45 protein-coding genes and 1 pseudogene (1 of these 46 cut by a window edge) are annotated in these 57,671 nt (G+C 73.5%); 29 read left to right on the top strand and 17 right to left on the bottom strand.

Annotated elements, in window-relative coordinates:
• Together AB0Q99_RS03605 and AB0Q99_RS03600 are read left to right on the top strand one after the other, a co-directional pair.
• Positions 1–977, top strand: partial view of a permease gene (locus AB0Q99_RS03605; RefSeq protein WP_363568029.1) — the 3' portion only. It extends 211 nt beyond the left edge of the window; only the last 977 of its 1,188 coding nucleotides appear in the window; its start codon lies beyond the left edge, outside the window; its stop codon occupies positions 975–977.
• Between the two features lie 303 nt (positions 978–1,280).
• Positions 1,281–3,578: a heavy metal translocating P-type ATPase gene (locus tag AB0Q99_RS03600; RefSeq protein ID WP_363568027.1), complete on the top strand. Its 2,298-nt coding sequence runs from the start codon at positions 1,281–1,283 to the stop codon at positions 3,576–3,578.
• Between the two features lie 183 nt (positions 3,579–3,761).
• Here AB0Q99_RS03600 and AB0Q99_RS03595 read toward each other — a convergent pair whose 3' ends face one another.
• On the bottom strand, positions 3,762–5,570 hold the full coding sequence (locus AB0Q99_RS03595) for a hypothetical protein (protein ID WP_363568025.1): 1,809 nt from the start codon (positions 5,568–5,570) through the stop codon (positions 3,762–3,764).
• A 284-nt stretch (positions 5,571–5,854) separates the two neighbouring features.
• On the opposite strand from AB0Q99_RS03595, the gene AB0Q99_RS03590 reads away from it, so the two are divergent.
• The 7 genes from AB0Q99_RS03590 to AB0Q99_RS03560 all read left to right on the top strand — a co-directional run bounded on the left by AB0Q99_RS03590 (position 5,855) and on the right by AB0Q99_RS03560 (position 16,696).
• Positions 5,855–10,117 carry a hypothetical protein gene (locus AB0Q99_RS03590; protein ID WP_363568024.1) on the top strand — a complete coding sequence of 1,421 codons (4,263 nt, stop codon included), beginning with the start codon at positions 5,855–5,857 and terminating at the stop codon, positions 10,115–10,117.
• A 175-nt stretch (positions 10,118–10,292) separates the two neighbouring features.
• A complete protein-coding gene (locus AB0Q99_RS03585; protein ID WP_363568022.1) occupies positions 10,293–10,718 on the top strand; it encodes a hypothetical protein in 426 nt (141 codons plus the stop codon).
• Positions 10,715–11,554, top strand: coding sequence for a nucleotide exchange factor GrpE (grpE, locus tag AB0Q99_RS03580; protein WP_363568020.1), 840 nt, complete (start codon positions 10,715–10,717; stop codon positions 11,552–11,554). Before AB0Q99_RS03585 ends, grpE begins: the two co-directional genes overlap by 4 nt.
• 32 nt (positions 11,555–11,586) lie before the next feature.
• Positions 11,587–14,193 carry an Hsp70 family protein gene (locus tag AB0Q99_RS03575; RefSeq protein ID WP_363568018.1) on the top strand — a complete coding sequence of 869 codons (2,607 nt, stop codon included), beginning with the start codon at positions 11,587–11,589 and terminating at the stop codon, positions 14,191–14,193.
• Positions 14,190–14,510, top strand: a complete 321-nt coding sequence (locus tag AB0Q99_RS03570) for a hypothetical protein (protein WP_363568016.1) — start codon at positions 14,190–14,192, stop codon at positions 14,508–14,510. The genes AB0Q99_RS03575 and AB0Q99_RS03570 overlap by 4 nt, the downstream gene beginning before the upstream one ends.
• Positions 14,511–14,605: 95 nt before the next feature.
• Positions 14,606–14,845 carry a chaplin gene (locus AB0Q99_RS03565; RefSeq protein ID WP_363568014.1) on the top strand — a complete coding sequence of 80 codons (240 nt, stop codon included), beginning with the start codon at positions 14,606–14,608 and terminating at the stop codon, positions 14,843–14,845.
• 210 nt (positions 14,846–15,055) lie between these two features.
• On the top strand, positions 15,056–16,696 hold the full coding sequence (locus tag AB0Q99_RS03560; RefSeq protein WP_363568012.1) for an AMP-binding protein: 1,641 nt from the start codon (positions 15,056–15,058) through the stop codon (positions 16,694–16,696).
• A gap of 95 nt (positions 16,697–16,791) precedes the next feature.
• Here AB0Q99_RS03560 and AB0Q99_RS03555 read toward each other — a convergent pair whose 3' ends face one another.
• From AB0Q99_RS03555 to AB0Q99_RS03545, 3 genes are all read right to left on the bottom strand, one after another.
• Entirely contained in the window at positions 16,792–17,085 is a 294-nt protein-coding gene (locus AB0Q99_RS03555; protein ID WP_363568010.1) for a YccF domain-containing protein, read from the bottom strand.
• Between the two features lie 128 nt (positions 17,086–17,213).
• Positions 17,214–17,615 (bottom strand): YccF domain-containing protein, encoded by a 402-nt coding sequence (locus tag AB0Q99_RS03550; protein WP_363568008.1) that lies wholly within the window; start codon positions 17,613–17,615, stop codon positions 17,214–17,216.
• 466 nt (positions 17,616–18,081) lie between these two features.
• A complete protein-coding gene (locus AB0Q99_RS03545) occupies positions 18,082–18,387 on the bottom strand; it encodes a hypothetical protein (protein ID WP_363568006.1) in 306 nt (101 codons plus the stop codon).
• 186 nt (positions 18,388–18,573) lie between these two features.
• On the opposite strand from AB0Q99_RS03545, the gene AB0Q99_RS03540 reads away from it, so the two are divergent.
• On the top strand, positions 18,574–19,965 hold the full coding sequence (locus tag AB0Q99_RS03540; protein ID WP_363568005.1) for an IS1380 family transposase: 1,392 nt from the start codon (positions 18,574–18,576) through the stop codon (positions 19,963–19,965).
• A 385-nt stretch (positions 19,966–20,350) separates the two neighbouring features.
• On the top strand, positions 20,351–20,680 hold the full coding sequence (locus tag AB0Q99_RS03535) for a hypothetical protein (protein ID WP_363568003.1): 330 nt from the start codon (positions 20,351–20,353) through the stop codon (positions 20,678–20,680).
• A gap of 117 nt (positions 20,681–20,797) precedes the next feature.
• Here the strand turns inward: AB0Q99_RS03535 and AB0Q99_RS03530 are convergent, their stop codons facing one another.
• Together AB0Q99_RS03530 and AB0Q99_RS03525 are read right to left on the bottom strand one after the other, a co-directional pair.
• Positions 20,798–21,007, bottom strand: coding sequence for a hypothetical protein (locus AB0Q99_RS03530; protein ID WP_363568001.1), 210 nt, complete (start codon positions 21,005–21,007; stop codon positions 20,798–20,800).
• Between the two features lie 82 nt (positions 21,008–21,089).
• Positions 21,090–21,266, bottom strand: coding sequence for a hypothetical protein (locus AB0Q99_RS03525; RefSeq protein WP_363567999.1), 177 nt, complete (start codon positions 21,264–21,266; stop codon positions 21,090–21,092).
• Between AB0Q99_RS03525 and AB0Q99_RS03520 the strand changes: the two genes are divergently transcribed.
• From AB0Q99_RS03520 to AB0Q99_RS03500, 5 genes and pseudogenes are all read left to right on the top strand, one after another.
• Entirely contained in the window at positions 21,259–22,152 is an 894-nt protein-coding gene (locus AB0Q99_RS03520) for a LacI family DNA-binding transcriptional regulator (protein ID WP_363567997.1), read from the top strand. The genes AB0Q99_RS03525 and AB0Q99_RS03520 overlap by 8 nt on opposite strands.
• 87 nt (positions 22,153–22,239) lie before the next feature.
• A pseudogene (locus tag AB0Q99_RS03515) lies at positions 22,240–22,347 on the top strand (carbohydrate kinase); the annotation flags it as partial.
• A gap of 224 nt (positions 22,348–22,571) precedes the next feature.
• Positions 22,572–22,736, top strand: coding sequence for a hypothetical protein (locus tag AB0Q99_RS03510; RefSeq protein WP_363567995.1), 165 nt, complete (start codon positions 22,572–22,574; stop codon positions 22,734–22,736).
• A 732-nt stretch (positions 22,737–23,468) separates the two neighbouring features.
• Positions 23,469–25,223: a glycosyltransferase family 2 protein gene (locus AB0Q99_RS03505; RefSeq protein WP_363568217.1), complete on the top strand. Its 1,755-nt coding sequence runs from the start codon at positions 23,469–23,471 to the stop codon at positions 25,221–25,223.
• Positions 25,224–25,239: 16 nt separating this feature from the next.
• On the top strand, positions 25,240–28,299 hold the full coding sequence (locus tag AB0Q99_RS03500) for an SGNH hydrolase domain-containing protein (protein WP_363567993.1): 3,060 nt from the start codon (positions 25,240–25,242) through the stop codon (positions 28,297–28,299).
• 440 nt (positions 28,300–28,739) lie between these two features.
• Here AB0Q99_RS03500 and AB0Q99_RS03495 read toward each other — a convergent pair whose 3' ends face one another.
• Positions 28,740–29,828 (bottom strand): YncE family protein, encoded by a 1,089-nt coding sequence (locus tag AB0Q99_RS03495; protein ID WP_363567991.1) that lies wholly within the window; start codon positions 29,826–29,828, stop codon positions 28,740–28,742.
• Positions 29,829–29,958: 130 nt separating this feature from the next.
• Here AB0Q99_RS03495 and AB0Q99_RS03490 point away from each other — a divergent pair, with 130 nt between their 5' ends.
• Positions 29,959–30,861 (top strand): LysR family transcriptional regulator, encoded by a 903-nt coding sequence (locus AB0Q99_RS03490; protein WP_363567989.1) that lies wholly within the window; start codon positions 29,959–29,961, stop codon positions 30,859–30,861.
• Positions 30,862–30,928: 67 nt separating this feature from the next.
• On the opposite strand, the gene AB0Q99_RS03485 is transcribed toward AB0Q99_RS03490, so the two are convergent.
• Positions 30,929–33,358, bottom strand: a complete 2,430-nt coding sequence (locus AB0Q99_RS03485) for a collagenase (RefSeq protein WP_363567987.1) — start codon at positions 33,356–33,358, stop codon at positions 30,929–30,931.
• A 254-nt stretch (positions 33,359–33,612) separates the two neighbouring features.
• Here AB0Q99_RS03485 and AB0Q99_RS03480 point away from each other — a divergent pair, with 254 nt between their 5' ends.
• From AB0Q99_RS03480 to AB0Q99_RS03470, 3 genes are all read left to right on the top strand, one after another.
• Positions 33,613–34,104, top strand: a complete 492-nt coding sequence (locus AB0Q99_RS03480; RefSeq protein ID WP_363567985.1) for a hypothetical protein — start codon at positions 33,613–33,615, stop codon at positions 34,102–34,104.
• Between the two features lie 107 nt (positions 34,105–34,211).
• Entirely contained in the window at positions 34,212–35,888 is a 1,677-nt protein-coding gene (locus AB0Q99_RS03475; protein ID WP_363567983.1) for a multicopper oxidase family protein, read from the top strand.
• A 486-nt stretch (positions 35,889–36,374) separates the two neighbouring features.
• Positions 36,375–38,186 (top strand): amino acid transporter, encoded by a 1,812-nt coding sequence (locus AB0Q99_RS03470; protein WP_363568215.1) that lies wholly within the window; start codon positions 36,375–36,377, stop codon positions 38,184–38,186.
• 213 nt (positions 38,187–38,399) lie between these two features.
• On the opposite strand, the gene AB0Q99_RS03465 is transcribed toward AB0Q99_RS03470, so the two are convergent.
• Positions 38,400–39,032, bottom strand: coding sequence for a transglycosylase family protein (locus tag AB0Q99_RS03465; protein WP_363567981.1), 633 nt, complete (start codon positions 39,030–39,032; stop codon positions 38,400–38,402).
• A 470-nt stretch (positions 39,033–39,502) separates the two neighbouring features.
• On the opposite strand from AB0Q99_RS03465, the gene AB0Q99_RS03460 reads away from it, so the two are divergent.
• Positions 39,503–41,113 (top strand): metallophosphoesterase family protein, encoded by a 1,611-nt coding sequence (locus tag AB0Q99_RS03460; protein WP_363567979.1) that lies wholly within the window; start codon positions 39,503–39,505, stop codon positions 41,111–41,113.
• A 41-nt stretch (positions 41,114–41,154) separates the two neighbouring features.
• On the opposite strand, the gene AB0Q99_RS03455 is transcribed toward AB0Q99_RS03460, so the two are convergent.
• The 4 genes from AB0Q99_RS03455 to AB0Q99_RS03440 form a co-directional block, all read right to left on the bottom strand.
• Positions 41,155–41,667, bottom strand: a complete 513-nt coding sequence (locus AB0Q99_RS03455; protein ID WP_363567977.1) for a hypothetical protein — start codon at positions 41,665–41,667, stop codon at positions 41,155–41,157.
• 1 nt (position 41,668) lies between these two features.
• On the bottom strand, positions 41,669–42,997 hold the full coding sequence (locus AB0Q99_RS03450) for a hypothetical protein (protein WP_363567975.1): 1,329 nt from the start codon (positions 42,995–42,997) through the stop codon (positions 41,669–41,671).
• On the bottom strand, positions 42,997–43,278 hold the full coding sequence (locus AB0Q99_RS03445) for a hypothetical protein (RefSeq protein ID WP_363567973.1): 282 nt from the start codon (positions 43,276–43,278) through the stop codon (positions 42,997–42,999). The genes AB0Q99_RS03450 and AB0Q99_RS03445 overlap by 1 nt, the downstream gene beginning before the upstream one ends.
• A gap of 260 nt (positions 43,279–43,538) precedes the next feature.
• Positions 43,539–44,045 carry a hypothetical protein gene (locus tag AB0Q99_RS03440; RefSeq protein WP_363567972.1) on the bottom strand — a complete coding sequence of 169 codons (507 nt, stop codon included), beginning with the start codon at positions 44,043–44,045 and terminating at the stop codon, positions 43,539–43,541.
• Between the two features lie 315 nt (positions 44,046–44,360).
• Here AB0Q99_RS03440 and AB0Q99_RS03435 point away from each other — a divergent pair, with 315 nt between their 5' ends.
• Positions 44,361–44,999 carry an ATP-dependent Clp protease proteolytic subunit gene (locus tag AB0Q99_RS03435; protein ID WP_363567970.1) on the top strand — a complete coding sequence of 213 codons (639 nt, stop codon included), beginning with the start codon at positions 44,361–44,363 and terminating at the stop codon, positions 44,997–44,999.
• 1 nt (position 45,000) lies between these two features.
• Positions 45,001–45,603, top strand: a complete 603-nt coding sequence (locus tag AB0Q99_RS03430) for an ATP-dependent Clp protease proteolytic subunit (RefSeq protein ID WP_363567969.1) — start codon at positions 45,001–45,003, stop codon at positions 45,601–45,603.
• A 121-nt stretch (positions 45,604–45,724) separates the two neighbouring features.
• On the opposite strand, the gene AB0Q99_RS03425 is transcribed toward AB0Q99_RS03430, so the two are convergent.
• Together AB0Q99_RS03425 and AB0Q99_RS03420 are read right to left on the bottom strand one after the other, a co-directional pair.
• Positions 45,725–46,213 (bottom strand): helix-turn-helix transcriptional regulator, encoded by a 489-nt coding sequence (locus AB0Q99_RS03425; protein ID WP_363567967.1) that lies wholly within the window; start codon positions 46,211–46,213, stop codon positions 45,725–45,727.
• Between the two features lie 4 nt (positions 46,214–46,217).
• Positions 46,218–46,931 (bottom strand): TetR/AcrR family transcriptional regulator, encoded by a 714-nt coding sequence (locus tag AB0Q99_RS03420; protein ID WP_363567966.1) that lies wholly within the window; start codon positions 46,929–46,931, stop codon positions 46,218–46,220.
• A 56-nt stretch (positions 46,932–46,987) separates the two neighbouring features.
• On the opposite strand from AB0Q99_RS03420, the gene AB0Q99_RS03415 reads away from it, so the two are divergent.
• Positions 46,988–47,890: an alpha/beta fold hydrolase gene (locus AB0Q99_RS03415; protein WP_363567965.1), complete on the top strand. Its 903-nt coding sequence runs from the start codon at positions 46,988–46,990 to the stop codon at positions 47,888–47,890.
• Here the strand turns inward: AB0Q99_RS03415 and AB0Q99_RS03410 are convergent.
• Together AB0Q99_RS03410 and AB0Q99_RS03405 are read right to left on the bottom strand one after the other, a co-directional pair.
• Positions 47,867–48,574 (bottom strand): CbiX/SirB N-terminal domain-containing protein, encoded by a 708-nt coding sequence (locus AB0Q99_RS03410; protein WP_363567963.1) that lies wholly within the window; start codon positions 48,572–48,574, stop codon positions 47,867–47,869. The genes AB0Q99_RS03415 and AB0Q99_RS03410 overlap by 24 nt on opposite strands.
• Positions 48,571–49,695, bottom strand: a complete 1,125-nt coding sequence (locus AB0Q99_RS03405) for a uroporphyrinogen-III synthase (protein WP_363567961.1) — start codon at positions 49,693–49,695, stop codon at positions 48,571–48,573. The genes AB0Q99_RS03410 and AB0Q99_RS03405 overlap by 4 nt, the downstream gene beginning before the upstream one ends.
• A gap of 192 nt (positions 49,696–49,887) precedes the next feature.
• On the opposite strand from AB0Q99_RS03405, the gene AB0Q99_RS03400 reads away from it, so the two are divergent.
• From AB0Q99_RS03400 to AB0Q99_RS03380, 5 genes are read left to right on the top strand one after another with little or no spacing between them, the layout of a single operon-like run.
• Positions 49,888–52,035, top strand: a complete 2,148-nt coding sequence (locus AB0Q99_RS03400) for a molybdopterin oxidoreductase family protein (RefSeq protein ID WP_363568213.1) — start codon at positions 49,888–49,890, stop codon at positions 52,033–52,035.
• Positions 52,032–53,282, top strand: coding sequence for an FAD-dependent oxidoreductase (locus AB0Q99_RS03395; protein WP_363567959.1), 1,251 nt, complete (start codon positions 52,032–52,034; stop codon positions 53,280–53,282). Before AB0Q99_RS03400 ends, AB0Q99_RS03395 begins: the two co-directional genes overlap by 4 nt.
• A complete protein-coding gene (gene nirB, locus AB0Q99_RS03390) occupies positions 53,279–55,915 on the top strand; it encodes a nitrite reductase large subunit NirB (RefSeq protein ID WP_363567958.1) in 2,637 nt (878 codons plus the stop codon). Before AB0Q99_RS03395 ends, nirB begins: the two co-directional genes overlap by 4 nt.
• Complete coding sequence (nirD, locus tag AB0Q99_RS03385) at positions 55,912–56,271, top strand: nitrite reductase small subunit NirD (RefSeq protein WP_363567956.1); 360 nt, start codon at positions 55,912–55,914, stop codon at positions 56,269–56,271. Before nirB ends, nirD begins: the two co-directional genes overlap by 4 nt.
• The gene (locus AB0Q99_RS03380) at positions 56,268–57,599 is read left to right on the top strand and encodes a nitrate/nitrite transporter (protein WP_363567954.1); all 1,332 of its coding nucleotides are present in this window, start codon (positions 56,268–56,270) and stop codon (positions 57,597–57,599) included. The genes nirD and AB0Q99_RS03380 overlap by 4 nt, the downstream gene beginning before the upstream one ends.
• The last annotated feature ends 72 nt before the right edge of the window (positions 57,600–57,671 follow it).

Below are 57,671 nucleotides of genomic sequence, written 5' to 3'. Positions count from 1 at the left end.
TCGCCCTGGCCCGTTCACTGTTCCGCAAGGGCGCGAACTTCACCGCGGCGATGGCCTTCGAGATCGCCTCGACCAACCTGGTCATCGAACTCGGCATCATCCTGGCCCTGTTGCTCGGCTGGCAGTTCACCGCGGCCGAGTTCGTCGGCGGGCCGGTGATGATCCTGCTGCTCGCCGTGCTCTTCCGGCGGCTGCTGCACGGCCGGCTGCTGCGCGAGGCCCGCGACCAGGCCGAGCACGGCCGGGCGGGCTCGATGGAGGGGCACGCGGCGATGGACATGTCGGTGGGCGGCGACGGCCCCTTCACCCGCCGGCTGCTGTCCGGCCGGGGCTTCACGTCCGTCTCGCACGTCTTCGTGATGGAGTGGGCGGCGATCCTGCGCGACCTCGTCCTCGGCCTGCTGATCGCGGGCGCCATCGCCGCCTGGGTGCCCGACTCCTTCTGGCAGGCCTTCTTCTTCGCCGACCACCCCCTCGCCGGCAAGATCTGGGGCCCGCTGGTCGGCCCGCTGGTGGCGATCGCGTCCTTCGTCTGCTCGATCGGCAACGTGCCGCTCGCGGTGGTGCTGTGGAAGGGCGGGATCAGCTTCGGCGGGGTGGTCGCGTTCATCTTCGCGGACCTGCTGATCCTGCCCATCCTCAACATCTACCGGAAGTACTACGGCGCCCGGATGGCGCGCTTCCTGCTCGGCACCTTCTACGTGGCGATGGTCCTCGCCGGGTACGTGGTCGAGATCCTCTTCGGTGCCCTCGGCCTGATCCCGGACGAGCGCGACGCGGAGATCCCGATGTCGGGCGTCGAGTGGAACTACACCACCTGGCTCAACATCGTTTTCCTGCTCCTGGCCGCCGCCCTGCTCGTCCGCTTCTTCCGCACGGGCGGCGCGGCGATGCTGCGCATGATGGGCGGCTCCCCGGCCGGACCCACCGGTGAGGAGCCCGCCGGCGAGGGGCCCGAACGCCACGGCCACCACTGAGGCCCGTCCCGTGACGTCCCTCCCCGGGCCGACATCCGAGCACCTGATCGGTCAAGAGTGCGGGCGAGCAGCGCGGTGCCGGGTGATCCTCCGAGGATGGATACCTCGTAGGGGTATCTGATCAGGTTGGTCGACCGGTCGCGAAAATACCTGTCGGGGGTATCGCTCGAGGCTTGCTGTTGATACCCCTGGGGGGTATAAAGGGACTCATGGCGCCGCTCGATACCCCTCCCGGGTATGACACCGCACGGGCCGCAGGGCCTCCCGGCGCCACCGGCAAGACGACTGTCACGAGGAGCGACGATGACTACGCAGGCACCCGCCTCCGCGGAGGTGGAACTCTCGATCGGCGGAATGACGTGCGCCTCGTGCGCGGCCCGCATCGAGAAGAAGCTCAACCGGATGGACGGGGTCACCGCCGGCGTCAACTACGCCACCGAGAAGGCGAGGGTCTCCTTCGGCGGCGGCGTCGAGGTCGCCGACCTGATCGCCACCGTCGAGGCTATTGGCTACACCGCGGCGCTGCCCGAGCCCCCGGCCGTCGAGCGTCCGGCCGGTGACCAGGCCACGCCTGCCGACGAGTTGGCCCCGCTGCGGGCCCGGCTGTTCACCGCGCTGGTGCTCGCCGTGCCCGTGGTCGCGATGGCGATGGTGCCGGCCCTGCAGTTCGACAACTGGCAGTGGCTGTCCCTGACCCTGGCCGCCCCGGTCGTCACCTACGCCGCCTGGCCCTTCCACCGGGCCGCGTTCACCAACGCCCGGCACGGCGCCGCGACGATGGACACCCTGGTCTCGCTCGGCACCGGCGCCGCGTTCCTGTGGTCGCTGTGGGCGCTGTTCTTCGGCGACGCCGGGATGCCGGGCATGCGGCACGGCTTCGAGTTCACCATCGCCCGCAGCGAGGGCGCGTCCAACATCTACCTGGAGGCGGCGGCGGGCGTCACCGCCTTCATCCTGGCCGGCCGCTACGTCGAGGCCCGCTCCAAGCGGACCGCCGGGGCCGCGCTCAGGGCGCTGCTGGAACTGGGCGCCAAGGACGTGACGGTGCTGCGCAACGCGGGGGGCGGGCGCGAAGCGCCCTCGGACCAGGGCGGCGGTGGGCGACGGGCGGGAGTCGAGGTGCGCATCCCGATCGCCGACCTCGCCGTGGGCGACCGCTTCGTGGTCCGGCCGGGCGAGAAGATCGCCACCGACGGCCTGGTGGTCGACGGCGCCTCCGCGGTGGACGCCTCCATGCTGACCGGCGAGTCCGTCCCGGTCGAGGTCGGGGTCGGCGACACCGTCACCGGTGCCACCGTCAACGCGGGCGGCCGGCTGGTGGTCGAGGCGACCCGGGTCGGCGCGGACACCCAGCTGTCCCGGATGGCCCGGCTGGTCGAGGAGGCGCAGAACGGCAAGGCCGCCGCGCAGCGCCTCGCGGACCGGATCTCCGCGGTCTTCGTGCCGATCGTGATCGTGCTCGCGGTGGCCACCCTCGGCTACTGGCTGGGCACCGGCGAGGGCTGGACCGCCGCCTTCACCGCCGCCGTCGCCGTGCTGATCATCGCCTGCCCGTGCGCCCTGGGCCTGGCAACGCCGACCGCGCTGCTGGTCGGCACCGGTCGCGGCGCCCAGCTGGGCGTCCTGATCAAGGGCCCGGAGGTCCTGGAGTCCACCCGCAGGGTCGACACCATCGTGCTGGACAAGACCGGCACCGTCACCACCGGCCGGATGACCCTGCTCGCCGTGCACACCGCCGCCGGCGTCGACGAGGCCGAGGTGCTGCGCCTGGCGGGAGCCCTGGAGCACGCCTCCGAACACCCGATCGCCCGGGCGATCGCGACCGCCGCCGCCAAGGCCGGCGAACCGCCCGCCGTCGAGGGTTTCGAGAACGTCCCGGGCCTGGGCGTCCAGGGCGTGGTGGACGGCCACGCGGTGGTGGCCGGCCGGGAGGCGCTGCTGAACGCGTGGTCGCAGGACCTGCCGGAGGCTCTGGCCGAGGCCAAGCGCGCCGCCGAGGCGGCCGGCCGCACCGTGATCGCGGTCGGCTGGGACGGCGCGGCCCGGGCCGTCCTGGAGGTCGCCGACGCGGTCAGGCCGACCAGCGCCGAGGCGATCGGCAAGCTGCGCGAACTGGGCCTGACCCCGGTCCTGTTGACCGGTGACAACCGGCTGGTCGCCGAGGCGGTGGCGGCCGAGGTCGGCATCGCGCCGGAGCACGTGATCGCCGAGGTCATGCCGCAGGACAAGGTCGACACCGTGAAGCGGCTGCAGGCCGAGGGCAAGGTCGTGGCGATGGTCGGCGACGGCGTCAACGACGCCGCGGCGCTCGCCCAGGCCGATCTGGGCCTGGCGATGGGCACCGGCACCGACGCCGCGATCGAGGCCGGCGACCTGACCCTGGTCCGCGGGGACCTGCTGGCCGCGGCGGACGCCATCCGGCTCTCCCGCCGTACCCTCGGCACCATCAAGGGCAACCTGTTCTGGGCCTTCGGCTACAACGTCGCCGCCCTGCCGCTGGCCGCGGCCGGGATGCTCAACCCGATGATCGCGGGGGCGGCCATGGCCTTCTCCTCGGTCTTCGTGGTCGGCAACAGCCTCCGGCTGCGCCGCTTCCGCTGACCCGCCCGGTGGCTTGCCCGCTGAGCGTCCCTCTGTCGCGACTCAGGGACTTCTGAGCACTCGGCACCGCTGGGCCGGAGCCCCTGGAAACCCCGATCGGGGTTTCCAGGGGCTCCGGCGTGCCCTGTCGCGCCGACCGAACTGATGGACGGTCAACTCGCCATGCTCGTCGGCGCCGTGTGCTCAAGGACTCTCCGGCAGATCCACCGCCTGCCAGCGGTACGCCGCGTCCTCCTGCCAGACCTGCAGCTCGCCCTCGACCACCGCGGCCAGGCAGAGCCGCCAGTCGTCGCCCATCGCCAGCGCGACCCGGGTGGCCGGGCGCAGCGTCGGCCGCCACCAGCGCGGGCGGCGGGCGGCGCCGGCGGCAGGCAGTCGCAGCCGGACGCCGCCGGCGCCGGCCAGGGCGATGGTGGGGCCGCCGCGGTGGCCCACCATGGCGATGCCGAGGGAGGGTTCGCCGTCGCCGATCTCGGTGCCCGGCCCGGCGGAGTCGAGGGTGTGCAGCTGGACCGAGCCGTCCGGCCGCAGGGCGACGGCCTGCGGCCCGGCGGAGGCGCGGGCCAGCGCTCCGGCGCGCAGGGAGCCGTCCCGGCCGCCCGGGTGGTCCGGGCCGAGCGGGGCGGGTGGTTCGGCGGATCCGGGCCGCCAGCTCAGCACCCGGCCGCGGTGCTCGACCAGGACCAGCCAGCAGCCGGGCCGTTCCTCCAGCGCCGCGAGCACCCGGTCGGCCGGGCAGCCGGACAGCTCCTGGCCGGTGAGGGTGAGGCCGGGTGCCCAGCGGTAGGAGCGCAGCGCGCCGCCGACGGCCGTCCAGACCGTCATCTCCCCGCCCGGACCGACCGCCCCGGCCAGTCCGTTGACCCCGCGCGCCGCCTCCCACCAGCCGGTCGACGTGCCGACCCAGAGGGTGTTGCCGCGGTCCTCGGCGCAGACCACCAGCTCGCCCTGACGTCCGGCCCAGCCGGCCGTCAACTCCCGTACGGCTTCCGGGCCCTGGCCGGTGGGCAGGTGGTGGCCGACACGGCCGGGCCCGGCCAGTGCGGTGCCCTCGGAGCCGCCGGCGACCACCAGCGGGCGCCCGGTCCGGTCGGGCAGCACGGCCAGGCCCGCGGTGCGGGCCACCGGCCGGTGGGAGCGCAGCAGTTCGCGACCGCGCGCGACCCACGGGCCGAGCGGCGCGGGGCGGCGCTCCGGCTCGCGGGCCAACGGCTCGCACGCCCAGCGCGCCAACTCCTCGGCGTAGCCCGCCGCGAGCAGCTCGGCGCGGGCCTGCTCGGCGGCGAGCCGGTGGTCGAGCCGGCCGTGGTCGGGCAGCAGCAGGGTGCGGGCGAGGGTGCCGACCGCGAACAGGTCCTTGGCGGCGGTCGGGAAGCCGCCGACCTGCTCGGCCTCCGGCGGGACGTGCCCGGGGGTGAACACCGCGACGGTCAGGGTGTGGTCGAGCGGGGCGAGGAAGGTCAGGTCGATCAGCTTGACCTGGCCCTGGCCGTCCACCAGGACGTTGGCGGGGGAGATGTCACGGTGCACCCAGCGCTTGCGGTGCAGCTCGTCGACGATCCGGCAGAGCCGGGCCAGCACCTCGGCGACCGCCGCCGGGCCGCCGCGCTGGGCACGGGCCCAGGTGTGCAGCGGCACGCCCTCGACCCAGGGCGAGATCTGGTAGCCCAGCAGCCCGGCGGAGGGCGCCGCGCCGGGCCGGTGCGGGGAGGGGCCGAGCAGGAAGCTGGGCACCACCAGGTCGGTGACGCCCAGCCGGTGCGCGTTGTGCGAGACGTCGTCCCAGCGCCCGAGCCAGCGGCGGACCTCGGACGGGTCGCGCTCCAGCATGATCTTCGCGGCGACCAGTTCCTTGCGGCCGTTGTGGCCGGTCCGGACCGCCCGCCACACCTCGGCTTCGCCGCCCCGGTGGTGGAATTCCAGGAGTTCGTACTGCTCGGGGTCGAACTCCGGCCCGAACCGGAGCCCGGGCACCCAACGCGACTCGGACACACGACCCCCGACGCTTCTGAACCACTCGACGTTTCTGAACCGCTCGACGCCGCCGACCGCCGCCGATCCCCGGTGACCGCCGCCGACTGCTGGTGGCGCGCTTGTTCCCGTTCTGCCGATCCTGCCGGTGCGTTGCCCAGGATAGTGCTCTTTCCTGTTCGTCTGTCCGGTCGAGGGCCTATTCTGATGGCGCCCGAGCAACATCACGACGCAACGTCAACTCATGATCGCCAGAACGGAGTTGATCATCGAGTGGGCGGCGACCTGACGCAGGGGGACGGTGCATGGTGCTGCTAGCGGTGCTGCTGATCCTGGTGGCGACGGCCGGTGCGGCCGCCGTCGTACTGGCGCGCCGCCGACGGGTTCTGGACGCGGAGACGGTGGCGAAGGCCCTGGCCACGGCCGCCGAACGGCTCGCCGTCGGCAAGGCCGCCCAGGCCCGCCGCCGCTACGCCCGACTGGCCGGGAACCTCGCCGCGGGGCCCGCCGAACTGGCCCCGCAGCGCGGCCTCGCCCTGATCGGCCAAGCCGCGGCCACCATCCCCACCGGAGACCGGCAGGCCGCCCTCGCCCTGCACCGCGAGGCCTTCCCCCTGCTCGCCGACCCGGCCCGCCAACTGCCCCGGTGGAGCCTGCGCCACCTCGCCGAGGAACGGATACAGGCACCGGACGGCGACCTCGGACCGCTGCTCGCCTTCCTCTGGGCCACCACCGCCGGGGCCGAACCCGGCGAGGAGGCCGAGACCGCCGCCCGGGCCCTCGACTGGTTGCAGGGCCGCTGCCGCGAGGGCGACGCCGGCCGGCGCGAGGACGCCACCGTCCGCGCCCTCGCCGCCCTGCCCGGCCGCGACTGGCCGGTGCTCGCCCGCGCCGCCCTGCTCCGCGAGACCGACCGGACCGTCGAGGCCGAGGCCCTGCTCGCCGCCACGGCCCCCGGCGGCAGCGGCGAACTCTGGTTCCGCTGGGGCGCCCAGCTGTACACCCTGCACCGGGACGAACCCGCCGTCGCCGCCTTTGACGAGGCACTGCGCCGCGGCCCCGGCGAACCGTCCCCCTGGGGGCGCGGCCCGGCGCTGCGCACCGACAGCCTGCTCTTCCGCGGTCTGGCCCGGCAGCGGCTCGGCGCCACCGGGGCGGCCTGGAGCGACCTCGCGGCCGCCGCCGTGGAGACCTCGACCGACCCCCGCCCCCGCTACGCCCTCGGCCGGCTCGCCCTGCTGCTCGGCGCCGACGACCAGGCCCGGGAACAGTTCACCGCCGCCCTGACCCTCCAACCCGCCCACGCCCCGGCCCGGTTCGGCCTCGCCCTGGTGCACGAACGGGCCGAGCGCCCCGCCGAGGCCGCCGCCGACTACCGCGCCGGCCTCGGCCACGCCCCGGACTGGCGCCCGGCCCGGGTCCGGCTCGGCGCCGCCCTGCTCGCCGCCGGGCGGACCGCCGAGGCCGAGCCGCTGCTGCGTGCCGAGGCCGAGCCACTGCCGCGCACCGAAGCCGGCCCCCGGCCGCGCACCGAGGCCGAGCCGCTGAGGCGCGCCGACGGGTCCGCCACCGAACCGGGCTCCCGCTGGACCCGGATCGCCACCTTCCACCACGGCCTCGCCCTCGCCCGCACCGACGACCCGGCCGGCGCCCTCGCCCGCTGGGAGACCCTGGACGACGAGGAACTGCGCGAGCGCCGGGCGCTGGCCCGCGACCGGCTCGCCCGGACCCGCCTGGCCACCGACCCGGGCGCCGCCCGTGAGCTCTGGCAGCGGGCCACCGCCGAGCACCCGGCCGCCCCCGGCTACCGCGCCGCGCTGCGCGAGGCCGCCCTGCGCGAGGCCGCCCACCTGCTGGTCACCGGCCGCGACCGCCCCGAGGCGCGGCAACGCGCCACCGCCGCGCTCGCCCTCGCCGACACCCTGCCCGGCGCCCTCACCCGCCGACAGGCCCGGCTGCGCGCCGCCCTCGCCCTGGCCGAGGACGCGCCCGGGACGGTCACCACCCTGCTGGACGCCGCCGGCGGGCTGCGCGACCGCTACCACCTGGCCACCGTTTCCTTGCTGGCCGACCGTCCGGCCCGGACGATCGCCCTGCTCGGCCCGCCCGACCCGGCCGGCGACCCGGCGACCGCCCGGCTGCGCGCCCTGCTCGCCGAACGGGCCGGCAACTGGGCCGCCGCGCTGGACTGGTACCGGAACTTCCTGACCGCCCCCGCGGCCGGGACTCCCGCGGCGGCCGCCGCGGGCACGGCGGGCGCAGCGGGTGCCACGGAGCCCGCCGGCGACTGCGCGGTCTGCGACCGGACCGGCACCGTCACCGGCGCCTGCGGCGGCTGCGGCCGCGAGGCCTGCGCCGACCACCTGCACACGCCCGAGGGCGCCCGCTCGCCCCGCTGCGTCCGCTGCGCCGGCCCCGCGCTGCGCGCCGTCCTGGACTGCGCCCGCCGCGTCGGCACGCCCGAGCAGGCCGAACCCGTCCTGGCCGCCTGGGCCGCCGCGCTCGGCGACAGCGCCGCCGCCGCGCCGGTGCGGCTCGACCTCGCCCTGCTGCGCGCCGAACTCGGCCGCCACGACGAGGCGCTGGCCGAACTGCCGGCCGACGCCGGTGCCGTCCGCGCCGCCGTCCTGGTCCGTCGGGCCGGCGCCGCCCTCGCCGCCGGACAGCCCGGACGGGCCGCCGTCGACCTGCGCCAGGCGCTCACCCTCGCCCCCGGCCACCCGCAGGCGGTGGACACGCTGGTCCTGCTCGCCGAGCACGAGGCCCACCAGTACGCCGCCGAGGGCCGCCACCGCGAGGCCTGGGAGGCCTACCGCGCGCTGCTGCTCAAGGACCCGGCCCACCCCCGGCTGCTGCACGCGCTCGGCCTGGCCGGCTACCGGCTCGCGGCCGCCTCCGCCGCCTCCGCTTCCTCTGCCCCCTCCACTTCCGGAGCGTCCGCCTCCGGTACCGCCGACGCGGAGGTCTGGGCCTGGACGCTCGGCTGCCTGGTCGCCGCCCTGTACCAGCCCGACCTGTGGGCCGAGTCCGCCCGGATCACCGGCCGCACTGCCGACCCACAGCGGCTGGCCGCCGCCCGTACCGGGCTGATCGACCACCTCCGGGACGACCTGCGCGCCCTCGACCGGGCCGTCGGCCGCAGCGGCGACGAGGCCACCGCCTGGACGCTGCTCCTCGGCATGGAGGCCCACAGCGCCGACGCCCTCGCCCAGCAGGACATCCGGATCGCCCTGCCCGGCCGCCCGGCCCGCCGCCTCACGGTCGGCCCCACGCTCGACCGGCTGCTCCGCGCCGAGCCCGAACTCGCCGCCTGGGCCGCCGCCTTCGAGCAGGCCGTCGGGCCCTGGCGGCGCCGCGCCGCCGAGCCGGACGCGCCGCCCCTCACCCGGGCACTCAGCCTGTTCGGCGCGCTCGGCCCGCAGCACTACCTGCGGCTTCAGGGCCGTCAGGCCGCCGCCGTCGCCGCCCTGGACGGGGTCGCCGAGGGCGAGCGCGACGAGGCCTGGCAGGCGCTGCTGGCCGTGTCCCTGGTCAGCCAGGCCCGTGAGCACCACCGCCACCAGGACTGGCACGAGGCCCTGGACTGCCTCACCCGCGCCCGCGCCGTGCCCGGCGCCGTGCTGCCCGCCGATGCCGCCGCCATCGCCGCCGAGTCCGGCGTCCGGGCCGCCCGCGCGCTGCTCAAGAGCACCGTCGACGACCAGGCGGGCGCGGCCGCGCTGCTGGAGAAGGCGTTCGCGCTGGCCCCCGACGACCCCGAGGTGCGCGGTGACCTCGGCGCCACGTACGCCCAGTGGGCCCGCAAGATCAACAACGAGGACAAGGACTACACCCGGGCCCTGGACCTGCTGCGGAAGAGCATGGAGCTGGTCCCCGACGACCCGACCGCCCGGCACTTCCTGGCGGCCGCGCTCGGCAACCGGGCCGGCCAGCTCAGCCGCACCGACGCCTCCGAGGCGGAGCTGGAGGAGGCCGCCGAGGCCTGGCGGGCGCTGATCGCCCTCGACCCCGACCCGGACCACCGGCTCGGCCTCGCCTTCGTCCTGCGCCACCTCGCCCGCGCCGCCGCCTTCGCCGACGACCGCGACCGCGCCGTGCGGCGGATGGCCGAGGCGCTGGACGCGGACCCGGAGTGGGACGGCGAGCCCGGGTCCGAGGCCGCGCGCCGGGTCGGGGTGATGCTCGCCAACCACGTGGTCGACGCGATGCAGGACGAGCCGTTCACCGCCCAGGCCGCGATACTGCAGAAGGCCAAGTCCTACGACGACTCGACCGACATCCGCCGTCTGATGGTCAGCGTCTGGCGCGGCGAGGCCGTCGACCACTACGAGGCCCGCCGCTACGCCGAGGCGATCCGGCTGCTGGAGGAGGCGATCGGCCTGTCCCGCACCCCGGAGGACATCGGCAAGCTGCACCGTGAACTCGGCATCGTCTACGGCTCGTTCGCCGTCCAGCGGGCCAACGCCCGACAGCTGCGGGAGGCCCGCGACCTGGCTCGAAAGGCCGTCGAGCACAGCCCGGAGGACCAGGACGTGCGAGCCATGCAACGGCGGATCAATTCGCTCTGAATGCGGCAACCACACGGCAGTTGCCGCCATCCTAGACCGTACGCCGGTGACTCCGCCCGCCCGCCGCCGTCTCAGCCGTCGTGAGTCCCGAGCCCAAGTTCCGAGCCCAAGTCCTGAGCCCAAGTACCGATCCCGACAACGGAGTTCTGATCCGTGAGGAGAGAGATCGCCCGCCATGCCACTGCCTGAACCGTCGCCGTACGAGGTCCTGGGCATCCCGCTCACGGCCGGTGTGCGCGAGATCAACCTCGCCGTCGGACCGGCGATGCGGGCGGGCCGCCACAGCCGCCGGCAGATCCAGGAGGCCGCCGCACTGCTGCGGAACCCGGACCGCCGGCTGGAGTCGGACCTCCAGCAGCCGCTCCCGCCGGAGCCCGTCGACCAGGCCGCCGCACTGCTCGCCCCCGCACTCGCCGAACCGCTGCTGGTCATCGAGCGACCGCCGCTGCCGCCCGTTCCCGCCCTGCTGGTGCTGCACCGCGCCGAGCTGGCGGCCGACTTCGCCGAGCCCGCCCCGGGCGGCGCCGACCCCGAACCGCCCGTCCCCGCCCGCTACGCGGCCGACCTGTCCGTACTGCCGCAGATCGAGGTACCCGAGTGACCGACACCCCGACCGCAGACCCCTCCGACGGCCCGTGCGACGGCTCGTCCGGCGGCCCGTGCGACGGCTTGTCCCACGGCCCGTCCGGTGACCTCCGGCGGCTGGAGATCCCGCCGGGCGTCGAGGACGTCGACCTGGAGCGGAAGTTCGGCCAACTGCTGTTCCGGGCCTCCCTGTTGGGGAACAAGCTGGCGGAGCAGCGGCAGGCCGCCCGGGCCGAGCAGCGCGAACTGCTGGGCATCCTGGTCGAGGTGGACGACGCGCTGGCCGCCCTCGGACTGGACCGCGAACTGGTGGCGCTCGGGCGCGGCGAGGGCATCGAGGCGACCCGGCGGCGGCTGCTCGGCCGACTGGCCAAGGCCAAGGTGCGCCCGATGCGGCTGGAGGGCATGACGGCGGACCCGGACCTGGCCGAGATCGTCGGCGTCGAGGCCCGGCCGGAGGTGGCACCGGAGACCGTGGTGCGGACGGTGGTCACCGGGTTCTTCTGGGAGGACGAGGTGCTGCGGCGGGCCCAGGTGGTGGTCGCCGCACCGGAACCCGAACCGTCGGCGGGGCCCGAAGCGGTGACCGAGACCGTGACCGAGGCCGTGACCGGGACCGCGGCCGTGACCGAAGCCGTAGCCGTCACCGCGACCACGACGCCCGACGCCGCCGAAGCGGTGCCGCCCGACGCCACCGAGGCCGCCGAAGCCGTGCCGGCCGTTCGCGTCCAGCCCAAGGCGGCCCCGCCCCGGGCCCGCCGCAAGGCAGCGGCCACCGCCTCGGCTGCGGGCAAGCAGGCGAAACAGGCCAAGCAGGCCAAGCAGGCCAAGCAGGCCAAGCGCAAGAAGTAGTCCAGGACCACGAGGGGCAAGAGGGGAACGACATGTACCGCACACTCGGCATCGACCTGGGCACCACCAACTCCGTGGTCGCCCACCTGCGCCGGGGCGAGCCGGAGATCATCTTCAACCGGCAGAACCAGGAGGCGACGCCCTCCGTGGTCGGCAGCGGACGCAAGGGCGAACTGCTGGTCGGCTCCACCGCGCGCGGCCGGATCGCCGTCGACGGCGCCAACGTGATCCGCTCGGTGAAGCGCTTCATGGGCCGCAAGTTCAAGGACCCGCAGGTCCAGGCCGCCCTCAAGGAGGTCGACTACAAGGTCACCGCAGGCACCGACGGCGACGTCAACGTCTGGTTCAACGGCCGCTCGTACACCCCGATCGAGATCTCCGCGATCATCCTGCACCGGCTCAAGGAAGACGCCGAGCAGCGTTTCGGCGAGCCGTTCCCGCGGGCCGTCATCACCGTCCCCGCGTACTTCGGCGAACGGCAGGTCGCGGCCACCCAGGAGGCGGGCCGAATGGCCGGCCTGCACGTGCTGCGGATCATCAACGAGCCGACGGCCGCCGCGCTGGCGTACGGGATCACCTCCGAGGCGGGCGACGAGGGCAAGACCGTGCTGGTCTACGACCTCGGCGGCGGCACTTTCGACATCTCCATCCTGCTGCTGGTGCCCGGCTCGGTCTCGGTGCTCGGCATCGAGGGCGACAACCTGCTCGGCGGCGACGACTTCGACCGCGCGATCACCACCGCGCTGCTGGAGGACATCCGCGAGGAGTACGGCTCGGACTACCAGCCCGACCTGCGCGACCGCCCCAAGATCGCCTCCACCGCCGAGACGATCAAGATCGAGCTCTCCAACCAGGAGTCCTCCGAGGTCATCCTGCCCGGTCTCGGCGCCGGACAGCTGGTGCTGGAGACGGAGTTCGAGCGGGCCCGCTTCGAGGAGCTGATCGAGGCCCGGATCGAGCGCACCATCGAGCTGACGCACAAGGCCATCATGCAGGCCAACCTGACCGTCGGGGACATCGACGAGGTGGTGCTGGTCGGCGGCTCGACCGCGATCCCGCTGGTCGCCCGGCGGCTCGGCGAGGTGTTCGGCCCCCGCCGGATCCGGCGCGGCGTCAACCCGATGCAGTGCGTCGCGCTCGGCGCGGCCGTGCAGTCCGCGCTGGTCGGCGAAGTGGAGTGCCCCGAGTGCCGGGCCCCCGGCGACCTCTCCGCCTCCAACTGCGCCAACTGCGCGACCACCCTGCTCGGCGCCCCCCGGGTGTCCTGTCCGACCTGCCACCTCCCGGTCGACCCCGAGGCCGCCGACTGCCCCAAGTGCGGCCATCCTATTGGCGGTTCGGGTGCCGGTGGAGGCGTCGGAGGGAACGCCGGAGGGAACGCCGGCGGGGCGACCGTCCCGAACCAGGCGCACGCCACCACCGTGCTGCGCGGTGACAACTGCCCGCGCTGCGGCACCCCGGCCGCCCCCGGGGTCACCGCCTGCGAGCTGTGCGGCGAACCGCTCGACTCGGCGGCTCCGGGCCGGACCAAGGTGATCTCCACCGCCGCCGAGGACGTCGGCCTGCGCTGCGCCGCCTGCGGGGTGGTCAACCCGCCCGGCAGCGAGGTCTGCCCGGGCTGCGGCGAGCTGATGCAGGTCGCCAACCCCTTCGACATCACCCCGAAGAACCTCGGCATCGAGCTCAACGACGGCCGCCTCGCCGTCATCATCCCCAAGAACACCAGCTACCCGACCGGTTCGCCGGTCAGCCGGGAGTTCGTGGTCTCCGGCAGTGGCCGGCAGCGGCTGGAGGTCGCGGTCTACGAGGGCGAGCACGAGATCGCCCAGCAGAACGAGCTGATCGGCCACCTCACCCTGCGCCTGCCCGCGGGCCTCGGCGGCCGCACCCCGGTGGAGGTCGCCTTCGGCCTCGACCGCGACCGCACCATCACCCTGTCGGTCCGGATCCAGGGCGGCGCGGAGAAGACCGTCAAGCTGGAGCGGGTCACCCTGGACCCCGAGCTCAAGGTCCAGGTCGAGGAGCAGCAGCGGCAGATCGAGACCTTCACCGACCGCTGGGGCGGCGAGCTGACCGAGGCCGAGCTGCGCGAGGCCCAGCAACTGATGGACACCCTGGACGACCTGGCGGCCGGCCAGACCCGCGGCCGGTCGGTGGACGAGGCGCTGGAGCGGGCCCAGCAGCAGCTCAGGGCCCAGCGCTGGGTGCGCGGCTCGGAGGCCTACCTGAGCCTGTTCATCCACTACTGCGAGAAGCACCTCGACCCGAGCGACCTGGACCGGCTCCGGTCGGTCGCCGCCGAGCTGCGGCTGCGCCGCGAGGCGGCCGACTGGGAGGGCGCCATGCGCGCGGCCCAGCGGGCGGACGAGCTGTGCGACGCGCTCGGCCACACCATGCGGATGCTCACCATGTGCAACGTCTACGTGACCCAGAACATGGTCTCGCCCGCCCTCGGCCAGCTGATCATGGCGGAGCTGCGCGGGTTGGACGCCGCGGTGGAGGCGCCCAACATGGAGCAGGTCAACACGCACATGTCGAACCTGCTCGCCCTGTACGCGCAGGCGCAGCGGGAGCTCGGCAGCGAGCCGGCCGCCGAGTCGCTCGGCCCGGTGCGCCCGGAGGAGGCGGGGCCGCGATGAGCCGCGCGGTGGCCGACCTCGACGTGCGCTGCCCGCTCTGCAAGGTCGCGGCGGACCGGCAGAGCCTGTGCTGCCCCTCCTGTCGGGAGGACCTGTCCGCGCTGTTCCGCCTGCGTTACGCCGGTCGGATCGACTACAACCGGGCGCTGGACGCCCTGCGCGCGGGGGACGCGGCCGCCGCGGTGGTCCTGCTGCGCGGTGCGCTGGCGGCCGAGCCGGACCTGGGCCCGGCGCATGAGCTGCTGGAATCACTGAGCGTCGCCGGTGCCGCCGGTCCCGCCTCGGTGGGGCGGGAGGGCGACACGCCCTCTGAGTGACCAATTCGGACGCTCCCGGACTGCCGTCGCGTTCCATCGGTGCGAGTGTGATCGTCACACGGATGTTCGCCACCCTCACAAGGAGTGACGCAAGAATGCGTATTCGCACCTACATCGCCGCCACGGCTGTCGCCGCGGTGTGCGTCCTCGCCGGCGCCGGTACCGCTTCCGCCGGCGAAGCCAACGCCAACGGTGTCGTCTTCGGCTCGCCGGGCGTCCTGTCCGGCAACCAGATCCAGATCCCGATCAACCTGGAAGCCAATGTCTGCGGCAACTCGATCGGCATCATCTCGATCCTGAACCCGGCCTTCGGCAACACCTGCATCAACGGGTGACCCGAGCACTGGGGCCGTCCGTCGAACCTGACGGGCGGCCCCAGTGCCGTGTCCGGCTCGGGTCGTCGTCGGGCTCCCGTCGCGCTCGGCTCACGGCGTGCCCGGCCCCGGCCGGGTCGCGCCCCGGTACCCCCGTTCGGGGGTGGCGGGCCGGCCCCGGGACCGCGACCATGGTCCCCGACCCGCCCCGCCGGACCCAGGAGGCCGCACGTGCCGACCACGCCGACCCCGCGCAGCTACGCCTCCGGCACCGCGGACGTCCCGCTGCTGGGCGACACCGTCGGGGAGAACCTCGACCGCGCGGTGCGCGCCTTCCCCGACCGCGACGCCCTGGTCGACCGCCCCACCGGCCGCCGCTGGACGTACGCCGAGCTGGCCGCCGACGTCGACGCCCTGGCCCTCGGCCTGCTGCGGCTCGGCATCGCCAAGGGCGACCGAGTCGGCATCTGGGCGCCCAACTGTGCCGAATGGACGCTCACCCAGTACGCCACCGCCAAGCTCGGTGCGATCCTGGTCACCGTCAACCCCGCCTACCGCGCGCACGAGTTGGAGTACGTGCTGAACCAGGCCGGCATCCGGCTGCTGGTCGCTGCCGAACGCTTCAAGAGCTCCGACTACGCCGCGATGATCGAGGAAGTGCTGCCCCGCTGCCCCGAGTTGGAGCGGGTGCTGCTGACCGGCAGCCCGGCCTGGGACGCCGCGCTGGCGGCCGGGCGCCGGGCCGCCCCGGCGCTCCTCGCCGAATTCGCCGACCGCCAGGCCGAGTTGTCACCCGACGACCCGATCAACATCCAGTACACCTCGGGAACCACCGGGTTCCCCAAGGGCGCGACCCTGTCGCACCACAACATCCTCAACAACGGGTACTTCGTCGGCGAGCTGCTCGACTACACCGAGCAGGACCGGATCTGCCTCCCGGTGCCCTTCTACCACTGCTTCGGGATGGTGATGGGGAACCTGGCCGCCATCTCCCACGGCGCCTGCACGGTCATCCCGGCCCCCTCCTTCGAGCCCGGCGCCACCCTGGCCGCCGTCGCCGCCGAGCGCTGCACCTCGCTGTACGGCGTGCCGACCATGTTCATCGCCGAACTCGCCGACCCGGACTTCGAGCGGTACGACCTCGGCAGCCTGCGCACCGGCATCATGGCCGGCTCGCCCTGCCCGAGCGAGGTGATGAAGGAGGTCATCGGGCGGATGGGCATGGCGGAGGTCTCCATCTGCTACGGCATGACCGAGACCTCGCCGGTCTCCACCCAGACCCGGGTCGACGACCCGGTCGAGCGCCGGGTCTCCACCGTCGGCCGGGTCGGCCCGCACCTGGAGGTCAAGGTCGTCGACCCGGCCACCGGCCGCACCGTCCTGCGGGGCGAGCCCGGCGAGCTGTGCACCCGCGGCTACTCCGTCATGCTCGGCTACTGGAACGAGCCTGAGCGCACCGCCGAGGCCGTCGACGCCGCCCGCTGGATGCACACCGGGGACCTCGCGGTGATGGACGCGGACGGCTACCTCGCCATCACCGGGCGGATCAAGGACATGGTCATCCGCGGTGGCGAGAACCTCTACCCGCGCGAGATCGAGGAGTTCCTGTACACCCACCCGGACGTCCTGGACGTCCAGGTGATCGGCGTCCCCGACCCGAAGTACGGCGAGGAGCTGATGGCCTGGGTCCGGATGCGCGAGGGCGCCGAGCCGCTCACCGCCGAGGCCGTCCGGGCGTACTGCACCGGCCGGCTCGCACACGTCAAGATCCCGCGCTACGTGCACGTGGTGGAGGAGTTCCCGATGACGGTCACCGGGAAGATCCGCAAGGTCGAGATGCGGGAGGCGGCGCTGCGGGTCCTGGACCTGTAGCGCACCGCCGGGCCCGACGTTCCTGCCGGGCCCGCAGGAACGCCGACGGCCGGCGAGGCTCGCCGCCTCGCCGGCCGTCGATGGACGCGGGGGGATTACCAAGAACCCCACTCCTGGTCGGTGGAGACGATCTCGCGGCCGAGCGGCGTCAGCGAGACCGGGATCATCTTCAGGTTGGCCCAGCCGAACGGGATCCCGATGATCGACAGGAACAGCGGAATGCTGGTGATCAGGTGCGCGAGCGCCAGCCACCACCCGGCGAACACCAGCCAGATCACGTTGCCGACACAGGAGGCCGCCCCGGCGTCGGGCCGCTCGACGGTGGTCCGCCCGAACGGCCACAGGATGAAGCCGGCCAGCCGGAACGAGGCAATGCCAAACGGGATCATGTCCGGACGCTCAGCATCGCGCGCTTTCACCACTTTGCTTCCGGCTGACGCTGACGCGACCCTGAGCAGCTGGAAATCTGACGGCTGGCGGGGCGTGGAGCCTCGTCAGCCGTTGGTAGGGCCGGGGGTTACCAGGAACCCCACTCCTGGTCGGTGGGGACGATCTCCCGGCCGAGCGGCGTCAGCGAGACCGGGATCATCTTGAGGTTGGCCCAGCCGAACGGGATCCCGATGATCGACAGGAACAGCGGAATGCTGGTGAGCAGGTGCGCGAGCGCCAGCCACCACCCGGCGAACACCAACCAGATGACGTTGCCGACGCACGACGCCGCCCCGGCGTCGGGGCGCTCCACCGCCGTCCGTCCGAACGGCCACAGGATGAAGCCGGCGAGGCGGAACGACGCAATGCCAAATGGGATGGTAATTACAAGCAGGCAACAGATAATTCCGGCGACAACATAGGCTAGGGCCATCCAAATTCCACAGAAAATCAGCCAGATGACGTTTAGAATGAATTTCACTGCACTCATGCTTGGTACCTTCTCATGGCTGATGGCGTTGCACTACGACCGTGCCATGCCCACTGGCGAGCGTGTCTACGCCCTTAGTACTGCAATCACAGTTATGGGGTGTGGCCTCTGTGTTTGCAGTGGCTGCGGCGGGCTCGGGTCTGACTGAGCCCGGATCCACCGTGTGACCACTGGGCGGGCGAAGGCAGTCGGCGAGAAGACGCTGTCTGACCTGCACTGATGAGACCCGTCCGCGGTTCAATGCGCACGGTCAGTGAGGCACCTCGTGGATGCATTCCTCATCACGCTGCTCCGACGGCCTTCGGCGAGTTCGTTGATCCAAATCTGGTCGCGGGTGCGGGATGGGAATCCCTGGTTCGTCTCGCCGAGCAGCGACGACAGCGACGTTCAGATGCGTCGCCTCTTCCTGGTCTGCAGAGACTGTGCCGTCGGCGGAGGTGGAGTCCTGCAATTGATACCGTTCCCCTCATCGGCCGGGATACGGAGGCAGGGCATATCCGGGCAGCCGTACCTGGCGCGAATACACCGGCGGAGTACCGTCTGCAGGAGCGGGCTCTTTGTAACACTCAAGAAGCAGGTCGCCACGCAAGTCGTCGAGCTCGTAGGGCGCTTCCTCCAGCAAGGCGCGGGCCCACACTTCGAGGGACGCCTTCCTCAGCGCATCGTTCGGAACCTGGCTGACCGGCTCTGGACCCATCACCTTCCATCCCGGCTCACCGTCCGCACGGAACAGCAGCCGCCACCAATACGGCTGCCAGTAGGGCTTCTTCAACGAGGACCAGCTCCCGATTTCCTTGACAAGTGGCCGCTCGGGCGATGTCGGCCGCCAAGCCTGGCAACGCCTCCACCGATCAACAGCCGCTCCAGCAACTGGACATGAGGGCGCGGATGCCCTCTGACCTGGGATGATGGTTCTTCCTACAGTTCCAAGTCCACAGATCGAGAGAACATCCGCGAGATGGAATCCTCCCATGCCGTCGCGGCGGTCCGCGCTGCCTTCGACGAGTCGAACCTGGTCGCGGATGCCGGGCTGGTGCCGCTGGTCCGCCTGGCCGAGCGGACCGGCCTGCCGGGGATGGTCGCGGAGCGTCTGCGCATCGACGGCGTCGGCAACAGCGGCGGGGCCAACCCGGGCGCGAAGGCGATGACGCTGGTGGCGGCCATGTGCGCGGGCGCGGACAGCATCGACGATGTGAACCGGCTGCGGCACGGCGCGACGGACAGGCTCTTCACCGGCGTGCGCGCGCCCTCGACCCTGGGCACGTTCCTTCGCTCGTTCACCCACGGACACAACCGACAACTCCACCGCGTGCACCGTGACTTCCTCGCCAGCCTGACCCGCACCGCGCCACTGCTGCTGCCAGGCGCCGGGCAGGTCGCGTTCATCGACATCGACCCCACCCACCGTCGCGTCTACGGCCGCGCCAAGCAGGGAGCCGAGATCGGCCGCTTCAAGGGCGTCCGCACCCTGCACCCGGTCCTGGCCACCATCAGCACCCCGCTCGCCCGGCCCGTGATCGCAGCGGTGCGGCTGCGGCGCGGCAAGGCCGCCGACGCCCGCGGAGCCGGCCCGTTCACCGCCGAAGCCCTCGCGATCGCAGCCGACGCGGGCTGCACCGGGATCCGGATCGTGCGCGCGGACAGCCAGTTCTACAACGCCGACGTCGTGGCAGCCTGCCGACGCGCAGGCGCCCGCTTCTCACTCACGGTGCGGATGAACCCGCACGTCGCCGCCGCAATCACCGCCATCGCCGAGGACGCCTGGACCCCGATCCACTACCCCGACGCGTTCGCCGACCTCGACACCGGCGAACTGGTCTCCGACGCCGAGGTCGCCGAGATCGGCTACACCGCCTTCACCGGCAGAAAGAAAGCCGAGCACGTCACCGCCCGCCTCATCGTGCGCCGCGTCCGCCGCCTGAACGCGGAGGCCGCCGCCGGTCAGGGCGAGTTGTTCAAGTCCTGGCGCTACCACCCGGTCTTCACGGACAGCCCGTTCACCATGCTGCAGGCCGAACTGCAGCACCGGCAGCACGCGGTCGTCGAGCAGGTGATCGCGGACGGCAAGTCCGGCCCACTGGCCCACCTGCCGTCCGGGAACTTCCAGGCCAACGCCGCCTGGCTGACCCTGTGGGCGATCGCCTTCAACCTGCTGCGGGCAGCCGGCACGCTCGCCAGCACCTTCCACGCCAGGGCCACCACCGCCACCCTTCGCGCCCACCTGGTCAACATCCCGGCCAGGATCGCCCGCTCAGCCCGGCGCCTGACACTGCATCTGCCCAAGCAGTGGCACTGGCGCGACGCCTTCACGGCGTTCCTCGACGCCGCCCACGCGCCCCCAGCAGCCTGACCGCCCCGCCCACCTGCCCGCAAGGGCCCGACCGGAGAGCCTGTGGAAGAGCTGGACAGACCAGCCGATGCCACACACCCTCCGACCGTTCACCGCCGCCCGAGCCCCGAAACGATCACCTCAGAATCGAAGCGGTGGATCCGGGCTGAGGACCGACGGGTTATCGACCCCCCTAATACCGTCGATATCCCGCGCTACCTGCATCGTTAATGCATCGATCAAATCCGATTCAGTCAGGGCGCGCGGCGACGGTCGGGCGCCTTTGCGCGCTCCTTTTCACCCGAATGCGCGGAGGCGGATTCTCGCCGCCCCTGCTTCACTTCCCTTGAGCGCTATTCCGCTCACTCCGCCGGCCCCTCAGGGGCTCGCCCGAAAGGCTGCAACCATGCGTCGTCTCCGCCTCGCCATGCTGGCCGTCGCCGCGTCCACCGCACTCGTCGTGGCCATCCCCAGCTCCGCCCAGGCTGCCACCGGTGAGTTCCTCTACCGGGCCGGCGGCGGCCTGCCCCACGGCCTCACCGACCCGCCGAGCGAGGAGTGCCTCAACCTGCCCGGCACCTCGGACGACGTGCCGGCCGACTCGCCGAGGAACCTCACCCTCTCCACGGCCACCGTCTTCCTGGACTCCGACTGTGCGGGCGACGTCTACTACGTCATGAACCCCGGCAAGATCCTCGGCCAGCGCCTGAAGCTCCGCTCGGTCGTGTTCAGCTGACACCGAAACCCCGTGAGGCCAGGACGGCCTGGCACCCGTTGCCGCGCCGTCCCGCGCGACCCGCGGGGCGCAGGTGACTCCGCGCGGCAGGCGTCGCGGCCATCCTCCGGTTGCAGTTCAGCCGACCTGGATCCAGCCGCCCGGGGACATGGTGATGCCGGCGATTCCGCGGTAGGCCTTCCGCTTCCACAGGGCGCTTCCCGCACCGTATTCCGGGAGTGCCTCGCGGGCTTCCTGTTCGGTGTCGAAGGCGTATTCCTTCCCCTTCGCCGTGCGGATCTTCCATTCGTCCATCGGCATTCCGGCGAGGCCCGGTCCGATCGTCATCGACAGCTCCTTCTTCGTTGATTTCTTCCATGCTACGGCGGCGTATTTCCCGGTTCCTTTCGGTGGGACGCGGCGCCGGGTCTCAGTGGATCGGCTGTTCCGGGCCGATCGATGTCCGCAGCCGTTCCAGCTCCGCGGCCAGGAACGTCCCGGTGCCGTGCTCGACTGCGGCTCGCAGGGCGGCCGGGACGAGTTCGTAACGGCCGGCCGCGAGGGCCAGCAGCCCGTGCAGTTCGTGCAGGCGGCTCAGGGTGCGCACGTCCGCGATCGACGAGCTGGGTTACACCCACAACACCCTGGCCAGGTCCCTGGTCACCTCCCGGACCCGCTCGATCGGGCTGGCGGTGTCCTCGGTCAACAACCCGTACTTCACGGAGATCCTCCAGGGCGTCGAGTCGAGCGCGCTGGAGGAGGGCTACAGCCTGCTGATCGCCGACCCGCACGACGATCCGGAGCACGAACTCAACGCCGTGCGGCTGTTGCACGAGCGCCGCGTCGACGGCATGATCGTCGCCCCCTCCGCCGCGCCCGGCCCGCTCCTGGCCTACCTCGGCCGCTCGCAGGTGCCCACCGTCTTCCTCGACCGCCTGACGGGGGAGAACCACGACCAGGTCTGCGCCGAGAACACCGGCCCCGTCACCGACCTGGTGACCCACCTGGCCGACAAGGGGCACACCCGCATCGCCCTGGTCTCCGGACTGGAGGGACTGAGCACCACCGGCGAGCGGACCGCCGGCTACCACGCCGGGCTGGAAGCACGCGGCCTTCCGCACGATCCGCGGCTCGTCGTGCCGGGCCACTCCGACGTCGAAGGAGCCCGCAGCGCGACCCACCGCCTCCTGGCACTGCCGGACCCGCCCACCGCACTGGTCACCGCCAACAACTCCATGACGATCGGCGCGCTCACCGCACTGCGCGAAGCCGGCCTCACCGTCCCCGCGGACATGGCCCTGGCCTGCTTCGACGACTTCGCCTGGGCCGACCTGTTCGAGCCGCGCCTGACCGCCGTCCGCCAGCCGAGCCGTGACATCGGCGCCACCGCGGTGCGCCTGCTGCTGGAACGCCTGGCCGACCCCGACCGGGCCCCGCGCACCGAGCGGCTGCCCTGCACCCTGATGCACCGCTCCTCCTGCGGCTGCCGCTGAACCCGATCCGGGCCCGGGACCACCCCGACCCGCTCGCTCGCGCGCCCGCGCACAGTGCGCACCATCCGACCGAAACCCACCCCGGACATGATCGTCGTCGCCGGTGGAACCCTGATCGACCTCGTCCCCGCTCCCCGCGCCGGGGACGACGGGAGCGCACCGCTGCTGCCCGTCCCCGGCGGCGGTCCCTACAACGCCGTCAACTGCCGCTTCGGGAAGAATGATGAGGACCGCGAGAAGTACTGCAACGCGCTTGAGACCGAGCCGATGACGGAGACGGCGAAGAACTGCCTGATCCGCATGGGCGTCGGCGGCGCCGCCGCCCTGATCGCCGGAAAGGTCAACAAGAAGGTGGCCAGGGAGATCACGGTGAACACGGTGGCGTCCGGGGCCTCGGGCTGCCTGACGGCGCTGCTCACGTGACCAGGGGCCTTGCCAAGGCAGGGGTCCTCGCCCTCTGGGGCGGGGTCCTGGTGGCGGCCGACCACGTGACCTCCTCGTTCTGGTGCCGGATCGCCGTCGCCGTCGCCACCGCCATCCCGATGGCATGGGCCCTCGACCGGACCGGCGGCGGCCGCTCCTGAGGTTTCGCGTGGACCGGCCCGCCGGCCGGTCCACGCGAGCCGCAGTGGCGGCCCGGGCCGGCCCTTTGTCGGTGAGCGGTGCCGCGCCCCAGGTCGTGGTGGTGGCTGAGGTAGCCCGCGACCACGGCCGGGGCGACCTTCGGGGCCGGCACCACGGCGCCGCCGGCCAGTGACCTGACCAGTGGCGCGAGGTCGTCCGGGTCGGTGTCCTCGAGGAGGTGGCCGGAGGCGCCCGAGCCAAGGGCCTGCGCGATGTACTCGTCGGACTCGAAGGTGGTCGGCATGGCCACCACCTCTGCGCGCGGTCACGGAGGAGTCCCGGCCCGGGTGGGATCAGCTGCCTCGTCGCAGCCGTGATCATCGGCTCCCTCGCCGTTGTCCGGTACGGCCTGCCGTGGTAGGGGGCGATGCCGGCCCTTCGGAATCCCCGTGGACATGGGCCCAGCCGCGCGGATGAACGCGAAGAGGCACGCCGGTGGGGTCTGGCGGGCAGGTTGTTGGAAGAGTGTTCACGTCCGCTTGACCTGCTGATTCGCGAGGGCGGAGGAGATGGCGCGGAGGTGACGCCCGGGCGCGGATGTGGGGGGTTAATGGTCTATACCAATGCGGTACTGTGGCCCGTGGAGCTGTCAGAAACACGGCTGTGGGGGCCACATGACTGTCCAGCAGGTACCTCCTGCTTCCGTTTTGTCCACTTCCTCTTCCTCTTCCTCTTCCGATCCTCTTGCCCATCTGCCGCAACCGCCCGACGACCAGGAGTTGTACTGGTACTTCGGGCCGCAGCGGAGGTGGGTGCTCGTCGCCAGTTCGGCGGCGTTCGTGTTCACCGCCGGGACCATGCTGACGTTCGCACTGCGGACGCCGGCGCTCTGGGTCTTCCTGGCCGTCCTCGGTCTCAACGTCGTCGCGCTGGTGCTGTCCTCCGTGAACAGCCTGCGTCAGCGGCGGCTCACCCGGCAGTCCCACGAGGTGCTGGTGCACGCGTGGGCGCCGGAGGAACTGCCGACCGTCGACCTGTACCTGCCGACCTGCGGGGAGCCGCTGGACGTCCTGGAGAACGCCTACCGAGCGGTCGCCGGCGTGGACTGGCCCGACGCGCTGACGGTCTGGGTGCTCGACGACGCCGACCGGCCCGAGGTCGCCGAGCTGGCGGCCTCGCACGGGTACCGGTACGTCGTGCGGCCCGACCGGGGGCACCTCAAGAAGGCCGGCAACCTCAACCACGCGCTCACCCTGAGCAGTGCCGAGCTGATCGCGATCCTCGACGCGGACTTCGCGCCCCGGCCGGACTTCCTGCGTCACCTCGTCCCGTACTTCGCTGACCCGCGGATCGGCATCGTGCAGAGCCCGCAGTGCTTCGACACCGACGGGACGATGAGCTGGATCGAGCGCGCCGCCGGTGCCGCGCAGGAGTGGTTCTTCCGCTGGATCCAGCCCTCCCGCGACGCCAGCGACGCGGCCATCTGCTGCGGCAGCAACGCCGTCTATCGGCGGGCCGCGATCGACGAGGCGGGCGGGTTCGCCCGGCTCGACCACAGCGAGGACCTCTTCACCGGCCTCGGCCTGTACGCCAAGGGCTACCGGACACTGTACGTCCCGGTACTGGTCGCCAAGGGCACCTCGCCGGACAACCTCGCCTCGTACGTCAACCAGCAGTACCGCTGGGCGATGGGCAACCTGCACCTGCTGGGCTCGCCCGAGCTCAAGCGGATCGGCGCGCCCTGGCGGATGCGCCTCTGCTTCTACGAGGGCATCGTCGGCTACCTGGCCGCCGCCGTGAACATCTTCGTGGCGCCGCTGCCGCCGCTGGTGATGATGTTCTTCTACCCGGACCAGATCCGGCCCTGGCACGTGCTGCCGATGCTCGCTCCGCTCTGGCTCTGGCACGTGCTGCTGCCCCGGGTCAGCCGGACCCGCTGGCGGATCGAGGTGATCCGCTCCAACGTGCTGATGAGCGTCGCCGCCGGTGTCGCGTTCTGGCACACGCTGCGCGGGCGCAGCGCCGCCTGGGTGCCGACCGGCGCGGCAGGCGCGGTCGGCGCGGCAGGTACGGCCGGCGGGGCCGGTGCGGTAGGTGCGGCCGGCGGGGCCGGCGGGGGCGCCCCCGCCGCGCGCGGCAAGGCCAAGTCCGGCGGGATGGCCCGGAAGGTGGTGCTGCTCTCGATGGCCTGGCTCTGCGCCTCGCTCGGCGCCGGCGCCCTCGGCCTCGCCCTGGCCGTCGCCGAGTACGGCTGGGCGCCCAACTGGGGCCTCGGGCTCTACCTCGCGGTGCAGGCGCAGATCGGCCTGCCGCTGGTCCGTGACCTCCTCGGCGAGGTGCGCGGCGCCGCGCGCGCCGACGCCGCTGCCGCCGCCGGGTCGAAGGCGCCCCGGACCGGCATGCTGCCCCGGCGCTGGCCCGAGGGGCTGGCCGCCACCGCCGTGCTCGTGCTCACCGCTCTGCTCGCCTCCGGCTGGGTCCGCCCGATGCTGCCCTGGCTGGGTTGAAAGGTCGTCGCCTTCCATGCCCTCTCGCCCGATACCGTCACCGCTGCCGTCCTCACGGTCGAGCGTCCCCGAACTGCGGCCGGACGCCTTCACCATTCCCGCCCAACGGGACCGCGCCGCCTCCCGGGGTTCCGATGCCCCGGGCCCGGCGCGCCGTTCGGCCGGCTTCCGCCCCGACATCGAGGGCCTGCGCGCACTCGCCGTGCTCGCGGTCCTGGCGTTCCACGCCGCCGTCCCCGGCCTGGCCGGCGGGTTCGTCGGGGTGGACGTCTTCCTCGTCGTCTCCGGTTACCTGATCACCGGCCTGCTGCTGCGCGAGGCCACCACCACCGGCCGGATCCGGCTCGGTGAGTTCTTCTCCCGCCGGGCCCGCCGGCTGCTGCCCTCGGCGGCGATCGTGCTCGGCGTGGTGGCGCTGTTCGGCGCCTGGCTGACCGTGCCGCTGCGGCGCGCCGACCTGGAGTACGACGTGCTGGCGGCGGCGCTGTCCGTCGGCAACTGGCGCTTCGTGGCCCAGCAGACCGACTACCTGGCCGCAGGGCGGGACGAGAGTCCGCTGCTGCACTTCTGGTCGCTGGCCGTCGAGGAGCAGTTCTATCTGGTCTGGGGTCCGCTGCTGGCGCTGACCGCCTACCTGGTGCTGCGGGTGGTGCGGGGCGGCCGCGCGGACGGACGCGGACGGGCGGTGCGGCCGGTCGCGGCCGCGCTCGCCGCCCTGCTGACCGCCGGTTCCTTCGCGCTGTCGCTGCGCTGGACCCACGATTCCGTCTCGCTCGCCTACCTCGGAACGCCCTCCCGGGTCTGGCAGTTCGGGGTCGGCGCGCTGCTCGCCCTGCTGCCCTGGCACCTGCTGGGCGCACCGCGGGTGCTGCGGGTGCCGGTCGGCTGGGGCGGGGCGGCGGCGATCGTGGGGTGCGTGCTGGCGTACGACACCACCACTGCGTACCCGGGCTGGGCGGCGCTCGTCCCGACCCTGGGCACGGCCGCCGTCATCCTGGCCGGCACCCCCGGGCGGGGCGGGGCCGTGGCGTCCGGCTTCGGCGTGGACCGGGTACTCGGCCTTCGTGTGCCGCGCGCGATCGGCCGGCTCTCCTACAACCTGTACCTGTGGCACTGGCCGGTGCTCGTCCTCGCCGGCGCGAAGTTCGGCCCGCTGGACTGGCCGGTGAAGGTGGCGCTCACCGCCGCCGCCGCGCTGCCCGCCGCCGCCGTCATGCGGTGGGTGGAACAGCCGCTGCGGCACAGCCGGACCGTTTCCGAACTCCCGCGCCGGGGGCTGTCGTTGGGCCTCGCCTCGATGGTCATCCCGGTGGTGCTGGCGCTGGTCGTCGGCTCCGGCACGCTGCGTCTGCTCGGCCCGGCCGTGCCGGTCGACCTCCAGGGCCTGCCGCCCGGCTCGTCCGACGGCACCTCGCTGCTGGTGCGCACCGCGGCGCCGGCGAAGGGGGCGGCGGTGGTGCCGGACGCCGTCCAGGCCCGCAAGGACTTCCCGCCGGACGGCGAGTGCGAGGTCGCTCCGACCGCCACCACCAGCCCCGACTGCCGCTTCGGTGTGGTCGGCAGGCCGGACCGGATCGTGCTGCTCGGCGACTCGCACGCCGGCCAGTGGTTCTCCGCGCTGCTCGCGCTCGCGGCCGAACGGCGTTGGGAGCTGGAGGAGTTGGTCAAGCAGGGCTGCCCGCTGCCGGAGATCCCGGTGGTCAACCCGCAGTTGGGCCGGGCCTACCGCGAGTGCGACACCTGGCGGGCGAACGCGCTGACCCGGCTGAAGGAGGGGACGAAGCCCCGGCTGATCGTCGTCTCCGCCCTCAACCGGTACACCGACGACCGCGAACTGCTGCTCCAGGGCTGGGAGAAGACCCTCTCCCCGCTGCGCGAGCTCGGTGTCCCGATCGTCTACCTGCGCGACACCCCGATCCCCGGGACTGACGCGCCGGCCTGCGTGTCCGGCCACACCGACGACCCGGCGGCCTGCGAGTTCCCGCGCGACAAGGCGCTGTGGGCGGACCCGCTCGCCGACGAGATCGCGGCCGGCCGGGTGCCGGGGGTGCGCACCGTGTCGGTGAACGACGTCATCTGCCCCGGCAACGGCCGCAGTTGCCCGGCCGTGTTGGAGCGGATCCTGCTCTACCGCGACGACGCGCACCTCACCAACGTCGCCGTCGTCGTCCTCACGCCGCGCCTGGAGCGGCTGTTGACGGAGTCCGGCGCCCTGCCTCCCAAGGGCGCGCCCGCTGCGGCGGCGCCGGTCACCGCGGACGGCTGGACGCAGCTGCTGCGCGACGACTTCGACGGTCCGGCCGGCAGCCGCCCGTCCGCCGCCAACTGGCAGTACGACCTCGGTACCTGCTACCCCGGCTGCCCGGCCGCGCAGTGGGGGACGGGCGAGATCGAGACCATGACCGACTCGACCGCGAACGTCCGGCTCGACGGCCGGGGCGCGTTGGAGATCGTGCCCACCAGGGACGCCGCCGGGCAGTGGTCGTCGGGGCGGATCGAGTCCCGCCGCGCCGATTTCGCCCCGCCGCCCGGCGGTGTGCTGCGGATCGAGGCCGGGATCGCCCTGCCCGACGTCACCGGCCCGGCCGCCGCCGGCTACTGGCCCGCCTTCTGGACCCTCGGCGGCGAGCTGCGCAACGGCTACACGGGCTGGCCCGCCATCGGCGAGCTGGACGTCATGGAGCAGGTCAACGGCCGGGACGCGGTGTTCAGCACGATGCACTGCGGCGTCCTCGACGGCGGCCCCTGCCAGGAGCCGCGCGGTCTGGGCTCCGGTGACCAGCCCTGCGGTGCCGAGTGCCGCGCCGGCTTCCACCGGTACGCGGTGGAGGTCGACCTCACGCCGGGCGCCGAGCAGGTCCGCTGGTACCTGGACGGGCGGGAGCTCCACCGGGTCGCCGCCGCGCGGATGGACCGTGCGACGTGGGACCGGGCCGTCGGCCACGGCCTGTTCCTGATCCTCAACGTCGCCGTCGGCGGCAACCTGCCCACCGCGTTCGGCGGCGCCGTCACCCCGGCGACCGAGCCCGGGCACCCGATGCGCGTCGACTACGTCTCCGTCGCCACGAAGCCGTAGCGGCGATCCGTGGCGGCGTTCCGTGGCGGACGCGTTGGGCGTATTCGGCACACCATCCATCGGGCGCCGTGAACGGCCTTGAACGGGGGCTTCATCGAGGGGGCCGGCCGACGCCGGCCCCCTCGATCCGTTGCGAGTCACGTGGCAGGACGAGGACGGCGGACGCTCCGCGGCGCCGCCCCCGCACTCGCGCCTTCGACGGCGAGGACTCGGTGAAGCACTGGACCGGGGCGATCACCGCCACGGGCCGGCCCGTGCGCGCCGTCCTCGGGTACCGCGTCGGGGGCCTCCACGCGCCCCGCCTCGCCCAGCCCGTCGCCGAGCACCGGGGCGAGGAATCGGCCGTCGTCCTCTCCGGCTCCGAACGCCCCACCCGGCCGGAACGGCCACCGACTTCCGCGTGGCCGTCACCGGGGCACGGGGGTGGGCCGGGGGCGGGGTCAGGCGGGCCGGGGGAGGTAGGCGAGGCCGTGGGCGCCGGGTTCGGCGCGCTTGGGGACGGTGAGGCGGGAGACCGGGGTGAGGGCGTCGAGGGCGATGACGTCGACGGTGGAGGAGACGACGGAGGAGACGTAGGCGAAGCGGCCGTCGGGGGAGGAGGTGATGGTCAGGGGGAAGAGGCCGACCTCGACGGAACCGAGGTGGCGGTGGTCGTCGGCGGAGAAGACGGTGAGCCGGCCGGGGAGCTGGCGGCCCAGCCCGGAGGCCGGGTCGGGGGTCGAGCGGACCTCGCCGGCCAGCAGCCGGCCGGTGGAGGTGAGGTGGACCGGGAGGGCCGGGGACCCGGTGGGGAGGGTGGCGACGACCGCGGCCGAACCGGCGTCGATGACGCGGATGCCGGGGGTCGCGTCGGGCTTCGCGTCCGGCTTCCCGGCGAAGCCGAGGTAGGGCCCGGCGACGTACGCGTGGGTGCCGTCGGCGGAGACGGCGAGGCCCTCGCTGCCGGGGACCTCGACCTTGGCGGTCAGGACGCCCCGGTCCAGGTCCACGACGGAGACGAACGGGGCCTCCTTGTTGGTGGCGTAGCCGGTGCGCCCGTCCGTGGACACGGCGAACCAGTGCGGTCCGGGGGCGTCGGTGTCGATCCGGCCGATCGGGCGGCGGGTCCGGGTGTCGATGACCACGACGCCGCCGGGGCGGTCCGGGCCGCCCTCCACGCTGACGTAGAGGCGGTGCCGGGCGGCGTCCAGGGCCAGTCCGTGCGGACCGTGTTCGGGGGCGAGGTCGATCACCTCGACGATGCGGCGGGTGTCGGCGTCGATGACGGTCAGCTCGGTGCGGCGGCCGCCGTGGGCGTGGTAGTAGCCCGAGTGGTAGGCGGTGGTGCACCAGAGCAGCCGCTGGGTCGGGTCGAAGCACAACTCGTGCGGCTCGGCGAGGACTTCGAGGGTGTCGAGGAGCCGGTCGGTGGCGGCGTCGAAGAAGGAGACGGTCGGGCCGCTCTGGCTGACGACGGCGAGGACGTCACCGGCGAGGTCGGAACGGTCGACGGCGGCGGAACGGTCGACGGGGGAGGGGGACTGCGACATCAGGGCTCGGCTCCTTGGGCGGGCCTTCGTGGACGGCTCCACTCTCGTCCGCCGGGCGACGCCGAACAATGCAAGGATGGGCATCGGATAGTTGACTCGGATGCAAAAGTGCAGCTCAGGAGCGTGCCTGATGGACCTCAACCTGCTGCGGGCCCTGGACGCCCTGCTCCAGGAGAACAGCGTGACCCGGGCCGCCGAACGCCTCGGCAGTTCGCCGGCGGCGGTGAGCCGGACGCTGGCCCGGCTGCGCCGCGCGGTCGGGGACCCGCTGCTGGTGCGGGCCGGGCAGGGGATGGTGCCGACCCCGCGGGCGCTCGAACTGCGGGAGGAGGTCGGCGCGTTGCTGCGCGGCTGCGACGACGTGCTGCGGCCCGGGGCCGGTTTCGACGCGGTGCACCTGGACCGGACGTTCACCGTGCAGGCCGGTGAGCTGATGCTGGTGCGGATGGCCGGGGTGCTCACCGAGCGGATCCGGGCGGAGGCCCCGCGGGTGGACGTGGTGTTCCTGCCGGAGGCGCTGGAGGGCGGACCGGCGCTGCGGCAGGGGCTGGTCGACGTCGAGCTGGGCGTGATCGGGCAGGTGGACCCGGAGGTCCGCACCCGGCAGCTGCTGCGGGCTCCGCTGGTCGGGGTGGCCCGCGCCGGCCACCCGCTGTTCGACGGCCGCCGGATCACCGCCCGCCGCTTCGCCGAGGCCGACCACATCGGCATCTCGCGGCGGGGCAAGCGCCTCGGGCCGATCGACACCGCGCTGGCCGGACTGGGGCTGCGGCGGCGGGTGGCGGTCGTCGTGCCGAGCCACCCGAGTGCGATGCTGCTGGCCCGGGACACCGACCTGGTGGCGCTCGGCCTGGCGGACTGGCTGCCGGACACCGTCGGCGCGCTGGGGCTGCGCACCTTCCCGATTCCGCTCGAACTCGCCCCGCTGGAGCTGGGGATGGCCTGGCACCCGCGCAACTCGGCGGATCCGGCGCACCGTTGGTTCCGCGAGCACGTCGCGGCGGCCGTCCTGGGCGCGTCCGCCGCGACGTGACGCGAGAGCGCCGTGAGCCGGGCGCGGTACGGATCCCACCGTCCGTACCGCGCCCGGCCGGGCGGGGCTACCGGCGGAGCGGGCCCTCGCAGGTGTAGTCGGCGGTACCGGCCTTGCCGCCGGTCCAGATGTCGACCTTGCCGAAACTGCAGTTCATGTCGTTGAGGTTGTTCGCCCCTTCGACGTCCTTGGTGCGGGTCAGGATGAAGTAGTCCACGGTGTCGGACATGTCCTTGAAGACCTTGTCCGGGTCGGTGGAGTCGGAGAGGTTGGCGGTGATCCTGCCGTTGCAGACGAAGCGCATCGGCTTGTTGGCCCAGTCGCCGTTGTCCTTGCAGGTGGGCGTGGAGGACGTGGCGGCGGCGAACTCGCTCTGGACGTCGTCGGCCCAGGCGAGGTCGAGGGAGCCGTTGGGGACGAAGGTGGTCGACGGGACGTAGAGGTTGTCGACGTTCCTGATCTGCGCGTCGAGGAAGGCCCAGTACTCCTTCTGCAGGCCGGTGTCGGCGCCGACGCGGTCGCGCCAGGCGTCGAAGCCGGCCGGGTCGTCGGCGCGCTGGTAGCCGTACATCTCGCGCAGCAGCGAGGGGTGCTGCTGCCAGAGGAACTCGAAGAAGGTGCCGGCGTAGTTGTAGAAGTGGAACGCCGGGGTGTCGGTGTACCGGGCGTGCAGGAGCTGGGCGACGGTCATCCGGGGGATGCCGGCGGCCTCGTCGGCGGCGAGCTTGCGGACCAGTGACTTGCGGACCAGGATGCCCCGGTCGCGGGTGGCGCCGTCGAAGAACTCGGCGGTGCCCTCGTCCATCGCGGTGGTCTTGTCGTCGGCGTACCAGCGCGGGTCGCCGAAGTAACCAGGCACCGCCCAGCGGCCGTTGAGGTAGTGCACGTACTCGTGGCGGAACAGTTCCTCGAGGGTGAGCTGGGAGTCCTGGGGGACGCGCCGCTGGTAGGTGTAGAAGGTGGCGCCGCGCTCGATGTAGATGCCGCCGTTGCTGGTGCTGTAGCCGGTGAGGATCGGGTGGTAGACCTCGTAGTCGGCGCGCGAGGCGTACAGGTGGATGTGCAGGGTGGAGTTGACGTCCCCGGCGAGCGGCTGGTCGGTGCCGAGCACGCGGAAGTACTGGGTCTTGACCTGCTTGCTCGCGTAGTACATCTGGTCGACGGTGGCCTTGTCGAGGGCGGTGTGGACCTCGATGGCGCCGTTGTCGTAGGTGTACGTGTTGGGGAAGAGCCTGGCCTCCAGGTCGGATATGCAGACGCCGTACTGGTGGCAGACGCCGTAGGTGGCGGCCCAGCCGATGGCCTTGGCCCACGGGTCGGACCACTCGCCGAAGGCGGCCTTGGTGGCGTCGATCAGCGAGCCGAGACCGGCGACGGTGGCGTCGTGCAGGGCCGCGACCTGGCCGAACCGGCCGGTCTCGGCGACGGCGTCGCGGGCGGTCCAGGCGTTCTTGGTGCCCTTGAGGTGGCCCCACGAGGCGTACGCGCGGAACGCGGCGCGGTAGTCGGCGTCGGCGGCGACGGCGGCGAGGAAGGCCGGGTCCTGGTTGTAGATGCCCAGGTAGTTGAGGTTGAGGGCCTGGAGGACGGCCTTGCCCCAGGCGGTGCTGTCGGCGAGGGTGGTGCCGGGGGCGAGCACGCCGAGGATGCGCCGGGCGAGGCCGAGGTTGTTCTGGCGCAGGCCGTCGGCGCCGGCGGTGATGGCGGCCTCGCGCAGGACGTTCGCGGCGAGGTCGGTGCGGTCGAAGGCGTGCGCGCTGCCCGCGTACGCCGTGATCGCCTGCTGGATCGCGCCGAGGGTGGCCCGGTCGCCGAGGTTCAACTCGTGGTGGCCGAAGGCGTGATAGGCGGTCGCGTGCAGGTACGTCCAGAGCTCGTAGACGTGCGAGGAGCCGGTGCCGTCGTCGGTGGCGGACAGCTGGGTGATCCGCTGGGCGACGGCCTGGACGTGGGCGTTGTCCATGGTGGAGGTGAAGCGGGCGTCCCAGGTCCAGAGGATCGAGTTGAGACAGCCGTCGGCGGTGACCGCCGGATCGGCGAGGAAGGCGACCAGCTGGTCGGCGCCGAGGCCGGTGAGCCCGTCGAGGGTGCAGGGCACGCCCGCGCTGGTGTGCGCGGCGGTGGCGGCGCCGGCCGTCGCGACGAGCCGGTCGGCGGTGGGCGCGGGCGCGCCGACGTGGTCGGGCAGCAGCCCGGGGACGAGCGTGGACCCGAGCGAGCCGCCGCCGGGCGCCGGGGCGGGGGCGCCGGGCTTGGCGGCGTCGGTGCCGAGGTGGTCGACGTCGTCGTAGGCGGTGCGCTGGTCGGGGTCGGCGGAGGCGGGGGCGGGGGCCGGGGCGGTGGCCGCCGGGGCCTTCGGGGCCGTCGTGCCCTTCGAGGCGGACGTGGCCCGGGGTATCGGGGTGAGGGCCTGGGCGGTCTGCAGGGTGGGCAGCGTGAGTGTGACGGCTATCGCGGAGGCGAGCAGGACTCGCCTGGCAACGCGGGAAGTTGACACCGGATCTCCTGGAGGGGGACGTGGCAGGGCGGTGCGAGGCGGCAGTGCCGTGGGTTCCGGCCCGGGACTGCCGGGGGGAGGCGGGGGCGGACGCGGTGGGGTGTGTTCGCCCTCGGTGTGAGCCGTAACATAGCAATGTGAAATTGCACCTGCCAAGAGGGTGAACGAGGTTGACCCCCGGTCCGCTCCGCTCCCCCGGTCCGGGATACCCTGTGGGGGTACTGGTGGGCGAGGGCGGCGGGGGGCGAACGACGGTGCGGTCACTGCGGTCACTGCGGTCACTGCCGTCGTTCGGGCCCCGCGTCCCGTGGGGGCTGCGCCTGCTGCTCCTCGCCGCGCTGCTGCTGGGCATCGTGACGATGCACACGCTCGGGCATCCGACCGCGCACTCGGCCGGGCACTCGGCCGGGGCGCACGGCGGGCACGACCGGCCCCCGGTGGCGCAGCATGTCGCCGGGCAGCACGCGATGATGCAGCACGCGGCAGGCGCTGGGCCCCAGTTGCTGGCCGATGACCGGCATCCGCCGGGGGTCGACCCCGCCGCCGACGGCATGGACCCGATGGCGGTGTGCCTCGCCGTCCTGGCCGGCTGGACCCTGCTGCTCCTGGTCGCCGGCCCGCTGCTGCGCCGCAGCGGTGACGCCGCCGCCGAGGTGCGGGCCCGGCTGCTGCGGGCCGTCCGCGCGCTGCCTCCGCCCGGGGGCGGCCGGATACTCCTCGCCCGGCTCTCGGTGCTGCGTCAGTAGGCGTGCGCCGGCCGTCCCGTGCCCGCGTGCGCTGCGATGCGCCCGTGTGCGGAACGGCCGACGCGACGTCCTGTACGCCCACACCACCGCACGAGGTGCACTCCGTCATGCGCACACCCACCCGTCGTACCGTCCTCGGCGCCGCGCTCGCCGCCGCCGGGACCGGCCTGCTCACCGCCTGCTCGTCCGACGCGATGAAGGGGATGGACCACTCGTCCATGAACCACGGCTCCCCGGGCGCCCCGAGCAGCCCGGCCGCCGCCCCCGTCACTCCGGGCGCCCCCGCCGACCCCGCCGGCTTCGTCGCCCCGAACGGTCCGGAGGTCGCCGCCGCCGAGGCCCGGCGCAACCCCGGCCCGGAGCGGAAGGTCGCGCTCACCGCCACCGAGACCACCCTCGACCTCGGCGGACGTACCGTCCGCAGCTGGGCGTACGGCGACCGCCTGCCGGGCGGGGAGGTCCGTGTCACCGCCGGCGACACGCTCGCCCTCACCCTCGCCAACAACCTGCCGCAGCCCACCTCGCTGCACTGGCACGGCCTCGCGCTGCGCAACGACATGGACGGCGTGCCGGGCCTGACCCAGGCCGCCGTCAAGGCCGGCGCCTCGTTCGACTACCGCTTCGCGGTCGGCCGCCCGGGCACGTACTGGTTCCACCCGCACTCCGGAGTCCAGCAGGACCGCGGCCTGTACGCGCCGCTGATCGTCGAGGACCCGAGGGAGCCGCTGCGCTACGACAAGGAGTGGGTCGTCGTCCTGGACGACTGGGTGGACGGCGTCGACGGCAGCACGCCGGACGCCGTGCTCGCCGAACTCGCCCGGGGCACGGGCGGCATGGACCACTCGGGCGGCTCCGGCTCCGGCTCCGGTTCCGATCACGACATGTCAGGGATGCCGGGGATGTCGGGTACGCCGGGGGCGGCGGGCACGCCGGGTGCAGCAGGCGGAGCCGCCGGCCCCTCCCGGATGCTGATGGGTGCGCGCAGCCCCCTGCTCGGCGGCGACGCCGGCGACGTCGCCCACCCCTTCCACCTGGTCAACGGCCGCCTCGCCACCGCGCCCGAGACCTTCACCGCCAAGCCCGGCGACCGGATCCGGATCCGGCTGATCAACGCGGGCGGCGACACCGCCTACCGGGTCGCCCTCGGCGGCCACGAACTGACGGTCACCCACACCGACGGCTTCCCGGTCGAACCGGCCACCACCCAGGCGCTGCTGCTCGGCATGGGCGAGCGCTACGACGTCCTGGTCACGGCCGGGGACGGCGTCTTCCCGCTGACCGCGCTCGCCGAGGGCAAGGGCGCCACCGCGCTGGCCGTGCTGCGCACCGGCGGCGGAGCCGCGCCCGACGCCTCGGTGCGCCCGGCCGAGCTGGACGGCAGGCTGGTCACCGCCGGGCGGCTCAAGGCCGACCCGAGCGTCCGACTGCCCGCCAAGTCCCCTGACCGGACGGTGCGGTTGGAGCTCACCGGCGGGATGGCGAAGGCCGACTGGGCGTTCGACGGACGACGCTACGACCCGGCGCGGCGCCACCCGGTGGCGGCGGGCGAGCGGGTGCGGCTGGAGTTCCGGAACAGTACGAGCATGTGGCACCCCGTCCACCTGCACGGCCACAGCTTCGCGCTGCCCGGCGACGGCCCGCGCAAGGACACCGCGATCGTGCTGCCGGGCACGACGCTGGCGGTCGACTTCGACGCCGACAACCCGGGGCTGTGGATGGTCCACTGCCACAACGTGTACCACGCGGAGGCGGGCATGATGACCGTCCTCGGCTACCTGGCCTGACCTCCGGACGATCATGGGCCGCCGGAGGCGGGAGCTCGCCCGCGGCTCCGGCGGCCCAAGATCGTCGGGCCGGCGGCTCAAGATCGTCGGGCCGGGGGCCGGGCTCCCGCCCACCCCGGGAACCGGACCACCGCACCCTGCCACCCGTCCGACCTGCGCCGTCATGACGTTTTCTTAACGCGGGCCGATGACGTCCCCTTAACGCCCGTCGCATAGCCTGGCGCACTGCCGTCGCCCGACGGCGCTTTTACGGGGTCTTTAAACAAGAGGTGTCACGTGGTTTCGTCGGGTCCGACGGGGACGGCGGCGGTGGACACGCCGTCGGCGCGAATACGGCTGCGGAGCTGGCTGCTGGCCGACATGAGCGCGGAGAAGTCCGCGCCGCCGTCCGGCACGGCAGACGGTCCGGAGGCGCCGCACGAGGGCGCGGCGGCGGGGGACTCCGCCGCGCACGGTGCACACGCCGGCCAGCGCTGGTGGCGGGTGATGTGCCTGACCGGCCTGGACTACTTCTCGACGCTCGGCTACCAGCCGGGCATCGCCGCCCTCGCCGCGGGCGTGCTGTCGCCGATCGCCACCATCGTGCTGGTGGTGGTCACCCTGCTGGGCGCGCTGCCGGTCTACCGGCGGGTGGCCAAGGAGAGCCCGCGCGGTGAGGGCTCGATCGCGATGCTGGAGCGGCTGCTCTCGTTCTGGAAGGGCAAGCTGTTCGTCCTCGCCCTGCTCGGCTTCGCGGCGACGGACTTCCTGATCACCATCACGCTGTCCGCCGCCGACGCGAGCGCGCACCTGGTGGAGAACCCGCACCTGACCGGCGTGCTCGGCGGCAAGCAGGTGCTGATCACGCTGATCCTGGTGGCGCTGCTCGGCGCGGTCTTCCTCAAGGGCTTCAGCGAGGCGATCGGCCTGGCGGTGGCGCTGGTCGGCGTCTACCTGGCGCTGAACGTGGTCGTGGTGGCCGTCGGCCTCTGGAAGATCATCGAGGCGCCGCACGTGGTCACCGACTGGACGGACGCGCTGACCGCCCAGCACGGCAACCCGGTCGTCATGGTCGGCGTGGCGCTGGTGGTCTTCCCGAAGCTGGCGCTCGGCCTGTCCGGCTTCGAGACCGGCGTCGCCGTGATGCCGCACATCGAGGGCTCCGCCGGCGACACCGACGCCAACCCGGCCGGCCGGATCCGCGGCGCCCGCAAGCTGCTCACCACGTCCGCCGTGATCATGAGCTGCTTCCTGATCGCGACCAGCTTCATCACCACGCTGCTGATCCCGGCCGACCAGTTCAAGCCCGGCGGCGACGCCAACGGCCGCGCCCTGGCCTACCTGGCGCACCAGTACCTGGGCGGCGCCTTCGGCAGCGTCTACGACCTCTCCACCATCGCGATCCTCTGGTTCGCCGGCGCCTCCGCGATGGCGGGCATGCTGAACCTGCTGCCCCGCTACCTGCCGCGCTACGGCATGGCCCCGCACTGGGCGCGCGCGGTGCGGCCGATGGTGATCGTGCTGACCCTGATCGGCTTCCTGGTCACCTGGATCTTCGACGCCGACGTGGACGCCCAGGGCGGCGCGTACGCGACCGGCGTGCTGGTGCTGATCAGCTCGGCGGCCATCGCGGTGACCATCGCCGCGTACCGCAAGCGTGAGAAGGGCTGGACCGTCGTCTTCGCGGCGATCTCGGCGATCTTCCTCTACACCACCGTGCTGAACTGCATGGAGCGGCCGGACGGTCTGAAGATCGGTGCCTGCTTCATCGCCGGCATCATCCTGGTCTCGCTGCTGTCCCGGCTGCGCCGCGCCTTCGAGCTGCGGGTCACCAATGTCGCGCTGGACGAGGTGGCGGAGCGTTTCATCCGGGACTACGCGCACCGTCCGCTACGGCTGATCGCCAACGAGCCGAGCCACCGCGACAACGCCGAGTACCGCGACAAGATCCGCCAGATCCGCGCCGACAACGACATCCCGGGCGAGGACGACCTGGTCTTCGTCGAGGTGACCGTCCGCGACGCCTCCGACTTCGAGTCCGAGCTGACCGTCCGGGGCGAGGTCCTGCACGGGCGCTACCGGGTGCTCACCCTGGAGAGCTCCAGCATCCCCAACGCGATCGCGGCGCTGGCGCTCACCGTCCGGGACCGCACCGGGCAGCGGCCGCACCTCTACTTCGAGTGGACCGAGGGCAACCCCTTCGCCCAGTTCCTGCGGTTCTTCCTGTTCGGACAGGGCGAGGTCGCGCCGGTCACCCGCGAGGTGCTGCGCGAGGCCGAGCCCGACCGCTCGCGCCGCCCGCGCGTCCACGTGGGCTGACCCTTCCGGCGCGCCGCTGCCCGTCCGGGGCGTCCCCTTCCGGCCCGTCCGCTCCCCTGAGCGGGCGGGCCGTCGGCGTTCCCGGGCTCCGCCGGTGCGGACGGCTGCCCGGGCCGGGAGCCGGGAAGCGTGACCGGACACGACGCCGCCCACGCCCGGGAGGGGGAGGGCGTGGGCGGCGGGTCTGAGGGGTCGGGACGGGCGGGGACGGGGTCAGGAGGGGAGGTCGAGGACCAGGCCGGGCTGGATGAGGTCCGGGTCCTCCCCGATGGCGCCGCGGTTGAGGGCGTAGAGGGCGGGCCAGCCGCCGGGGATGCGGAGGTGCTCGGCGAGGTCGGCGAGGGTGTCGTTCTCGCGGACCGTCCAGGTGCCGTCCGTGGCGGCTGCCGGGGTGGCGGGAGCGGCCGGGGCGGCCGGGTGCGCCGGGGCGGCGGCCCGGGGCGGCGGGGCGCCGTCGCGGTCGTGGCCGCGGGCGGCGCGGGTGCCGCAGACCGGCCAGGGGGCGAGGCCGCGGTGGCCGGCGAGGTGCTGGGCTACGGCGATCTGCTGGTCGCGGGTGGCCAGGTCGGCGCGCGGGGCGTAGGCGAGGCCGCCGTTGTCGCGCCAGGTCGGCTGGTCGAACTGGAGGCCGCCGTAGTAGCCGTTGCCGGTGTTGACGCGCCAGTTGCCGCTGCTCTCGCAGGCCGCCACGTTGTCCCAGTCGTACCGGCCGGCGCCCGACCGGCCGGGGTCGGACCCGCTGTCGCGGCCCGGGGGTGCGGCGTGGGCCGCGGGGGCGGCGAGGGCCACGGTGAGGGCGCAGAGCGCGGTGGGGACGACGCTGCGGAGACGGGCGGTGGAAGGCATGGGCGGCTCTCAGGTCCGGGGACAAGGCTCGCACCGTCCGGAGGCGGCGCACTCCCACCGACGCACGAGGGGAGGGCCGCCGCGCCGCCGACACGTCCGGCAGGTCACCCGGGCGGCGGCCCGGGACCACCCGGCCGGTCCGCGGCCATCCGGCCGCGCCCGGTTTCACCCACCCGCCCGGAGTGGCCGCGAGTTTCCTCGACGAAGGGTGCGAACGATGGCGATCCGTCAGGTCGTCGGCCGGGCCGAATCGGGCGTGCTGCGGCCGGAGTACGGTTCAGCTGCGCGTGGTGCCGTTCACGGCACTCGGGCACCGGGCTGCCGGGCGTGGGCGGCAGGGTCGTGCACCGACGTTTTCCGGCCGACCGGTGTTCAACTGCCGTTCCCCGTCAGCACGGTCGGCCGTGGCCCGGCCGTGCGGTTCGGCTGGGAGCCTCCTGGGCGTTTCCCGAGCCCAGGAGGCGGCAGTGGTGGCACACCCTTCGACCAATCCCTCCCGCAGGACCGTCCTCAGGACGGGGACGGCGGTCGGCGCGCTCGCCGCGCTGCCCGCGTCCACCCTGCTGTGGACGCAGCCGGCGGTCGCCGGCACCCCCGGCCCGGAGCAGATCCACCTCCAGTGGGGCAGCGAGCCGTCCCGCGAGATGACCGTCTCCTGGGCGACGGCGGCGAGCGTCAGCCGCCCCCGGGTGCGGATCGGCACCCCGCGCGAAGGCGCCGGCCGCACGGTGGACGCGCGCAGCCGCAGCTACGTGGACGGGCTCAACAAGGTGGAGACCTACACCCACCACGCCCGGCTGACCGGACTGCGGCCCGACACCAGCTACGTCTACGAGGTGCTGCACGACGGCGCCCAGCCGGTGCGCGGCACCTTCCGCACCGCGCCCGCGCGCGGCCGGGCCGCGTTCCGCTTCACCAGCTTCGGCGACCTCGGCACGGGCGACAACGTGTTCAGCAAGTCCTCGATCCACGGCGCGGCCGCCGTCCGGCAGGTCGAGCAGTTCGCCCCGCTGTTCCACCTGCTCAACGGCGACCTCGCGTACGCCAACAACAACCCGCAGCGCCAGCCGCAGGCCTGGAACGCGTTCATGAACAACATGGCGAAGTCGGCCGCCAACCGCCCGTGGATGCCCACCCCCGGCAACCACGAGGTCGAGGCCGGCGGCGGGGAGCTCGGCTACGCCTCCTACCTGACCCGCTTCGAGCTGCCGGACAACGGCACCCGCGACCACTGCGGCAACTGGTACGGCTTCCAGGTCGGTTCGGTGCTCTTCGTGAGCCTGGACGGCAACGAGATCGCCGTCGAGGACGACGCCAGCATCGACCCGGCCACCGGCCGGTCCATCTACATCAGCGGCTACAGCGAGGGCGCCCAACTGCGCTGGCTGGAGCGGCTGTTGTCGCGCGCCCGGAACGGGAGCACGGTCGACTGGATCGTGGTCTACCTGCACCAGTTCGCGATGTCCTCGTCGGCCGCCAGCCACGGCGGTGACATGGGCATCCGGGAGAAGCTGCTGCCGCTGCTCGACCGCCACTCCGTCGACCTGGTGCTGGCCGGCCACGACCACGACTACGAGCGCACCCACCCGGTGCGCGGCACCGAGCCGGGCGGCCTGCTCACCCCCGCCGTCGCCGACGACGACCTGCGGCAGATCGACACCTCCGAGGGCACCGTCCACCTGATCCTGGGCGGCGGCGGCACCGCCGGGCACGACGACGTCTACCTGCCCGCCGACGCCGACGGCGTCCGCGAGGCGAGCGTGCGCACCCAGCGGCTCACCTACAAGGCCGACCCGGACGCCAAGGAGAAGGCCCACTGGTCGGCCGTCACCGACCCGGACACCCACTACCCGTACGGCGTCGCGGTGTTCGACGTCGACCCGGGCCTCGTCCCCGGCGGCCGGACCACCATCACCGTGTCCTACTACCACTCGGTGCCCGCCACCGCCGCCGGCCCGTTCCCGACGCCGGTCCTCTACGACCGCTTCACCCTCTACCGGGACCGCAGCGACGGCTGGGACGACAACGACGACCGGGACGAGGACGAGACCACCGACACCCGCACGGCCGCCCGCCGGTAGCCGACTCACGTGATGGGGCCCGCCGCGTGCGGCGGGCCCCATCACGTGCCGGTGGCCCGGACGAAGACGTCCGCCCCGCCCCCGTGCTCGAAGGGGTGTTCCACCACGAAGACCTGCCGCCCGCCCGGCCCCGCCGGTACCAGCGCACCCTCGGCCGGCTCGTCGCCCGGCAGCGCGGCGCGCAGGTCCTCCGGCAGCGGGGTGAGGGCGCCGGGCTGCGGCAGGTCGTACGTGGCGAGGAAGTCCTTGAGGTCGGCGTCGTCGCCGCCACCGACCCCGTAGTGCAGGTAGGCGACCCGTGAGCCGTCGGCGGCGCGGGACAGCACGGCCGCCACCGGAACGTAGTACCGCCCCTTGCCGGGGTGCTGCTCGGCACGCAGCCCCGCCAGCCGCTCCGCGCGGTCGGTGTCGGTCTCCGGCGGATGGCCCATCCGTAGGAACGCGGCCACCCCCCACCAGACACACCCCACGGTGATCAGCACGCAGACCACCAGGAACGCACCCAGCAGCCGACGCGCCCACGGCCGGTCGCCCGAATCGCCGCCGGTCGTCACGTCAGAGCTTCCTCGTCCTGGCCTTGCTGGTGCCTCCCATGTCGAACTCCCGTGCCAGACCGGTCTTGTGGAGGCGCTGGATGTCGTGGTCCGTCACCTGCCCCACACCCGGCACATCGGTGGCCTTCCCACTGTCCCAGTTGTACCGATCCCGGACGTTCGTCCGGTACGTGACGGTCACCTCGGGCGGAGCGCCCGGCGACGTCGGCTTCACCTCGACCTTCGCTTCGGTGTTGTAGTGGAACGAGCCGACCGCGTAGAACCAGTCCTTGCTGCTGTCCGGCGTTGCGGACATCGGTTGCCAGCCGGTCTGGTGGACCAACGAGACGGGTTTGCCCGTGCGGCGGTACTCCGCCAGGGCTTCGGCCTGCCAGCCGTTGAGGTTGCCGTCCAGCGTGGTGCTCACGCTCTCCTGGAAGTCGGGGATGTCCTTCAGCATGTCCTCGACGTTCAGTTCCAGGGGCTCGCCCGTGCCGGAGAGGTAGTGCGCCATGTTGGCGCTGGCATGCGTGCCCCCAGCCGCGAATGGCATCGCGGCGATACCGGCTCCTAGTGTGGTCGCCAGCTTGCGGTCCTTGTCGGTCGGGCTCTCCGTGTTGTAGTCGCCCGCGCCCCGGTCGTACGGATCGGGTGGCAGCAGCACGCCTCCCTCGCCGCCGAAGACCTTCGCCAGGCCGCGCGCGCCGGCCAGATCCTCACCCACCACCCGTTTCGTCCAGTCATCGAAGCGACGGTACTTCACCGCGTCGTCGATGCGATCCAGCTCATGCCCAGCCGTGCTGCTGACGTCGGCGGCATAGGTCGTCGCAGCCTTCAACAGGTTGCGGATGTCGCCGGCGACGCGGGCCAGCCGACGGGACTCGCCCTCGCCGTCAGGGTCGTTTCCGCTCGACCACGAGGGATAGCCGATGTCGCCGCCCTCTTTGATCGTGAGGTCATTGGCGCGGGCCAGGTCGTCGGCTTCCGCCACCCACCGGCGCGCGAGCGCCAGGCCTGTGGTGGCACTCACCAGGGTGAGTCGTGCGGCCTCCAGCTCCTGTTCGGCGATCGACATTTCGTCGATCAACTCCGTCAGCGCCCGGCGCCCGAGGTCCGCGGCATCGCCGCTCCAGCCCTCCTGGAGTGTGGAGAGGACATCGACGGCGAGGAACTTGGCCGCGCTTACGGCGGTTCCGACCTTGTCCCACTCCTCCGACGCTCGGTGGAACGCTTCCGGGTCGCAGGTCCGGATCTGTTGCAGGGTGACCGGCTCGGGGAAGTGGCGGACGTGATCGGGTTGGTCGGCCTTGCGGCGGCCGTCGGGTTGCTCGTACGCGTAGACGGAAGGCATCAGCTGTTGCCCTCCAGGAGGGCGGCTGCGCTGCGCAGTTGCTCCGCGACAGCGGCTTCCTGGCGGTAGTAGTTGGTCGCGGTGGTCCGGAGTCCCTCGGCGAGTTTGCGCATGGCGTCGGTGACCTTGCCGGTCTCTTCGGACCAGCCGCTGGTGCACGTACCGAGGGAGGCGCCGATGGTCCAATCGCTGTGGCGAGCCGCGGCGGCTGCCGACTCGCCGAAGCCGGAGTCCGCCTGTGAGAGCTTGTCCGCTCCCTCGTCCAGCTTGGCTGCTGCCACGGGGAGCCGTTCCGGCTCGGATATGTACCCGCCCACCCCGTACCTCCTCACGTCCGGTGCGGCCCTGGTTCTCACGCTAACGAGCGAGCGGGAGCGGGCGCAGGGGAATGGGGAGACTCGCGATGGGGCCCGCCGCGTGCGGCGGGCCCCATCACGTGCCGGTGGCCCGGACGAAGACGTCCGCCCCGCCCCGTGGTCGAAGGGGCGCTTCACCACGAAGGCGGGACCGTCGAGGCTGTGGATGATGTTTTGATCGATCGTCAGCACAGCATGTCGTAGCCGTTGTTGACGACCGAGCCGTTCGAGAAGTTCCACTCCGGGGTCTGGCCCTGGCGGGAGCAGCCGCTGAGTTCGGCGAGGCCGTAGTAGAGGCGGTCGCTGGAGGGGTTGGAGTAGATCGAGAGCATGCTCTGGTTGGGGTAGAACGAGTCCCACCAGGCCGTTCCGTCCCAGACGACCGTCGGGTACGCCGGGCCGTACTCCGAGCCGCCGCCGGAGGAGTTCCGGACCTCGATGAAGCCGTCGGTCCTGGTCCAGTTCGTGTTGGTGATGTGGGCTTCGGTGTAGGCGGCCTTGGCGCAGGAGTCCCAGGCGAGGTAGAAGGTGCCGACGGTGTGGCCGCCGCTCCAGATGTAGCGGGTCGGACCGAGCTGGGCCCGTCCGCACGCGTTCGCGGTGGTCGCCGGGCCGGCGACGGCCACCGTCAGGCCGCCTGCGGCGACGGCGAGTGCGGTGACAGCGGCACGGATCCGAGTGCTGAGTGTCATGTGAGTCCCCCTGTGAGCGGAAAATCCCTCACGTGGACACTGCCACGGGTTCCGGGCCCCGGTCCAGACGTCAACTCCGGTAATCCGTGTAACAGTTGTTCGATCTCCGTGGCCGTCGTTCCGGATCGGTTCGAGTTCGTCGACGCCGAGTCGCCACCGATCCGGGGAAGGACGTTCGGAGCCCGCAGCGATCCTCGGCCCCTCTGCCCGTGGCGAATCTGCGGCGGGCAGAGAAAGCGCGTGCGGTGTGCGTCCGGGGGTGAGAGTGGGGTCAGCGGCATCGTCGCTTCGACAAGGAGAAGAAGGAGAAACCGGATGGCTTCACTCACCGCGCTCCCGCCCCGGGCGGAGCAGGGCGACACCCCGCCCAGCCGCTTCGACGACCACCTCGCGGCGCAGCTGCTCGCCCAGCGGATCGTGCTCCTCGGCACGCAGGTCGACGACGTGTCGGCCAACCGGGTGTGCGCGCAGCTGCTGCTGCTCTCCGCGGAGGACCCGCGTACCGACATCAGCCTGTACATCAACAGCCCCGGTGGGTCGGTCACCGCGGGTCTGGCCATCTACGACACCATGCGGCTCATCCCGAACGACGTCTCGACGCTGGCGATGGGGTTCGCGGCCAGCATGGGGCAGTTCCTGCTCGCCGTGGGGGCGTCCGGGAAGCGGTTCGCGCTGCCGAACGCGCGGATCATGATGCACCAGCCCTCGGCGGGCATCGGCGGCACCGCCGCGGACATCGAGATCCAGGCGGAGAACCTCCAGTTCACCAAGCGGGCGATCGAGCGGATCACCGCCGAGCACACCGGGCAGAGCGAGGAGGCGATCGCGCGGGACGGCGACCGGGACCGCTGGTTCACGGCGGAGCAGGCCAGGGAGTACGGGATCGTGGACCGGGTGGTGGAGTCGGTCGCCGACATCCGCCCGGCCTCGTCGCGCCGACGGATGGGGTTGTGACATGGGGTCGTACACGGTTCCCTACGTCATCGAGCGGACCGCGCAGGGCGAGCGGTCCTACGACGTCTTCAGCCGGCTGCTCAACGAGCGGATCATCTTCCTCGGCACCGACATCGACGACGGGGTCGCGAACGTGGTCATCGCGCAACTCCTGCACCTGGAGTCGGAGAACCCGGAGCGCGAGATCTCGATCTACCTCAACTCGCCCGGTGGATCGTTCACTTCGCTGATGGCGATCTACGACACGATGACCTTCGTGCAGGCGCCGATCTCCACGTTCTGCGTCGGTCAGGCGGCGTCGACGGCGGCGGTGCTGCTGGCCGGCGGGGATCCGGGGCGGCGGTTCGTGCTCCGGCACGCGCGGGTGCTGCTCGGGCAGCCGGCCAGTGGCGGCCGGCAGGGGACGGTCTCCGACCTCAGCCTCGCGGCCAAGGAGATGGTGCGCATCCGCGCGCAGGTGGAGGAGGTGCTGTCCCGGCACACGCCGCACGACGTGGCGACGCTGCGTGCGGACATGGACCGGGAGAAGGTGCTCACCGCCGAGGAGGCCGTCGCCTACGGGATCGCCGACGAGGTGCTGAGCCGGCGGCTCGCGTTCGGCTGATCGCGTTCGGCGGATCGCGCGCCGGGGCGATGGTCGATGGCCGAACCGGCGGTCGGTGCCACGGGGGTGTGCCGGCCGCCGGTCGGGTCGGGCGGTGAGTTCGGTCGGGCGGTGAGTTCGGTCAGGCGACGAGGCAGAGGCCGTCGTACTGCGCGGTGGGCGAGGTGCGGCCGAGGCCCGCCCGGCTTCGGCCCGCCCGGCCGCGACCCGCCTGGCTCCGGGGGTACCGGGTCAGCTCGTCCTGGGCGAGCGAGAGCAGGTCGGCGAGGCCGAGTCCGAGCGCCTTGGCGGCGGCCGCGAGCACCTCGGAGGAGGCCTCCTTGCGTCCGCGCTCCAGCTCCGACAGGTACGGCATCGAGATCCGGGCCGTCTCGGCGACGTCCTTCAACGTGCGTTCCTGGGCGAGCCGTTCGCGTCGCAGGGCGCCGCCGACGAGGTCGCGCCACAGGGGTTCCCTCGGTGCGGGCGTCCCGGGCGTCCCGGGTGTCCCGGACGGTCGCTGCGGGGAGCGGGTCGCCCCGGCGGACCCGGCGGACCCGCGGGAACCGGCCGGTGAGGTCTGCGGGCGCAGGGGGATGACGCGGGCTTCGTTCGGCGCATGAGTGCTCACCGCTTCAGCCTAGGGATCCGGGGCGCCGGGGGAAGGGAGCGGCGTTCTGCCCTGGGTGAAGCCGCGCCGGTGGACCGGAGGCGCCGCGAGCCGGTGGGCCCGTCCGGCCGCGGCCCTGGCCGGGGAAGACGCGGCCGAGGTGGTAGTGCAGGACGGCGGTCGCCGCCTCCGCCGTCCGCTGGCCGAGCAGGACGCTCAGGCCGAGGCCGGCGGAGACGGCGAGCAGGACGACGGCCTCCTGACGGGGGTCCAGGTGGGGATCGGCGGTTCCGGCGGCTTGGGCGGCGGCCAGTTGGGCGACCAGGAAGGCCTCCATCTCGTCCGGCGCGGCGAGGAACGGCCGGCCGCCGAGGGCGGGGTCGGTGACGGAGAGCACGGCGTACTCGGTGTAGATGAGGTGGAAGGCCCGGCTCTCCTCGTCGGTGGGGACGGCTTCGAGCAGCACCGCCTCGATGATGCCGCGGGGGTCGGTGGTGGCGCCGGTGGCGCGGACGCGGTGCTGGACCCGTTCGCCCATGCGGGCGGCCAGGCGGGTCATGGCGGCGAGGAGCAACTGCTCCTTGGTGTCGAAGTAGTACTGCACCAGCCGCACCGAGACGCCGGCCTCGATCGCCACGGAGCGCATGGTGACGGAGTGCAGGCCGCTGCTCGCCGCCGAGCGGAGCAGGGCGTCGATGATGTGGGCCCGTCGCTCCTCGTGATCCACCAGCTTGGGCATCGGGTTCCTTCCGGATATTTTTGTGGTACAACCATACCATCAAATGGGGAGGGATCATGACCAGAACCAGTGTCGGACGCTTCGTCAGCGAGCCGGCTCGTGCGAAGTTCCTTGCGGCGTACGACCGTGCGATGGAGCTGTGGCCGGGCCCGCGGCAGGAGCTCGATGTCGAGACCGGGTACGGGACCGTCCACGTGCATCGGTACGGCGCGACGGCCGGCGAGCCGATCGTGCTGCTGCACGGGCACGCCGGGCACCCGTCCAACTGGTACCCGCAGATCGCCGCCCTGGGCGAGCACCACCCGGTCTACGCGATCGACACCCTCGACGACCCCGGACGCAGCGTCCAGCGCGTCGTCGCGGCGGGCTCGGCGGAGAACGCGGAGTGGCTGGGCGAGGTCCTCGCGGGCCTCGGGCTGGAGCGGGTGCACCTGGTCGGGGTCTCGTACGGCGGCTGGCTGGCGCTCAACCAGGCGATCCACGCGCCCGGGCGGCTCGCCTCGGTGGCGTCGCTGGATCCGGGCGGGATCGAGAAGGTGCCCGCGCGCTTCTACGCCCACATGATCGGCGGGCTGTTCGGCATGCTCGCCCCGAGGCCGCTGCGCCCGGCGGTCGGACGGCTGCTCGCCAATCCGGCGCTCAGCGCTCCGCGCGAGATGATCGCGCCGCTGATGCTCGCGATGCGCGGCTACACGCCGGGCGGCCGCCCGCCGGCCCGGCCTTTCACGGACCGGGAGTTGGGGTCGATCGGGCTGCCCGCGCTGGTGCTGGTGGGCCGGCGCAGTGCGCTGCTGCGGCCGCGGCAGGTGGTGGAGCGGGTGACGGCGCTGATCCCGGGGGTGCGGGCCGAGATCGTGGAGCGGGCCGGGCACGGGCTGAACCTGGAGCAGCCCGAACTGGTCAACGCGCGGCTGCTGGCGTTCGTCGAGGGGGCGTCAGGCGGCGCTGGGCAGGGCTGAGGCGGCCCGCGCCTCGTCGTAGCGCCGCAGTACCAGCCGGGCGACCGCCGGGTGGGCGCCCAGCGGGGCGCTGGTCCAGTGGGCCGCGGTGGTGGCCGCGCGGCGGGCGAAGAAGCCGGGGGAGAGGAGGTAGCCGGCCACGGCGACCCGGGGGTGACCGGCGGCCCGGAGGTCGGCGACGGCCCGGTGGGGGGTGGGGGCGGCGGCCGAGAGGTGGGCGGGGGTGACCGGGCGGCCGAGGCGGGTGGCCAGCAGCCGGGCCATCCGGGCGGTGTCGGCGAGGGCGGTGGTGTCCGAGGAGCCCGCTCCGGCCAGCACCACGGGGGCGTCCGCCGGGGCGCCGGCCTCGGCGAGGCGGTCGGCGAGGGCCTCGGCGAGCAGTGGGTGCGGGCCGAGCGCCGGGGCGAGGTGGGTGGGCGGGAGGCCGAAGGCGGCGAGGGCGACGGGCAGGTCGACCCGCAGGTGGTAGCCGGTGCCGAGGAGGAGGGGGACCAGGATCGGGCGCTGGGCGGCGAGTTCGGGCAGTGCGTGCGCGAGGGACGGCCGGGCGAGGTCCAGGAAGCAGCAGCGGACGGTCAGTTCGGGGCGCAGCGAGCGAACCAGCCGGAGCAGCGCGCGCGTCGCGGCGGCGGCGGACGCGTCGCGGCTGCCGTGCGCGACGGCGAGCAGGACCGGCGCCGTCACCCCGCCGCCAGCCGGTAGCCGCGCTTGGGGACGGTGCGGATCAGCGTGGCGTGCGGCCCGAGCGCCGCCCGCAGCCGTCCGACCGCGGCCTCCACCGCGTGCTCGTCCGCCGCCGCGTCCGGCCAGGCGGCGCGCAGCAGATCGGCGCGGCTGAGCACCCGGCCGGGCCGTTCGGCCAGCGCCCGCAGCACGGCCGCGCCGCGCGGACTGAGCCAGTGGCTCTCGCCGTCGACCAGAGCGGCGTTCCCCTGCAGCGTCAACACCTTTCCGGAGAGCGCGACTTCACGGCGGGTCCGGCCCGGCAGGGTGTCCGCGAGCAGCCGGACCAGCGAGCCGAGCCGGCCGCGTTCGGGGTGGACGGCGGGCAGGCCGAGGTCGGTGAGCGGCCGGGCGCACAGGGTGCCGACGCAGACCGGCAGCACGTCCTCGCGCAGGGCGTCGACCAGGGCCTCGTACAGCCCCTCGGTCTCGGCGGCGACGAACAGCGCGGTGATCGCGGGCGCGCTGGTGAAGGTGAGGGCGTGCACCTGGCGGCGGACGGTCTGGTCGAGGAGTCTTCGCACCGCGCCCGGGTCCTCCGGGGGCGCCCAGCGGTAGACCGGTACGGAGATCACCTCGGCGCCGCGCTCGCGCAGCGCCGCCGCGAAGGCGTCCAGCCGGACCCCGTGCTCCTGGACGGCGATCCGGCGCCCGGCCAGCGGGCGGGCGAGCAGCCAGGTGAGCAGTTCGTCGGTGGCCTCGGTGCCCGGCGAGTAGCCCTCGTCCAGTCCGCTGGCCCGCACCGCGCCGGTGGCCTTGGGGCCGCGGCTGAGCACCACCGCGCTCCGGCAGGCCTCGGCGAGCGCGGCGCCCCGGCCCCAGCCCTCGGCCGCGCTCATCCAGCCGCGCCAGCCGACCCCGGTGGTGGCCACCACGTAGTCGAGCGGGGCGGCCAGGCAGCGCGCGGTGGCCTCGCGCAGCGCGAGGTCGTCGGCGAGCGGCAGGATGCGCAGCACCGGCGCCTCGACCACCTGGGCGCCGCGCCGGGCGAGCAGGGCGGTGAGCTCCTCGCGGCGGCGCGCCGCGGTGACGCCGACGGTGAAGCCGGTGAGCGGTCCTGGCGGAGTGGGGGTTGCTGCCATGCCCGCCAGCGTGGGGGGCACGTGTTACGGGGCCATTGCCCGGCCGTCACCTGCCGGTAAGCGAAAGTGCCGCTCCGGTTACGGCAGATGTCGGGCCGTGCACCCTGGCGGCCGGGCGCCGTGAGCGAGGCGTACCGCCGCCGCAACATCGGCGACCCGACCGTGAAACAGCGGCCGGTCACCTTTCTCGGCATGACGCCGACCAGCCCCGCCGTCCTCGCCACGGCCACCGACACGCACTGCCCGTACTGCTCGCTGCAGTGCGGCATGCGGTTGGCACCGACACCCGGCACCTCCGCCGGGGGCGCCCCGGGCCCGGGGCTGCCGGTCGAGGTGCTGGAGCGCCCGGACTTCCCGGTGAACCGCGGCGCGCTCTGCGGCAAGGGCCGCTCGGCGCCCGCGCTGCTGGCCCGGGACGTCCGGCTGACCGGCCCGCTGCTGCGGGACCGGCCGGGCGGGCCGCTGCGCTCGGCCGGCTGGCCGGAGGCGCTGGACCGGGTGGCCGCCGGGCTGGCCCGGACCCGGACCGAGCACGGGCCGGACGCCGTCGGCGTGTTCGGCGGCGGCGGGCTCACCAACGAGAAGGCCTACCTGCTGGGCAAGTTCGCCCGGGTGGTGCTGGGCACCGCCAACATCGACTACAACGGCCGGTTCTGCATGTCCTCGGCGGCGGCCGCGCACCGGCGCGCCTTCGGCCTGGACCGCGGGCTGCCGTTCCCGCTCGCCGACATCCCGCACACCGACTGCCTGATCCTGGTCGGCGGCAACCCGGCCGAGACGATGCCGCCCGCCGTCCGCTACTTCCGCGAACTGCGGGAGAACGGCGGCACGTTGATCGTGGTCGACCCGCGCCGCACCCGCACCGCCGAGCTGGCCGACCTGCACCTGCAGCCGCGCCCCGGCGGGGACCTGGCGCTGGCCCTCGGCCTGCTCCACCTGGTGATCGCGGACGGCCGGGTGGACCACGCGTTCGTGGCGGAGCGCACCACCGGCTTCGAGCGGGCCCGCGAGTCGGCGATGGCCCACTGGCCGGACCGGGTGGAGCGGATCACCGGCGTCCCCGCCGACCGGCTCCGCGAGGCGGCCCGGCTGTTCGGCGGGGCACGGACCGGCATGGTGCTGACCGCCCGCGGCCCGGAGCAGCAGAGCAAGGGCACCGACACCGTCGGCGCCTGGATCGACCTCTGCCTGGCCACCGGCAAGGCCGGCCGCCGGTACAGCGGCTACGGCTGCCTGACCGGCCAGGGCAACGGCCAGGGCGGGCGCGAGCACGGCCAGAAGGCCGACCAACTGCCCGGCTACCGCTCGATCGAGGACCCGGCGGCGCGCGAGCACGTCGCGGCGGTCTGGGGCGTCGACCCGGCGGCGATCCCCGGCCCGGGGACGTCCGCCTACGAGCTGCTGGACGGCCTCGGCCGCCCCGGCGGCGTCCGGGCGCTGCTGCTGGCCGGCTCCAACCCGGCGGTCTCCGCGCCGGACGCCGGGCACGTCACCGAGCGGCTGCGCGCACTGGACCTGCTGGTCGTCGCCGACCTGGTGCTCTCCGAGACCGCCCGGCTCGCCGACGTCGTGCTGCCGGTCACCCAGTGGGCCGAGGAGGAGGGCACCACCACCAACCTGGAGGGCCGGGTGATCCTGCGCCGGCGCGCGCTCGACCCGCCGGAGGGCGTCCGCAGCGAGCTGTGGGTGCTGCGCGAACTGGCCGCCCGGCTCGGGGTGCCGGACGGCTTCCCGGTCGAGGCCGAGCGCGCCTTCGAGGAGCTGCGCCACGCCTCGGCCGGCGGCGACGCGGACTACGCGGGCATCAGCTACGCCCGGATCGCCGCCGAGGACGGGGTGTTCTGGCCCTGCCCGTCCGAGGATCACCCCGGCACGCCCCGGCTGTTCCTGGACCGCTTCGCCACCCCGGACGGCCGGGCCCGCTTCGCCGCCGTCACCCACCGCCCGGCCGCGGAGGAGCCGGACGAGACCTACCCGCTGTACCTGACCACCGGCCGGGTGCTCGCGCAGTACCAGAGCGGCGCGCAGACCCGCCGGGTGACCGAGCTCAACGCGGCCGCGCCCGGCCCCTTCGTCGAACTGCACCCGCGGCTCGCCGAGCGGCTCGGGATCGCGGACGGCGAGCCGGTCGCGGTCACCAGCCGGCGCGGCCGGGCCGTCGCCCCGGCGCGGATCACCGACACGATCCGGCCGGACACCGTCTTCATGCCCTTCCACTGGGCCGGCGCCGGCCGGGCCAACAGCCTCACCAACCCGGCGCTCGACCCGGTGTCGCGGATGCCGGAGTTCAAGCTCTGCGCCGTCCGCGTGGAGCCCGCCCACCCGGAGGTGACGTCATGACCCCGAGGATCGCCGTGGTCGGCGGCGGCATGGCGGCCGCGCGCTTCGCCGAGCGGTACGGCGCGCTCGGCGGGCCCGGCACGGTCACCGTGTACGGCGCCGAACCGCGCGCCCCGTACAACCGGGTGCTGCTCGCCGAGGTGCTGGCCGGCCGCTACGACGCGGAGTCGATCGCGCTGCCGCTCGGCGGGGCGGAGGCCAGGCCCGGCTGCGAGGTCGTCGCGCTCGATCCGCGGGCCCGGACGCTGCGGCTCGCCGACGGCGGCGTCGAGACCTGGGACGAACTGGTCCTGGCCACCGGCGCCAACCCGGTGCTGCCGCCCGTCCGCGGACTGCGCCGCGCCGACGGGTACGGGCTGGTCGAGGGCGTGCACACGCTGCGCACCCTGGAGGACTGCGCCCGGCTCGCCGAGGAGGCCGTCGGGGCCCGGCGGGCCGTGGTGATCGGCGGCGGCGTCCTCGGGGTGAGCGCCGCCCGGGCGCTGGCCGCGCTCGGCGTGCGCACCGAAATCGTCCACCAGGCACCACATCTGATCGAGCGTCAACTCGATCCGGAGGCGGCCGAGGTGCTGCGCGAGCGACTGCGGGCGCTCGGCGTCGAGTGCTACACCGGCAACCGGGCCCGCGCCGTGCACGGCGGTACCGGGGTCCCCCCGGCCGAAGACCGGGGCAGGGTCGGCGCCGTCGAGCTGGCGAGCGGCTACCGGCTGGACTGCGACCTGGTGGTGCTGGCCTGCGGCACCCGCCCGCGCACCGCGCTGGCGCACGCCGCCGGTCTGCCGGTCGACACCGGCATCCTGGTGGACGACCGGCTCGCCGTCGCCCCGCAGGTGTCCGCGATCGGCGACTGCGTCGAGCACCGCGGCACCGTCCACGGCCTGGCCGGCCCCGCCTGGGAGCAGGCCGACGTCCTCGCCCGCCGGCTCTCCGGCGCCGAGCCGGACGCCCGCTACCCCGGCACCCGCCCCCGGGCCCGGCTCAGCACCGGCGGCCTGGAGTACGCGGCCTTCGGCACCGTGGACGAGACCCTCGACCCCGGCCTCGACGTCCTGCGGCTCACCGACGCCACCCGCGGCAGCTACAAGAAGCTCGTCCTGCGCGGCGACCGCCTGGTCGGCGCCATCCTGCTCGGCGACCTGGCCACCGTGGACGCGCTGGCCGGCGCCTTCGCCGACGACGGCGCGCTCGCCGGCCACCCCCTGCACCTGCTCACCCGAGGAACCGCCATGACTGGAGTAGTGCGATGACCCTTGACGACCGCCTTGTCCGGGACCTCGTCCTGGTCGGCCACGGCATGGTCGGCCAGCGCTTCCTGGAGGCCTGGGCCGAGCAGCCGGCCGCGCGCGGCTGGCGGGTCACGGTGCTCGCCGAGGAGTCCCGGCCCGCCTACGACCGGGTCCACCTGAGCGCGCTGTTCACCGGGAGCACCGCCGACGACCTCGGGCTCTGCCCGTCCGGCTTCCTCGCCGAGCACGGCATCGACCTGCGGCTGGGCGACCCGGCCACCGCGATCGACCGGGCCGGGCGGACCGTCACCACCCGGTCCGGTGCCGAAGTCCGGTACGACGTCCTGGTGCTGGCCACCGGCTCGGTGCCGTTCGTGCCGCCGGTGCCCGGCACCGACGCCCCCGGCTGTCACGTCTACCGGACCATCGAGGACGTGGACGCGATCCGCGCCGAAGCCGTGGCCGCCGGCACCGGCGTCGTGGTCGGCGGCGGCCTGCTCGGACTGGAGGCGGCCGGCGCCCTGCGGGCCGGCGGACTGGACACCCACGTGGTGGAGTTCGCGCCCCGGCTGATGGCCGTCCAGGTGGACGACGGCGGCGGCGCCGCGCTGCGCCGCAAGATCGAGGACCTGGGCGTCACCGTGCACACCGGCGCCGGCGCCGGCGGAGTGCTCACCGGCCCGGACGGCCGGGTCCGCGGCCTCGCCCTCTCCGACGGCCGCGAACTGCCCGCCGACCTGGTGGTCTTCTCGGCCGGCGTGCGCGCCCGCGACCAGCTCGCCCGGGACTGCGGACTGCCGGTCGGCGCGCGCGGCGGCGTGGTGGTCGACGCGCACTGCCGCACCGAGGACCCGGCGATCCTCGCCGTCGGCGAGTGCGCCCAGGCCGTCGACGGCCGGGTCTACGGCCTGGTCGCCCCCGGCTACCAGATGGCCGAGACGGCCGCCCGCACGGTGGCCGCCCTGGACGGCGCGGGCACCGCCCCCACCGGCGCGGGCTTCACCGGCGCCGACACCTCCACCAAGCTCAAGCTGCTCGGCGTGGACGTCGCCAGCTTCGGCGACCCGCACGGCACCGCCGAGGGCGCGCTCGACGTGCTCTACAGCGACAGCCGCAGCGGCGTCTACCGCAAGCTCGTCATCGGCGCCGACGGCGCGCTGCTCGGCGGCGTCCTGGTCGGCGACACCGAGGGCTACGGCGCCCTGCGCCCGCTCGCCGTCGGCGGCGAGCCGCTCACCGTCGCCCCCGAACAGCTCGTGCTGCCCGCCGGGTTCGCCTCCGCCGGAGCAGTCGCGCTGCCCGACGACGCGGTCCTCTGCTCCTGCCACAACGTCACCCAGGGCGCGGTGCGCGCCGCCGTCCGCGACGCGGGCGCCGACAGCGTCGCCGCCGTCAAGAAGTGCACCCGGGCCGGCACCGGCTGCGGCAGCTGCCTCAAGCAGCTCGGCACCGTCGTCACCGAGGAGCTGGAAGCCGCCGGGGTCAGTACCGTCAAGGGCCTGTGCGAGCACTTCGCCCACAGCCGGGCCGAGTTGTACGAGATCGTCCGGGTCACCGGGCTGACCGGCTTCTCCGAACTGCTCGCCAAGCACGGCAGCGGCGGCGAAGGCTGCGAGATCTGCAAGCCGACCGTCGCCTCCATCCTCGCCAGCCTCGGCAACGGCCACATCCTGGACGGCGAGCAGGGCGCCCTGCAGGACTCCAACGACCACTTCCTCGCCAACCTGCAGCGCAACGGCTCGTACTCGGTCGTCCCCCGGGTGCCCGGCGGCGAGATCACCCCCGAGGGCCTGATCGCGATCGGCGAGATCGCCCGCGACCACGGCCTCTACACCAAGATCACCGGCGGCCAGCGGATCGACATGTTCGGCGCGACGGTCGACCAACTGCCGGTCATCTGGCGGAAACTGGTCGACGCGGGCTTCGAGTCCGGGCACGCCTACGGCAAGTCGCTGCGCACCGTGAAGTCCTGCGTCGGCGAGACCTGGTGCCGCTACGGCGTCCAGGACTCCACCGCCCTCGCCATCGAACTCGAACTGCGCTACCGGGGGCTGCGCTCCCCGCACAAGCTCAAGGCCGCCGTCTCCGGCTGTGCCCGCGAGTGCGCCGAGGCGCAGAGCAAGGACTTCGGCATCATCGCCACCTCGGCCGGCTGGAACCTCTACGTCGGCGGCAACGGCGGCATGACCCCGCGCCACGCCGACCTCCTCGCGGCCGACCTCGACCGCGAGACGCTCATCCGCACCATCGACCGCTACCTGATGTTCTACATCCGCACCGCCGACCGGCTGGAACGCACCTCGGTCTGGCTGGAGCGGCTGGACGGCGGCCTGGACCACCTGCGGGCCGTCGTGCTGGACGACGCGCTCGGCATCGCGGCCGAGCTGGACGAACTGATTGCCCGTCATATCGACGGCTACCGGGACGAATGGGCCGAGACCCTGGCCGACCCCGAGCGGCTGCGGCGGTTCGCCTCCTTCGTCAACGCCCCCGGCACCCCCGACCCGGCCGTGACCTTCGTCCCCGAACGCGGCCAGATCCGCCCGGCCCGCCCCGGCGAGGCCGGCCACACCCTCGATTCCCCGGTGTTCGTCGCCGGAACCCGATCCCCGGTGCTCGTCGCCGGAACCCGACTGGAGGTGCTCGCCCCGTGACCGTACAGATCCACGACGGGACCCGCTGGCAGACCGTCTGCGCCCTCACCGACCTGCAGCCCGGCCGCGGCGTCGCCGTGCTGCTCCCGGAGAGCGGCCAGGTCGCGGTCTTCCTGGACCGCGCCGGAACGCTCCACGCCGTCGACAACCTCGATCCGTTCAGCGGCGCCCCGGTCCTCTCCCGGGGCCTGCTCGGCAGCCGCGGCGACCGGCCGACGCTCATCTCGCCGATGTACAAGCAGGTCTACGACCTCACCGACGGGCGCTGCCTGGACGAGGACACCGCCCCCGACGGCGCGCCCGCCGTGCTGCGGCGCTGGCCGGTGCGGGTGGCCGCCGCCGGAGGTGCGGAATGACCACCGTCCTCGACGCGGGCAAGCCCGCCCCGCTGACCGGCTGGGACCCGGAGGACGAGGAGTTCTGGGAGCGCAGCGGCGCCCGGATCGCCCGCCGCAACCTGGTCTTCTCGGTGCTCTCCGAACACATCGGCTTCTCGGTCTGGAGCCTCTGGTCGGTGCTCGTGCTCTTCCTCGGCCCCCAGTACCACATCGACACCGCCGGGAAGTTCACCCTCACCGCCCTCCCGACCGCGCTCGGCGCACTGCTCCGGCTGCCGTACACCTTCGCCGTCGCCCGCTTCGGCGGGCGCACCTGGACGGTGATCAGCGCCCTGCTGCTGCTCGTCCCGACCGCGCTCGCCGCCCTGGTGCTGGAACCCGGCGTGCGCTACGGCACGCTGCTGGCGGTCGCCTGCGTGGCGGGCGTCGGCGGCGGCAACTTCGCCTCCTCGATGGCCAACATCAACGCCTTCTACCCGCACCGGCTCAAGGGCTGGGCGCTCGGCATCAACGCGGGCGGCGGCAACCTCGGCGTACCGGCCGTGCAACTGCTCGGGCTGCTCGTGCTGGCCACCGCCGGCGCCGCGCACCCCCGGCTGCTGCCGCTGCTCTACCTGCCGCTGATCGTGCTCGCTGCGGCCGGGGCCTGGTGGCGGATGGACAACCTGGCGACGACCTCCGCCGGCGAGGGCCGGGCCCTGCGCGAGGTCGCCCGCGATCCGTACGGCTGGGCCGTCTCCACGCTGTACATCGGGACCTTCGGCTCCTTCATCGGCTTCGGCTTCGCCTTCGGGCAGGTGCTCCAGGTGCAGTTCCACGACCGCTTCGACACCCCGGTCAAGGCGGCCGCGCTCACCTTCCTCGGGCCGCTGCTCGGCTCGCTGCTGCGGCCGGTCGGCGGGCGGCTCGCGGACCGGTACGGCGGGGCGGTGGTCACGCTCTGCACCTTCCTCGCCATGGGGGCCGGGACGGGGGTCGTGCTGGTCGCGTCCCGGGCGGGCTCGCTGCCGCTGTTCCTGGCCGGGTTCATCGCGCTGTTCGTGCTCAGCGGCCTCGGCAACGGCTCGACGTACAAGATGATCCCGGCGCACTTCCAGGGCGTCGCCCGCAGGGCCGTGGCCGCGGGTGCGGACCCGGCGACCGCCGAGGCCGACTCCCGCCGCCGCTCGGCGGCGCTGATCGGGCTCGCCGGGGCGATCGGGGCGTTCGGCGGGGTGCTGGTGAACCTGGCGTTCCGGCAGTCCTTCCTCGCCAGCCACAACGGGGACGCGGCGTACCTGGGGTTCCTCGGGGCGTACGTGTGCTGCTCGGTGCTGACCTGGGCGGTCTGGCTCCGCCGGCGGTGAGCCGGCCGCGGCAGGCGGTGGCGGTGGCGGGCGGTGGTGGCGGCGTCGGCGTTGCGGCGCTCGCGGTGGTGC

The sequence above is a fragment of the Kitasatospora sp. NPDC086791 genome, from assembly GCF_040685975.1.
Taxonomy (GTDB): Bacteria; Actinomycetota; Actinomycetes; order Streptomycetales; family Streptomycetaceae; genus Kitasatospora.
The sequence above is the reverse complement of the archived record's forward strand: the minus strand, read 5'-3'. Positions and strand labels throughout refer to the sequence as shown.

Excerpts from the sequence above, each read along its gene's own strand:
- AB0Q99_RS03470 (WP_363568215.1), top strand. The coding sequence starts at position 36,375 with ATGTGCCTGACCGGCCTGGACTACTTCTCGACGCTCGGCTACCAGCCG.
- AB0Q99_RS03495 (WP_363567991.1), bottom strand. The coding sequence starts at position 29,828 with ATGTCGCAGTCCCCCTCCCCCGTCGACCGTTCCGCCGCCGTCGACCGT.
- AB0Q99_RS03565 (WP_363568014.1), top strand. The coding sequence starts at position 14,606 with ATGCGTATTCGCACCTACATCGCCGCCACGGCTGTCGCCGCGGTGTGC.
- AB0Q99_RS03450 (WP_363567975.1), bottom strand. The coding sequence starts at position 42,997 with ATGCCTTCCGTCTACGCGTACGAGCAACCCGACGGCCGCCGCAAGGCC.
- AB0Q99_RS03420 (WP_363567966.1), bottom strand. The coding sequence starts at position 46,931 with ATGCCCAAGCTGGTGGATCACGAGGAGCGACGGGCCCACATCATCGAC.
- AB0Q99_RS03430 (WP_363567969.1), top strand. The coding sequence starts at position 45,001 with ATGGGGTCGTACACGGTTCCCTACGTCATCGAGCGGACCGCGCAGGGC.
- AB0Q99_RS03590 (WP_363568024.1), top strand. The coding sequence starts at position 5,855 with ATGGTGCTGCTAGCGGTGCTGCTGATCCTGGTGGCGACGGCCGGTGCG.
- AB0Q99_RS03380 (WP_363567954.1), top strand. The coding sequence starts at position 56,268 with ATGACCACCGTCCTCGACGCGGGCAAGCCCGCCCCGCTGACCGGCTGG.
- AB0Q99_RS03475 (WP_363567983.1), top strand. The coding sequence starts at position 34,212 with ATGCGCACACCCACCCGTCGTACCGTCCTCGGCGCCGCGCTCGCCGCC.
- AB0Q99_RS03405 (WP_363567961.1), bottom strand. The coding sequence starts at position 49,695 with ATGGCAGCAACCCCCACTCCGCCAGGACCGCTCACCGGCTTCACCGTC.
- AB0Q99_RS03500 (WP_363567993.1), top strand. The coding sequence starts at position 25,240 with ATGCCCTCTCGCCCGATACCGTCACCGCTGCCGTCCTCACGGTCGAGC.
- AB0Q99_RS03550 (WP_363568008.1), bottom strand. The coding sequence starts at position 17,615 with ATGAGTGCAGTGAAATTCATTCTAAACGTCATCTGGCTGATTTTCTGT.
- AB0Q99_RS03400 (WP_363568213.1), top strand. The coding sequence starts at position 49,888 with ATGACGCCGACCAGCCCCGCCGTCCTCGCCACGGCCACCGACACGCAC.
- AB0Q99_RS03540 (WP_363568005.1), top strand. The coding sequence starts at position 18,574 with ATGGAATCCTCCCATGCCGTCGCGGCGGTCCGCGCTGCCTTCGACGAG.
- AB0Q99_RS03535 (WP_363568003.1), top strand. The coding sequence starts at position 20,351 with ATGCGTCGTCTCCGCCTCGCCATGCTGGCCGTCGCCGCGTCCACCGCA.
- AB0Q99_RS03585 (WP_363568022.1), top strand. The coding sequence starts at position 10,293 with ATGCCACTGCCTGAACCGTCGCCGTACGAGGTCCTGGGCATCCCGCTC.
- AB0Q99_RS03600 (WP_363568027.1), top strand. The coding sequence starts at position 1,281 with ATGACTACGCAGGCACCCGCCTCCGCGGAGGTGGAACTCTCGATCGGC.
- AB0Q99_RS03440 (WP_363567972.1), bottom strand. The coding sequence starts at position 44,045 with ATGACACTCAGCACTCGGATCCGTGCCGCTGTCACCGCACTCGCCGTC.
- AB0Q99_RS03490 (WP_363567989.1), top strand. The coding sequence starts at position 29,959 with ATGGACCTCAACCTGCTGCGGGCCCTGGACGCCCTGCTCCAGGAGAAC.
- AB0Q99_RS03395 (WP_363567959.1), top strand. The coding sequence starts at position 52,032 with ATGACCCCGAGGATCGCCGTGGTCGGCGGCGGCATGGCGGCCGCGCGC.
- nirB (WP_363567958.1), top strand. The coding sequence starts at position 53,279 with ATGACCCTTGACGACCGCCTTGTCCGGGACCTCGTCCTGGTCGGCCAC.
- AB0Q99_RS03465 (WP_363567981.1), bottom strand. The coding sequence starts at position 39,032 with ATGCCTTCCACCGCCCGTCTCCGCAGCGTCGTCCCCACCGCGCTCTGC.
- AB0Q99_RS03435 (WP_363567970.1), top strand. The coding sequence starts at position 44,361 with ATGGCTTCACTCACCGCGCTCCCGCCCCGGGCGGAGCAGGGCGACACC.
- AB0Q99_RS03570 (WP_363568016.1), top strand. The coding sequence starts at position 14,190 with ATGAGCCGCGCGGTGGCCGACCTCGACGTGCGCTGCCCGCTCTGCAAG.
- AB0Q99_RS03575 (WP_363568018.1), top strand. The coding sequence starts at position 11,587 with ATGTACCGCACACTCGGCATCGACCTGGGCACCACCAACTCCGTGGTC.
- AB0Q99_RS03555 (WP_363568010.1), bottom strand. The coding sequence starts at position 17,085 with ATGATCCCGTTTGGCATTGCCTCGTTCCGGCTGGCCGGCTTCATCCTG.
- AB0Q99_RS03415 (WP_363567965.1), top strand. The coding sequence starts at position 46,988 with ATGACCAGAACCAGTGTCGGACGCTTCGTCAGCGAGCCGGCTCGTGCG.
- AB0Q99_RS03530 (WP_363568001.1), bottom strand. The coding sequence starts at position 21,007 with ATGACGATCGGACCGGGCCTCGCCGGAATGCCGATGGACGAATGGAAG.